Source organism: Pseudomonas sp. GW821-FHT02A11 (genome assembly GCF_059421985.1).
Genome location: NZ_JBWKWB010000038.1, coordinates 1 through 40,567 on the forward strand (window position 1 = coordinate 1; position 40,567 = coordinate 40,567).

Consider the following 40,567-nt stretch of genomic DNA (forward strand, 5'->3'; position numbering starts at 1 on the left):
TGGGAGCGAATTCATTCGCGAAAAATCGGACAGGCGATGCAGATGTGTCGGATGTGCCGGCCAATCGCGAATGAATTCGCTCCCACAGAGTGAACATGCGCCCGACTGAACAGACAAAAAAAGCCCGCCTGCCGATGACTCGGCAGGCGGGCTTTTCAGTGCGTTGAAACTCAGTTCAAACCGAGCTTGCCACGCATTTGCGACAGGTCTTCAGCCAACGTGTTGACCGGGCCGGTCAGGGCCTTGCGATCGTTTTCCTTCACTTTGTCGTAGGTTTCGAAACCGCCATCCTTGGTTTTGTACTTGGCCAGGATCTTGTCCACGGTCGCGAAGTTCTTGTCGACTTTCGCTACGAAGGCAGCGTCGGACTTCTGCAGTTGTGGCTTGAACAGGTCGACGATTTTCTTCGCGCCGTCTACGTTGCCCTGGAAGTCATACAGGTCGGTGTGGCTGTAACGGTCTTCTTCACCGGAGATCTTGGTGGCAGCGACTTCTTCGAGCAGCGCCGCAGCCCCGCCGACCACTTTCTCTGGCGGGAAGGTCAGGCCGGCAATGCGCGCTTGCAGGTCCTTGACGTCAGTTATCAGCTTGTCAGCCAGTGCTTCCTGACCCTTGGTGGTGTTTTTGGCGAACAGTGCGTGCTCCAGACGGTGGAAGCCGGTGAAGTCTTCAGCTTCTACGCCGTTCTCGTGGTCGTCTTCACGGGAGTCGATCGACTTGTCCAGGTCGTCGAACAGCTCGGCGATCGGCTCGATGGCCTCGTAGGCAATGCGAGTGGTCGGGTACAGTTTCTTGGCGGTCGCCAGATCGCCTTTCTTGATGGCGTCGGTGAACTTCTGGGTGTCAGCGGTCAGTTTGTCGACGTTTTCGGTGACGTAGATCTTGTAGTCGGAAACCGGTGTGACCAGATCCAGCGGTGCCGTTGCCGCGAACACGGACGGGGTCTGCAACAAGCCAAGGGTAACCAACAGCGCGAGAGGCGACTTTTTCATGGAGCTCTTCCTGTGAGGTAAGGGTTGTCAGGCAGTTTTTGTTTTTACAGCAGAAGCTGCGGCCAGCAGCGAGCGACCGATGTAATCGTTGTTGTCCTTGACGCCCGGCAGGGTGAAGAAATAACCCCCGCCGGTAGGCTTGAGGTATTCCTCCAGCGGCTCGCCGTTGAGGCGGGTCTGCACGGTGATGAAGCCTTTTTCCAGATCCTGCTGGTAGCAGATGAACAGCAGGCCCATGTCCAGCTGGCCGTTCTTCATCACGCCATTGGAATAGTTGAACGGTCGACGCAGGATCAGGTTTTTCTGCGAATCATGGGTGCGCGGGTTGGCCAGGCGGATGTGCGAATCGAGCTTGGTGACCTTGCCTTCCGGGTCCTTGGTGTAATCCGGGACGTCGGTTTCGGTCTTGCCATCCATCGGTGCGCCGGTGTTCTTGGTGCGACCGAAAATGCCTTCCTGCTCCTGCAGCGGAGTACGGTCCCAGCGCTCCACCAGGTTGCGAATGATGCGCACGGCCTGATAGCTGCCGTTGACGGCCCAGGCGGGCTCGTCGCCGTCTGGCTGCACCCAGACCACTTCATTCATGATCTTCTGATTGTTGGAATCCGGGTTGGCCGAGCCGTCGCGGAAGCCCAGGAAGTTGCGCGCGCTTTCAGGCTGCTGGCCCGGTTTGAGCGGAGCCTGGGCAGGCACGGTGCCTTCCTGTTTCCAGCGCACCAGCAACAGGTCCGGCAGGTTTTTCACGATGTCGCGCAGGGCGTGGATGTTGCTGTCCGGGGCGTTGGAGCAGAACTGAATGCTCAGGTCGCCATGGCAGCAGGCCGCTTCCAGCGCATCGTTGGGGAAGCCGACCATGCGCTGCAGGCGCTTGGGCTTGACGTGCTCCAGACCAAAGCGCTCGTCGAACAGCGAGTCGCCCACCGAAACGGTGATGGTCAGGTTGTCCGGGGTGACCACCGGACCGAGGATGCCGGAGTCCAGCGGCGGCAGTTTCGGATCGACCTGCGGCACTTCACCACCGGTCATCAGAAACGCGATGCGCTCGTTGAGCGTGCGGAACAGACGCTCCAGGTCCTCGCGGTCCTGGGCCAGCACATCGAAGGCCACCATCATGCCGGCGGCAGGGCGCGGGGTGACGATGCCGCTCTGGTGGGTGCCGTGGAACGCGTTGTGGTCTTGAGTCTTTTCGCTTTTCGGGGCTTCGGTCACTTGCGCAGGTGCGTTGGTCGCGGCAAGGGCATTGCCTGCGATGCTTGCACCGGCAATGGCGGCACCGGCCGCGCCGAGGCCCATCAGGACACGGCGGCGTTCAGCGGAAATCGGGGCGTTGGATGAATCAAAGTCTTTCATGTGAATGCTTTCTTCGCTCGGGTTTCGGGGCCGGGCGGGCGCAAGAGGGCACCCGCCAGGGCACGCTTACAGGCCGGTGAGGCCCAGGGCCGGATCGATTCCATCGAGTGCATCGGCCAGAGCCTTGGCCTTGTCTGCTATTTGTTTTCGTTGTTCGGTGCTGACCTGGTCATACGGCGTGTAGCCGCTGTCGGTCTTGAGCATCAGCAACTGGTCGTCCAGTGCGGTGCTGGCGTCGTCGATCTTCTTCAGGACTTCGCCCCAGTTTTTGGCCAGCAGCGGACGCAGCAGGTCGACGACCTTGCGCGTGCCTTCCAGATTGGCGGCGAACCCGGTGAGGTCCAGATGGCTGTAGCGCTCTTCTTCGCCGTTGCTGCGGATTTCCGCCAGGCTGCGCATGTTGCGCACCACCATATTGGCCAGTTGTTCCGGCGCGATGCTCTGGGCCAGCAGCTGGGTTTTCAGGGTCGCGATGTCGGCTTGCAGCTTTTGCGCGACTGGCGACAGGCCGTCCACGGACTTCTGCGAGAACAGGCCAAACTCGATGCGGTGGAAGCCGCTGAAGCCTGGGTCCTGCTCGCGTTTTTCGAAGTAGTCGGCGCGGGCGTTGATGGCGTTGTCCAGCTCCGCCAGACGCTGCGCGGCAGGGGCGATGCGCTGGTAGGCCGCGCGGGCCGGGGCGTAGGCCTTTTGCGCGGCAGCCAGGTCGCCGCTGTCGATGGCCTGTTGCAGGTCGGTCACCGCGCGGATCAGCGCGCTGCTCTGGGTGCTCAGGTAGACGCGGTACTCCGACAGCGGACCGATGAAGGCAACCATCGAAGGACGGGCCTTGGCCGCGGCTTCGGATTCCGCAGTCGGGGTTACGTGCAGCACGCCGCGCGGGTTGCTCAGCAGGCCGCATGTGATGGCGTAGTCGCCGGGTTGCAGGTTGGCGTTGATGATCTGGCTCAGGCCCGGAACGATGTTTTCCCGCTCCTCGACCACCAGCACGCCGTCGAGAATTTCCCATTCCACGGCACGCTCGGAGGCGTTGACGATGCGGAAGGCATTCTTGCCAGCAGGCACGGTGATTTCGTTCGGCTCGCAGTTCTTGGCGTGGATGGTAACCACCGTCTCGTTGCCGGTGTTGGCCACGCGTTTTTTCTGCGCGGCCTGGGAGGCGAAATAGAACATCGCGCCTGCGGCGATCATCAGCAGCACGGAGCCCGCAACAGCGAATTGCAGGGCGCGCTTAGGCTTGGCTTTCTGGGGAGGAAGGCCGGTCTGACTGGTCATGGTTGCCCTTATTTATTCGTAACTGAAGAAGTGTGGCCGTGTTCGTGGGCCGGGCGGGTGGGCAGACTCACCACCCGCGCTTGCGGCTTGAAGAACAGGAACAGCGCAAAGACCAGGTAGGCCAGGTACGCCACCAGCACGCTGACGCTCGGCGCATCCTGATAGCCGAACATGCCGGCCAGCACCGAACCGGTCGGGCCGTCCATCGGCAGGATGGCGCTGATGTCGAAGACCACGTCCTGGAAGTGGTTCCAGATACCGGCTTCATGCAACGAACGCACGGAGTTGGCGAGGATGCCCGCCGCCACGACCAGGATGAACAGGCCGGTGTAGCGGAAGAAACGGCTGAGGTTCAGGCGCAAGCTGCCTTTATAGATGGCCACGCCAATCGCCACCGCGATGATCAGTCCGAACAGCGCACCCAATGGGCCCGAGGCGCCCTCGCTCTGCTGGAACACGGCCAGCAGGAAGAACACGGTTTCCAGGCTCTCGCGAGCCACGGCGAAGAACACCATGGCGATCAGGGCGTAGGTCTGGTTTTTCGAGCCGGCAAGGGCGGCGTCCAGGGACTGATGCAGGTCATGCTTGACCGAGCGGGCGACCTTGCGCATCCACACGACCATGGAACTGAGGATCACCACGGCCACCAGGCCGACGACGCCTTCGAACAGTTCCTGTTGTTTCTGCGGGAATTCGGCGCTGACCATTTCCAGGCCACCACCGACGAACAGCGCCAGGGCAGCGGCCAGAAACACACCGATCCACACAGCGGGCATCCACTCGCCACGGCCGGTCTGTTTGAGGTAGCTGGCAATAATGCCTACGATAAGCGCGGCTTCAATCCCTTCGCGCAGCATGATCAAAAAAGGAACGAGCATTTATCACCGGTGTAAATCTGATAGTGTGTGCAGCGTGAACGCGTTGTAAAGCCATTCGCATTCAGCCAATGTGTAACATAATGATACTCATTATTGAATGAGCATACTTGTTTTTTTGCTTTTTTCAGGAGTTGTGCAGGTGTTCAGGTGGCGTTCAGCCAGTGCAACGCCGGACAGAAAAACGCGGTGGTTACAAATGGCTGCTTTATCGCAATCCTGTAGGAGACGTCGGAGGTTACGACGGCAGCGAGAGCGTCAGGTCTGGCAGTGATGTGTCGTTTGGCAGCCCGCTTCGCTGCCGTCGTAACCTCCGGCGTCTCCTACAGGGATCGTGGAGTCAATGAGCGCTTCATCACCTCCACAAACCGCTGCGCCGCCGGGCTCATCCCGAATCCCGCTCGGGTAATCAAGCCGATCTCCCGGTTCACCCCGGCATGCTCCACCCGCACCTGCGCCAGATCGCCACGGCCCTCGTCAGCTGATTCCGGCAGCAGCGTCATCCCCAGGCCTTGCCGCACCAACGCCATGACCGTGGACATGTAGTTCGCTTCCAGCCCCGGCGTCAGGGTCTGGCCTGCTTCGGCGAACAGTTGCTCCACCCGCTCGCGCACGCTGCTGTCTCGGCCCGTGAGGATGATCGGCTCGCCTGCGATGTCCGCCAGCACAATCGAATTCCGCTCCGCCAGCGGGTGGTCCAGGGGTACGAACAGACTCAGGCGATCGACCATCACCACCTCGAAATCCAGCCCGTGACTCATACGCGCCCGCACCCCCAGGCCAAAATCCACCTCGCCATCACGCACCAGGGCGTCGATGCGTTGCGCCACCACATCGCGCAGCCGCACTTCGACACCAGGGAACTGCTCACGAAACGTTTTCAGAATCGGCGGCAGCGCCCCGGCACACAGCGAGGGCAGGGCGGCGATGGTCACCACGCCTCGACGCAACGCCGCCAGGTCCCGCGAGCCGCTGACGATGTTGTCCAGGTCCAGCAGCAGTTTTTCCATCGGCCCGCGATTGTTCTGCCCGGCAGCGGTAAGGCTGACCTGACGTGGGCTGCGTTCCAGCAGGATCACGCCGAGCCATTGCTCCAATTGCTGGATCTGCACGGTCAGGGCCGAGGGGGAGAGATTCAGCTCGATGGCGGCCTTGGCGAAGCTGCCGCTGTTGGCCACGGCCAGAAAGGCGCGGATGTGCTGGATCGAGTTTTTCATTAAAGGTATCTCAGGGTGTTGATTCGTTTTTTTCGAATGTGATGCTGCGAACATTTCAATTTACAAAGCTTACCCCCGTTTCGATACTCGCTGAAAACAACAACAGCTCATTGCGCCGCGCGCCGGTCAGGAATGACAAGGATCAGCCCATGCTCCCCACCCTCGGTGTCATCACCATTCTCTGTTTGCTCGCCGCCGTCATGAGCAAGCGCCTCTCGCCTCTGGTTGCCCTGATCGCCTTGCCGATCATCGCCGCGCTCATCGGCGGTTTCGGTCTGCAGACCAGTGGCTTCATCATCACCGGTATCAAGAACGTCGCCCCCGTGGTCGGCATGTTCGTGTTCGCCATTCTGTTCTTCGGGGTGATGACCGATGCGGGGATGCTTGACCCGATCATCGACCGCATCCTGCGCACGGTGGGGACGCGTCCTACTCGAATCGTCGTTGGCACGGCGCTGCTGGCCTTGCTGGTGCACCTGGATGGCTCAGGCGCGGTGACTTTTCTGGTGACGATCCCGGCCATGCTCCCGCTTTACACGCGGTTGGGCATTGATCGTCGGATTCTGGCCTGCGTCGCGGCGATGGCGGCGGGGGTGAATTTTCTCCCATGGACCGGCCCGGTGCTGCGCTCATCCGCGGCGTTGCATGTGCCGGTTTCCGAGCTGTTCCAGCCGCTGATTCCGGTGCAGATCGTTGGCCTGGCTTTCGTCTTTATCAGCGCCTGGCTGCTGGGGCATCGCGAAGAGAAGCGCCTGGGTCTTGGTGCAGGCGCAACTGTGGATGTGGTGCCCGAGCGCGTCCTGACCGAGCAGGAAGAAGTGCTGCGCCGCCCGCGTCTGTTCTGGCTCAATCTGTTGCTGACCATCGTGGTCATGGCCGTGATGATCGCTGGTTGGGTCGATCCGGTGGTGATGTTCATGGTCGGCACCGTGCTGGCGCTGTGCATCAACTACCCCAACGTCGATGCGCAACGGGCGCGCATCGACGCCCACGCCAAGACCGCCCTGACCATGGCCAGCATTCTCCTCGCAGCGGGTGTGTTCACCGGCATCATGCAGGGCACCGGCATGCTCAAGGCCATGGCTGAGGTGGCGGTGGCGCAGATTCCGGCAGGCCACGGCAAGCTGATCCCGATGGTGGTGGGCTTCCTGTCGATGCCGCTGAGCCTGCTGTTCGACCCGGATTCCTTTTATTTCGGCGTGATGCCGGTGATCGCCGAAGTCGGCCGCGCCCTGGGCGTCGACCCGCTGCAAGTGGCCCAGGCCTCGCTGCTGGGCGTACACACCACTGGCTTCCCGGTCAGCCCGCTGACCCCCGCGACCTTCCTGTTGGTGGGCCTGTGCAAGGTCGAACTCGCCGACCATCAACGCTTCACCATCCCGTTTCTGTTTGCCGCATCGGTGCTGATGACCCTCACCGCACTGCTGCTGGGAGTGTTTTGAATGAAAACCCTACGTATTGGCTCCGGCGCCGGTTATTCGGGCGACCGCATCGAGCCTGCCGTGGAGCTCGCCGACCAGGGCGCGCTGGATTATCTGGTGTTCGAATGCCTGGCCGAACGCACCATCGCCCTGGCGCAACAGGCTCGACTGGCCCACCCCGACGCCGGTTACGACCCGTTGCTCAGCGAGCGCATGCGCCGCGTGCTGCCCTTCGTGTCCCGAGGGCGTGAGCCTGGGCAAAAACGCCTGCGGGTGATCAGCAACATGGGCGCGGCCAACCCGTTGTCTGCGGCGCGAGAAGTGCGGCTGATCGCGGCTGGACTGGGCCTGCATGGCCTGACTGTCGCGGCGGTGACCGGCGATGACGTGCTCGCGCAGTTGAGCCCGGATCAGGTGTTGGACAACGGCGCTACCGTCGGCGATCTGGGCGATCGGTTGATCTCCGCCAACGCGTATCTGGGGGTTGAAGGCATCGTCGAGGCCTTGCGCGCCGACGCCGATGTGATCATCACCGGGCGCGTGGCCGACCCGTCGCTGTTCCTCGCGCCGCAGCTGTTCGCGTTCGGCTGGGCGCAGGATGACTGGACAAAACTCGGTCGCGGCACCTTGATCGGCCACCTGCTCGAGTGCGCAGGGCAGATCACCGGCGGCTATTTTGCCGATCCCGGGGTCAAGGAAGTGCCGGATCTGGCACGCCTGGGTTTCCCGTTGGCAGAAGTCGATGCCGAGGGCCTGGCTGTGATCAGCAAAGTGGCAGGTTCCGGTGGCCGCATCGACACCGCGACCTGCACCGAGCAGATGATCTACGAAGTGCACGACCCCAGGGCCTACCTCACGCCCGATGTGACAGCGGACTTTTCCGAGGTGTCATTCAGCGTGGTCGCGCCCAATGAAGTGCGAGCGCAGGGCGCCGCAGGCCGTGCGCGGCCTGACGCGCTGAAAGTGTCGGTGGGGTATCTCGATGGCTGGATCGGCGAGGGTCAAATCTCCTACGGCGGCCCCGGCGCCCTGGCCCGCGCGCAGTTGGCGCGGGAGGTGGTGCTTGAGCGGTTGAAGATTACCGGCGTGGTGTTCGATGACATACGTGCGGAGTTGATCGGAGTCGATTCGTTGCACGGGTTCGAGCTGGGTTCACGGGCGTCGGGCGAGCCTTGGGAGGTGCGCCTGCGGGTCGCCGCCCGTTGCGCCGACAAGGCTGAAGCGGTGCGTGTCGGCAATGAAGTGGAAACGCTGTACACCAACGGCCCTTATGGCGGCGGCGGGGCGACCAAGGCGCTGCGGCAGGTGGTGGCGGTGGCGTCATTGCTGCTGCCCCGTGAAACGGTCACGCCCCGTGTTCATCTGGAGGATGCATCATGAGCGCGGTTAAATTGCGCGACCTGGCCCACTCGCGGACCGGGGACAAGGGCGATACGTCGAACATTTCGGTGATTGCCTTCAGGGCCGAGGATTATCCGCGGTTGGTTGAACAGCTGACGGTTGAGCGGGTGACGGCGCATTTTGCCGGGCTGCTGGATCCGAAGGCCGGGGCGGTGCGGCGGTATGAGTTGCCAAATGTGCAGGCGTTGAACTTTGTGCTTCCCGGCATCCTGAAAGGAGGCGTCACCCGGTCGCTCGCGCTGGATGCGCATGGCAAGGCATTAGGGGCGGCGTTGCTCGATATCGACGTTGAGCCATAACGATTTGGGTCAATGGGCGAAGTTCGCCCTCGGCGGGAATGAATTGTTTGTTTAGCTAACCCCCGCACGCATCGACTCAAGGGTCTTGACAATACAAAGGTCAGTTCCTTGACCATAAAGTGTTTTGCTCTTTTATCTATCGCAAAACAGTCTATGGCGTGAGTGGTAAAAAAGGACTGATTAATAAGGGGTTTTACTGGAAGCAGTCGCAGAAGGGGAAGGCGGCGCTGAGTCAATATAAATCGTGTGTATACTTCGAATGCGGCTATCGATGTACACAGCATTTTAAAATCGCATCAGTTGCACGTTTAGAGCGGTTTACGGCTTGAGTCGCCGCTCCCACACCCTCTTTTAATTGACTGACAAGAGGCTGAGTGGAAGTCGTCGGACCTATCAGGCTCCGTATGCGCTCTTACTCTGTGAAAAAGGAGTTTCCGTCATGCCACTTGATCCATCAGAAGGTTATCCCTACACCCCACCCACTCTCGCCATGGCAGCGGGCGATGAAAGGCGGCAGGCTTATCAGTTTGCAGTGGACGTCGACATCGCCATGCGCCAGCACTACGCGCAGAATCTGAAAAAGTTGTCAGTGACGCTATACCCACTCCTGTACGCGGAGGCGACATTCAGTGGAGGACGCTATACGTTTTGCGTTGATGAACACACCACCTATGTTCGCCAGGAAGTCAGCCCTGTTTATACAGTGCTCAAAGCCATCGCTCATATTCCATTGGGTATCTATTCTATTATTTTTCCTTACGCCGAACATTCGGCCAATGCGCAGTGGTATGTGCCCCTGACTGCGTTTAAACAAGCCGTGAACGATGTTTTGTTGCGCGTGCAGCTATTAGGTCTGTCCGATGAAACATTGGATTCCAGTACCCGAATTCTCCACGCTGCGCGGAACTTTATGCAGACGATCTTGAACAACGGAAAGTTTGAGATCAAAGAGTATGAAGCATTTTGCCACGCTATTGGTGACGACATATTGACCAACCAGACCGCCGCAGCCGTTGATCAGGTCAACGTTATGCGAGGCCATCTCGACGAATGGCGAAATCTTGTGGGGCAAGACCTCTGGGACAAAATGTACGTGGTCTTTCAATGCATATGGACCGTGTCGAAAGAGAGCGCCCATGAGCAGATCATCAAATCCATGATGAAGCCTGAGTTTCATGAAACGCATATTGTGGTGTCCGAGGTGGTTCCCACATTGGAGCAGGCTCGACTCCTGCTTGCCCGAATTCTGGCTGACCGCGTACTGGCCGCGGCCGTCTTCAACAAGGACGCCCGGCCTGAATTTGCGCAAAATATCTATTCACTCTCCACGGAGCGCGATCTGCTGGCCAAATCAATCGAGAGTGCTATCGGCTCCAAAGGTCCCTCGGCTTGTCCCATGGGACACGGCTAAGGAGCCGTCGCGACAGTTGTCTTTTGATGCCCCTCAGACACACTTCAGTGCAAAACGCTGAGCGCGCCAGACGAAAAAGAAGGGCGACACCCCCAAGGATGCCGCCCTTTCATTCAACTTAAGGCAATCACTTCTTGGCAGAGAGCAACGCCTCAAGTTTTTCCTGATCACGGGCGAACTGGCGAATACCTTCGGCCAGCTTCTCGGTAGCCATGGCATCTTCGTTGGACGCCCAGCGGAACTGGCTTTCGTTCAACGTCTGACGAGGCTCGCCGCCGTTGCCTGGCTTGAGCTTCTGCACCAGGGAACCGGTGTCTTCCGACAGCTTCTGCAGCAGGTCCGGGCTGATGGTCAGGCGATCACAGCCTGCCAGTTCTTCGATCTGGCTCAGGTTGCGGAAGCTTGCGCCCATCACCACGGTCTTGTAGTCATTGGCCTTGTAGTAGTTGTAGATGCGGGTCACCGATTTGACGCCCGGATCTTCCGCGCCCACGTAATCCTTGCCTTCGGCTTTCTTGTACCAGTCGTAGATACGGCCAACGAACGGGGAAATCAGGAACACACCCGCGTCGGCACACGCCTGGGCCTGGGCAAACGAGAACAGCAGGGTCAGGTTGCACTGAATGCCTTTCTTTTCCAACTGTTCGGCAGCCTTGATGCCTTCCCAGGTCGAGGCCAGCTTGATCAGAATGCGGTCACGACCGATGCCGAACTCTTCGTACAGGCCCACCAGACGCTCGGCCCGTGCGATGCATGCCTGGGTGTCAAAGGAAATGCGGGCGTCGACCTCGGTCGAAACGCGGCCGGGTACGACCTTGAGAATTTCGCGGCCAATGGCAACGGCGAAGCGGTCGCTGGCCAGATTGATGTCGCCATTGCTGCCACTGAAGGCTTCTTTCAGGCGCTCGGCGTTGCTGTCGTTGGAACCGGCTTTGAGCAAGAGAGAAGGGTTGGTGGTGGCATCAACCGGCTTGAGCTTTTCGATGGCAGCGAAATCGCCGGTATCAGCGACGACGGTGGTGATCTTTTTGAGTTGTTCCAGCTTGGAAGTCATGAGCGTGCTCTGTCCTGTGGGTTTGATGACATTACCCGAGCGCCGCCGGTCACTCAAGGGCGTAAACCGTATCGAACACGCCGATTTAGAGGCCTGCGTTTGCGCAAACAGCATGCCTCTGGTTCAGCTGCATGCCCGGGCAAGAGCCGAGTGTTCGGCGGGGTATCCGGGTACATGACGATCGGTCGCCGAAGGGGGCGGACATTCGATTCAGACTGCTTGGAGCCTTGTAGGCGAAGGTCGTTCCCTCCCGATCATCGATTGCGCCTTCATACACCCTAGCCAATGGATTACAGCTATGAGGCGAACCCACGCTATCAACTGAAACATTTGCGCGATACATTGGCTCCATCAACTGAAGCAATGGAACGCTTCAGCGATCAAGGACGATCAGCCATCGCCGCGCAGCGCTGCCGACAGGATGTCGGGATGGCCTTGAACTGAAAAACGACCCGCTTCGGCGGGTTTTTTTATGGCTGAACGCTCTCGCGCCAAGCTGGTAAACTACGCGCCCATTACGCCTGACCCGCCTGACCGCTCCCATGTTGCCAATGACCGCTACCCCGCCTTCCAGCCTGCCTGCCGCGCCTTCGCGTCGTTTTTCCGTTGCCCCGATGATGGACTGGACCGACCGTCACTGCCGGTTCTTCCTGCGCCTGCTGTCGAAAAATGCGCTGCTCTACACCGAAATGGTCACCACCGGCGCCTTGCTGCATGGCGACAGCGAGCGTTTTTTGCGTCACGACCCGAGTGAGCACCCGCTGGCGTTGCAACTGGGTGGCAGCAATCCGGCGGATCTGGCGGCCAGTGCGCGTCTGGCGCAGGCCGCGGGGTATGACGAGGTCAACCTCAACGTCGGCTGCCCGAGCGACCGGGTGCAGAACAACATGATCGGCGCGGTGTTGATGGGGCATCCGCAATTGGTCGCTGATTGCGTCAAGGCCATGCGTGACGCGGTGTCGATTCCGGTGACCGTCAAGCACCGCATCGGCATCAACGGCCGCGACAGCTATGAACAACTGTGCGAGTTCGTCGGCACCGTGCGCGACGCGGGCTGCACCAGCTTCACCGTTCATGCGCGCATCGCCATTCTCGAAGGGCTGTCGCCGAAGGAAAACCGCGACATCCCGCCGCTGCGCTATGAAGTCGCCGCGCAGTTGAAGCAGGATTTCCCGGACCTTGAGTTCATCCTCAACGGCGGCATCAAGACCCTGGAGCAATGCCAGGAACACCTGAACACCTTCGACGGCGTCATGCTCGGTCGCGAGGCCTATCACAACCCTTACCTGCTGGCCGAAGTCGATCGCGAGCTTTTTGGCGGCAGCGCGGCGCCGATCACCCGCGCCGAAGCGTTGGCGCAGATGCGGCCTTACATCGCAGCGCACCTGCGCGACGGCGGCTCCATGCATCACATCACCCGTCACATGCTGGGCCTGGGCACGGGCTTCCCCGGCGCGCGTAAATTCCGCCAGCTGCTGTCGGTGGACATTCACAAGACTGACGATCCGTTGGGCTTGCTGGACAAGGCGGGGGAGTTGTTGGAGGGGCGTTGAGTTCGTCAAGGCTGCCGCAAAGCCGATGCTGGAAGTCCGTCCAGTCCATCATCGGTCAGAGTCTTGACCGCGGTGCCTTCACCCGTTGGAGCGCGGCCGTTGCCGTGTGTGAAATACGCCCAAAATCTGCAGGCGATCACCACGCAACCGATATGGAATCAAATAGGACCAATCCGGCACCACCCACTCCCGCGTGCCGTTGACCCGCCCCTCGCGACCCATGGTCGGGAAGAGTGCGAGGTTATCCACGCTCGCGAAGACAGCATCGGAAAAGTCGTCAGCGGCCTCCGGATTCTCAAGGGCGATATAGCGGGCTTCGTCTTCCAGGTTTTTCAGGGCTTTATCCAGCCACTCAACCCGCATTCGCACTCCAGCGCCGTGCCCGCATTGCAGCCACTTGTTCATCCGTGGCGAACTTGCCCTCGTCGGCTTCTTTCACAGCCCATTCAATGTGTGAGGTGAGGGCTTTTTCGTGCTCGATGTAGTCGCGCAGGACATCCATAGCCAGATAGCTCGGACTTTGGCCATTGTTTTTGGCTAGCTCCACGAGGGAATCCGATAAGTCGTCAGGCAGGTTCAGCGATATTCCGGGCATGGACGCCTCCGTTTTCAAAACTGGACAGGCCGCATCTTACACCCACAAGGCGAGTGGCTAATCGACAGGTTGTCGCCAGGTATATCGTTGGGTCATCGGTGCTGACCTGACCCGGCGTGGTTTGCATCAGGCCTACGGATCCAGCCCCCGCAACACACGCCCCACCTTCGTCTGTATCTCATACGCCGGCGCTTCCACGGTGTTGAAATCCTGGGTATAGCGCTGGGCGAAGCCGTCGACGCCCCATTCCTGATATTGCTGCACGTGCTTGAGTTCGTGGGCCCAGAGCGCGACGTCGTTTTGCGCCGCTTCTTCGGTGCGAAAGACGATGATGTCGATGAGGGTGACGGCGCCGATGTCGGGGTTTTGCAGCATGGCGTTGGCGGCGCTGAGTTCGCCGTTGTCGCCGACCTTATACAGTGTCGCGTCGAGCACGCTGGGTGGGTACCAGCGCAGCAGCTTTTCACGAATGGCATCGGGGATCGGCTGGGTGAGGCCGCTCGCGGCTGCGGCGCGGGACTGGCTGAGCCACAGGGCGAGGGCCGGCCCGGCGATCTGGGTGACGTCGGTGGGCATGCCGCTGCCCAGCACCTGGCCGATGTCCGGCAGGCAGAAGCAGCCGCTGAGGCAGATGAGTTTTTCCCCGGTCGGGCAAGACACAGGGTCGGCAAGGGCACTCGCGCTGAGGCAGGTCAGGAGCAGGGCGAACAAGGGCGAGCGCATCGGGATTCCGCATAAGGGGCTTGGCGCCAGTTTAGCGGGTGATCGGTTTCTGTAGCAGCGCCAGCCAGTCGGGTATCACCTGCGCCCAGTCCGCGTACTCACATCCACCCACACCGCCAACACCAGAATGCTGCCCTTGACGATCATCTGCCAGTAGCTGTCGACATCGAGCATCGACATGCCGTTGTCCAGGCTGGTGATCACCAGCGCGCCGAGCAATGCGCCGTAGACCGTACCCGAGCCGCCGCGCATGGAGGTGCCGCCGATGAAGCAGGCGGCGATGGCGTCCAGTTCACCCATGTTCCCCGCCGAGGGCGAGCCTGCGGCCAGTCGCGCGGTGTTGACCAGCCCGGCGAGCGCGCACATTACGCCCATGATGCCGAAGATCCACAGTTTCACGGCCTGCACGTTGATGCCGGACAGGCGCGTGGCTTCCATGTTGCTGCCCACCGAATAGATGCGCCGGCCGAACACTGTCTGGCTGGTGATGTAGCTGAACACGCCGAGCAGCACCAACAGCAGCAGCACCGGCACCGGAATGCCGTCGTAGCTGTTGAGGGTGTAGACGAAACCGGCCAGCACCGCGCCGATTGCCACCACGCGCAAGGCATCACGCAGGAGCGAGTGAGCAGCCAGGCCGTGCAATGCGCGATTGCGACGCTGGCGCCAGGTAAGGAACAGCGTCAGGGCAAACAGCAGCACCCCCAGGACAACGCCCACCAACGGCGGCAGGTAACCCTGGCCGACATACACCAGTTGCGGCGACACCGGGGCGATGGTCGTGCCGCCGGTGATGCCCAGCAAAATCCCGCGAAACGCCAGCATGCCGCCCAAACCAACAATAAAGGAAGGGATGCGCAGGTAGGCCGTCATGCAGCCGTTGGCCAGGCCGATCGCCAGGCCACACAACGCCACGACCCCGAGGTTCAACACCAGTGGCACGTGATAGACCACGTCGAGAATCGCCGCCACCCCGCCGAGCAAACCCAGCAGCGACCCGACGGACAGGTCGATTTCGCCGCTGATGATCACCAGCACCATGCCGCAGGCCAGGATACCGGTGATGGACATCTGCCGCAGCAGGTTGGAGAGGTTGCGCGGGGTGAGAAAGCCGCCTTCGGTCTGCCAGCTGAAAAACAGCCAGATCACGGCGATGGCGATGACCAGCGCGAGCATTTTGTAGCGGGTGAACAATTGTTTGACCTGATTCATGTACGCGTTTCTCTCACAACACTGGGCTGATCGTTATCGTTATGGGTGCCCGCAGGGTGCAGGGCGGCGGCCAGTACCTGCTCCTGGGTCAGGCCTTGGTTGATGAAGTCGCCGCGCAGCTGGCCTTCGCCGATCACCAGCACGCGGTCCGATACGCCGAGCACTTCGGCCAGCTCCGAGGAGACCATGATGATCGACACGCCACTGGCGGCCAGCGCGCCCATCAGTTTGTAGATTTCGTATTTGGCACCGACATCGACGCCGCGAGTTGGCTCATCGAGGATCAACACCCGGGGTTGGGTCAGCAGCATCTTGGCCAGCACGGCCTTCTGTTGATTGCCGCCGGAGAGGCTGGTGATTGGTAGAAACGGGCTCGCGGTCTTGAGGTGCATACGCGAGATTTCCTTGTCGATGCTGCCCAGTTCCGCTTCGGCGTCGATGCGGGTCAGGTGCGAGAAACTGTCGAGCACCGCCAGGGTGATGTTCTGGCCGACGCCCAGATCGGGAATGATGCCTTGGCGTTTGCGGTCTTCGGGGACCATGCACAGTCCGGCGCGAATCGACTTGAGCGGCGTGCGCGTGTCGACGGGTTTGCCCTCCAGCCAGACCTCTGCTTCATAGCGGCCGGGGTAGGCGCCGAACAGCGCCGACACCAGTTCGGTACGACCGGCGCCGACAAGCCCGGCGATGCCGAGAATTTCCCCTCGCTTGAGGCTGAAGGAGATGTCGTCGACCCGCTTGCGTTTGGGGTTGTCGACGTCGTAGCAGGTGACGTGGCGCGCTTCGAAGATCACCTCGCCGATGTCGTGGGGTTCGGTGGGGTAGAGGTTGCTCATTTCGCGGCCGACCATCTGCGTGATGATCCTGGCGATGTCCATGTCGGCCATGGCTGTGGTCGCGATGTGTTTGCCGTCGCGAATTACCGAAATGGTGTCACAGACCGCCGCCACCTCATCGAGCTTGTGAGAGATATAGACGCAGGCCACGCCCTTGGCCTTGAGGCCGCGAATGATGTCCAGCAGCACCTCGATTTCCGAGCGGGTCAGGGCCGAGGACGGCTCGTCGAGGATCAGCAGGCGGGCTTTCTTGTTCAGCGCCTTGGCGATTTCCACCAGTTGCTGGTAACCGCCGCCGTATTGCGACACCGGCAGCGAGACGTTCATGTCCGGCACCTTGAGCTCGCGCATCAGGGCCTCGGCGCGGTGGATCATCGCCGGGTAGTTCATGCGCCCGCCGGGCAGGGTCAGCTCGTGGCCCATGAAGATGTTTTCCGCCACCGAGAGGTCGGGGACGAGGGTCAGCTCCTGGTGGATGATGACGATGCCCGCGGCTTCGGTTTCGCTGATCGATTGCGCCTTGAGCGGCTGGTCTTCCCAGAGGATTTCACCCTCCCAGGTGCCGTAGGGGTAGACCGCCGAGAGCACTTTCATCAGCGTCGATTTGCCTGCGCCGTTCTCGCCACACAGGCCGACGCATTCGCCGGGGCGCACCTTGATGTCGATGCCGTTCAGGGCTTTGACACCACCAAAGGTTTTGACGATGCCGTTCATTTGCAGCAGGTAGTCGGACATTGCGGGGTCTCACACAAAAGCCAAAGGCGGGTGCAACGTGGCCGGTTTGCGCAAAACCCTGTGGGGCCGAATTCATTCGGGAGACGTGGTAACAGGCGATACATCCATGCCGAATGTACCGGCCCATCCCGAATGAATTCGGTCCCACAGGTTTCGCTTCACGGCAGCCGATCGGGTCTGTTCAACGCGATCCGTTATTTCCCCGCAATCTGATCCTTGGTGTAGAACCCGTCCTTCTCCAACAGGTCGATGTTGTCCTTGGTCAACGGCGTTGGCGTCAGCAGGATGGTGTCGACCTTCTTGGTGCCGTTGTCGTATTGCGAGCTGAAGGCTGGTTTTTCGTTGCGCGCCAGTTGCACCGAGAGCTTGGCCGCCTCGGAGGCGATGAGTTTCAGCGGCTTGTAGACGGTCATGGTCTGAGTGCCATCGATCACGCGCTTGACCGCGGCAAGGTCGGCGTCTTGGCCCGAGATGGGCACTTTGCCGGCGAGTTTCTGTGCGGCCAGTGCCTGGATCGCACCACCGGCCGTGGCGTCGTTGGAGGCGACGATGCCGTCGATCTTGTTGCTGTTCTTGGTGAGGGCGTTTTCGACGATGCTCAGGGCTTCGGTCGGGTTCCATTCCTTGACCCATTGCTGGCCGACGATCTTGATGTCGCCCTTGTCGATGGCCGGTTGCAGCACCTTCATCTGACCTTCGCGCAGCACCTTGGCGTTGTTGTCGGTGGGCGCGCCGCCGAGCAGGAAATAGTTGCCCTTGGGTTGGGCCTTGAGCACGCCCGAGGCCTGCATTTCGCCGACCTTTTCGTTATCGAAGGAGATGTAGGCGTCGATGTCGGCGTTGAGGATCAGCCGGTCGTAGGACACCACCTTGATCCCGGCTTTCTTCGCTTCGGCGACCGCGTTGGTCAGCACGGTGGCGTTAAAGGGCACGATGACGATCACGTCGACGCCACGGGAAATCAGGTTTTCGATCTGGGAAATCTGCTTCTGCTCGTTGGCGTCCGCCGATTGCACGAAGACTTTGGCGTCCATTTTTTCTGCCGCCGCCACGAAGTAGTCGCGATCCCGGGACCAACGTTCAAGGCGCAGGTCGTCAATGGAGAAGCCGATTTTCGGGTGGGCCGAGTCGGCCATGACCGGGAGGCTGAGCAGGGCCAAAGCACTGGCGAGCAAGGTGCGTTTCAGGTTTTTCATTGTGGTGCGTCCTTTTATTTTTGTTTAGAGGCACTTCCTGAGCGTGGAGCGTGTCGCGGGTGAAACTGTAGATACTTCTCCCGCGACGTGGCGCAGAGAATTGTCGCGAGATTGTCACTGTCACGGTGATGGCTCCAAAACACATCCCAGTAGGAGCGCGCTTGCCCGCGACAGGGTAGGCACATTCAATATTTTCATTGCACGGGATTGTGTGATCGCGGGAAAGCGCGTTCCTACGAAGCGTTTATCGCGAATAAATAAACCGGTTCACAACCCCTTCGAGCATCTCCTGTCGGCCACTGACGGCCTGCGGATTGAAGTCGTTATCCAGCGCGTGCTGCGCAATGGATTCCAGGCTGAAATCTCCCGACAGCACAGCCCGACCGAACGGCTGTTCCCAGCCTGCATAGCGCTGGGTCTTGAACTGTTCGAGCACGTCGTTCTCCACCATCGCGGCGGCGCGCTCGAGCGCCAGGGCCAGAACGTCCATGGCCGCGACGTGGCCGTAGAACAGGTCGACTTCATCAAGGCTCTGGCGGCGTACCTTGGAATCGAAGTTGAATCCGCCATTCTGGAAGCCTCCGGCCTTGAGGATTTCATAAGTGGCCAGGGTCATTTCCTCGACGCTGTTGGGGAACTGGTCGGTGTCCCAGCCGTTCTGCGGATCGCCGCGGTTGGCGTCGATGCTGCCGAAGATGCCAAGGGACGCGGCGGTGGCGATCTCGTGATGAAAGCTGTGCCCGGCGAGGGTCGCGTGGTTGGCCTCGATGTTGACCTTGATCTCCTTCTCCAGGCCGTACTGGTGCAGAAAACCAAAGACCGTGGCGCTGTCGTAGTCGTATTGGTGCTTGGTCGGTTCCTGAGGTTTGGGCTCGATCAGCAGGTCACCCTTGAAGCCGATCTTGTGCTTGTGCTCGACCACCATGCGCATGAAGCGCCCCAGTTGCTCGCGCTCGCGTTTGAGGTCGGTGTTGAGCAGGGTCTCGTAGCCTTCACGGCCCCCCCACAGTACGTAGTTCGAGCCCTTGAGGCGCTGGGTGGCGTTCATTGCGTTGAACACCTGGGCGGCCGCGAAGGCGAACACTTCAGGGTCCGGGTTGCTCGCCGCGCCTGCGGCAAAGCGCGGGTTGCTGAAGCAGTTGGCGGTGCCCCACAGCAGCTGGATGCCGCTCTGTTGCTGGTGCCGTTCCAGCTCGTCGACCATCTGCGCGAAGTTGCGGGTGTATTCCTTCAGGCTCGCGCCCTCGGGGGCAACGTCGGTGTCATGGAAGCTGTAGTAGTCGATGCCCAGCTTGGAAAAGAACTCGAACGCCGCCTCTGCCTTCAAACGCGCCAGTTCCATGGCATCCCCCGGTTTGGCCCACGGGCGCTTGAAGGTGCCGACGCCAAACATGTCGGCCCCTGGCCAGACGAAAGTGTGCCAGTAGCAAGCGGCCATGCGCAGATGCTCGCGCATCGGCTTGCCGAGAATCAGCTTGTTGGCGTCGTAGTGGCGGAAGGCGAGGGGCGAATCGCTGTGGGGGCCTTCGTAGCGAATCGTGTCGATATCGGGGAAGCAGGGCATCGAAGTATTTCCTTATTGTTCTGGGCGTTGTCCCGATACTAGCAACGGCGTTGGGCCTGCCGATTACGAAAATCACCAACTCGGTGTTCGATTTTGAGTATTGAGATTCCCTGTTCGCAGGCCTAGTCTGTGCCGACCTGTTTCGCAGGCCTGGGGGAACAACAATGAAAACCGTCCCGCCCGTTCACCGAATTGCCCTGCTGTTCAACGGCGGCAAGATCTACGATCGCGGCATCATCACAGGCATCGGCAATTACCTGAGCAGCACGCGCGCGTCCTGGGATCTGTTCCTTGAGGAGGATTTTCTTTGCCGGCTCAAGGGCATCGAGCGCTGGCAGGGCGATGGGATCATTGCCGACTTCGACGACCCGCTGATTGGCGAGGCCCTGGCCGCGAGCAAGCTGCCGGTGGTGGCGGTGGGCGGCTCCTACGAAGACCCGGCGGCTTACCCGAAAAACATCCCCTACGTGGCCACCGATAATTTCGCCCTGATCAAGCTGGCCTACGAGCACCTGATCGAGGCCGGGCTGACCCGTTTTGCTTGCTTCAGCCTGCCCGAAGCCCAGAGCAATCGCTGGGCCCAGGAGCGGGAAAAAGCCTTTCGCCGCCTGCTGCAACGGGACGGCTTGCGCGGCGAGATCTATCGCGGTTTGAGCACCAGCGCGCCACTGTGGGACAGCGCTGTTGAGCAACAGATCGCCTGGCTGCGGAGCCTGCCCAAACCCATCGGCATTATTGCCGTCAGTGACGCCCGCGCCCGCCAGCTTTTGCAGGCCTGCTTGACGGCGGGCATCGCGGTGCCGGAGCAGGTGGCGCTGATCGGCATCGACAACGACCCGCTGACCCGCACCCTGACGCGGGTGCCGCTGAGTTCGGTGATTCAGGGCACGCAAAGCATGGGCCGCATGGCCGCGCACATGCTGCACCAGATGCTCCACGGCATGCCGTCCACCACCCATCAGATTCTCGTGCCGCCTGAGGCGATCAACGTGCAGGCGTCGAGTCTGCACCAGCCGCTGGGCAACCCTTACGTGATGCAGGCGCTGCATTTCATTCGCCAATACGCCTGCCAAGGCATCAAGACCGCGCAGGTGGCCGGTTACGTCGGCATTTCCCGGTCTTCACTGGAATCGCATTTCCGCAAGGAGCGCGGCCGCAGCGTGCACGACGAAATCCTCAATTTCAAACTGGCGGCTGCGGCGTCACGTCTGCAAAAGACGGACTCGGCCATTGCTGACATCGCACAGAACTGCGGCTTCAAATCCGCGCAATACCTGCACACCGTGTTTCGCCGCGAGTTCGGCTGCACCCCGCGTGAATATCAGCAAGGGGCGTCGGCTGCGGTTCATTGATTCTGGAGCGCCCGTATGAGGGCGCATCCGTTCATAACAACGACAAGATCACAGGAGTCATCGATGCATCCGATTCGTCTAGGGCTGGTGGGTTACGGCAAGATCGCGCAAGACCAGCATGTGCCGGCGATTCGCGCCAACTCGCAGTTCGAGCTGGTGGCCGTGGCCACGTTGGGGCAGCACTGTCCGGGTGTAGAGAATTTCAGCTCGCTGGCCGAGCTGTTGGACAAAGGTCCGCAGGTCGATGCCATTGCCTTCTGCACCCCACCGCAAGGGCGTTTCGCCCTGGTTGAAGAGGCGCTGAAGGCAGGCAAGCATGTGCTGGTTGAAAAGCCGCCATGCTCGACGCTAGGCCAGGCTTTTGCGTTGATCGAAGGCGTGCATGCCGCCGGTGTGACCGGGCTGTTCGCCTGGCACTCGCGGTTTGCGCCGGGAGTGGCCAATGCCAAGGCCTGGCTTGAGGGTAAGGCCTTGAAACAAGTGCGCGTCGAGTGGAAGGAGCAAGTGCGCAAGTGGCACCCCGGCCAGACCTGGATCTGGCAGGCGGGTGGGCTGGGGGTGTTCGATCCGGGCATCAACGCGCTGTCCATCGTCACCGAACTGCTGCCGGGTGCGCTGTTTGTCGAATCTGCGGCCCTCGACGTGCCGGGCAACTGCCAGTCGCCGATTGCTGCATCGCTGAACCTGCGCAACGCCGAGCAGGTCGAGGTGTTGGCCGAGTTCGATTTCGATCACAGTGTAAACGAGCTGTGGCGTATCGAGTTGCAGTGCGATGAAGGCGTGATGCGCCTGGATTGCGGCGGTGCGCAGGTGAGCCTTGATGGCGTGGCTCAGCAGACCTCCGAGGAGGGCGAGTACCCGGCGATGTACCGGCATTTTGCGCAGCTGATTGCCGAAGGGCGCAGTGATCTGGACCTGCAGCCGCTGCGCATTGTGGCGGACAGCTTCTTTGTCGGCAGCAAGGCGACGGTGGCGGAGTTTTATGAGTGATTAAACACCGGTCTGCTTCTGGCCGGAGCTGACTTGTGGGGCCTCTGTGGGAGCGAATTTATTCGCGAAGGGCAGGTGCAGTCGACACATCTCTATCGACTGCAACGACGTCTCGCGAATGAATTCGCTCCCACAGGGATCACTGCCCTGCGAGCGTTCCCATCCACTCAACACAAAACCATTCTTGTGCAGCAGCGTGCGGCTGGGGATCGAGTTGCGGTCGATGCCGCCCTGCAGGTTGTCCACTGCCCACCAATGAGAAACGGACAGCCGACGCGCTGGAGAAATGGGTTTCAGAGAGGCACGACGCTCGACAGGGCGATCGAGAAAGAAACAATCAGCATCAGCAAAATGGTCATGTTGACGGACATGGTTTCAACTCCTTGAAAAGAGGTCGCCATCATCCCTGTCCTCAGCGGCCAAATGAAGCGTGTAAGTTTTTATGTCGACTATCGATCATATTGATACATAACGAAATTTCGCAGTCGGCGGGGACGTCGTATCGACCGCAGGGCTCGGATCCCGTGGCCTCCGAAGCCGTTTCTCACGGCGTCCGACTTAAATTTCCCGCACCTGCCCACGTCATGTTTTACAACCGACATTGACTACGTGAGCCCTCCCATGTCTTTCCAGCCTGACCCGACGTCGTTGCCGCTGCCCTCCGGCAATTGCCTTGGCGCCGATGAAACCGACACCCGTTTGAGCCTGGTGCTGGAGGGGCAGCCGTTGATTCGGCTGCGTCTGGAGCGCGGTGCTGATCTGCGTCTGTCTTTGCACGAGGCTGGTCACCCGCCCGGTGGCAACGCGCTGTGGGCCGCCTGTTACTGGTTGTTTGCCCGGGACTCTGAATGTCAGCGCCTGATCTGGTCGCTGGAGCACACACCGGATCAGGTCCTGCGCAGTGGCTTGCTGCTGCCAGGGGCCATCGCCGGTCAATACATCTGTGAGCGCACGCTGTTCTGGCAACTGCCGCAACCCTGGCTGGGCGAGCCTTTCAGCGGCGTGTACCCGCAACAGATGGCGATCACCGATGGCAAGCGTCACCCCCTGCGCGCGCCCAAGCCGCGGGGCGAGGTGTACCGGCGCTTCGATGCGCGGCTCGGCGTCTGGGTGTCGTTGCGCACCGTGGAGATCGAAGGGGATGTCGAGCGCTTCAATCGCTGGCAGAACAACCTTCGTGTACTGGCGTTCTGGCAGGAAGGCGGCACCCTGCAGCAACACCGCGAGTACCTGAGCAAGCTGGAAGCCGACCCCCATACGCTGACCCTGATCGGCTGTTTCGACGATGAGCCGTTTGCCTATTTCGAAGCGTACTGGGCCAAGGAGGATCGCATCGCGCCGTTCTACGACGCCGGGGATTACGACCGCGGCATCCACATGCTGGTCGGCGAAGAGCACCACCGCGGCTCACACAAAGTGGCCAGCTGGCTGTCGGCGCTGGTGCATTACCTGTTTCTCGATGACCCGCGCACCCAGCGCGTGGTGGCCGAGCCCCGCGCCGATAACCAGCGCATGATCGGGCACATGCACAACCAGTGTTTCCACTGCGAGAAAGAGTTCGACTTCCCGCATAAACGCGCGGCGCTGATGATTCTGGGGCGTGAGCGTTTTTTTGATCGCTGCTCGTTGAAGTGAGTCTTCGTTGAGCCGACTGTCAGCCGAGGCCGCAGGCTCGCCCCGTTGTCGGGTGCGATGCCTGCCGGTTGCCGTGTGGGGCGGGGGGAACGGAGAGATCAGGCGGCGTTGTTCTGCTGGCCGGACACCTTGCGGCAATGCACCAGCGCGTCGCGAATCATGAAGTTGACCAGCGTCGGCGAGACGCCCAGTTCCTTGGCGATCTCTTTCTGCGGCACGCCGTGCAAACGGTACATCTCGAAGGCGTAGCGGGTGCGCGGCGGCAGTTCGGACAACGCGCTGGCAATGGATTCCAGCGTAGAAAAGTTGATGTGCGAGGCTTCCGGCGATGCGCCGTGGATGACCACGTTCAAGCCTTCCTCCTCCGGGCCCGAGTACTTGAGCTCAAGCGTCTGTTTGCGGTAGTGGTCGATGGCCAGGTTGCGCACGATCTGGAACAGGTAGCTGAGTTGCGCCTTGAACGAGGAGGTCATTTCAGGGGCCGATTGCAGTCGGAAGAATGCGTCTTGCACCACGTCTTCCGCCCGCGACCTGCATCCGGTTATGCGAGCGGCGATCTTTACCAGAATCTGACGATTGTCGATAAAGGCCTGCAGTAAGGGTGAACCGCGCCTGATAGGAGCTACTTGATCCGTCATGAAAATCACCTTGTCGCGAATGAGGTGGCAGGGCATGACCCCGGAGGGGCCTGTACACATCGTGCGACAAATTATGGTTAATGATAATGATTGTCAATTAAGAAATAAAATTGATGACCTTTGTTGGTGCTTCTCAATCGCTTCTGCGTCAATGTGGATCGTGCGCTGCGAAGGTTTCAGCGATGTGTCCGACTAATTATTCGTGAGGGTCATCCGTCCTTTTGATTGATCGGCCGGTATGAGTGCCGGTGTCGAGTCAGCATTCATCAGGAGGGCGGTATGGCGTATTCGAAGGGTGGGGCTGGCGTGACGGCCCATGACGGCCTGCGATTGTTCTGCCTGCCTTATTCAGGGGCCAGCGCAATGGTGTACAGCCGCTGGCGCCGCCGTCTGCCGTCCTGGTTGCAGGTGCGGCCCCTTGAACTGCCAGGCCGTGGCATGCGCATGGACGAGCCGCTGCAAAAGGACATCCGCCGCCTGGCCGAGCAGCTCGCTGACGAGATCAGCGCAGAGCTGCACAGTCCCTTTGCGCTCTTCGGCCACAGCCTGGGCGGTCTGCTGGCGTTTGAACTCATTCACGTGCTACGCGAGCGCGGCTTGCCCCGGCCGCTGGCGTTGTTCACGTCGGCGACGGCCGGGCCTTCGCGTCGGGATGTCAGCCCGTATGCCATCGAAAAAACCGACGAGGAGCTGATCCAGCGCCTGCGCGAACTCGGGGGCACCTCTGAGGAGGCCTTGGCCAATGCCGATCTGATGAACCTCATGCTGCCGATTCTGCGGGCCGATTTTCTGCTCTGCGGCAGCTTCGTCTATGGCGCTCGCGAACCTCTGGCCGTGCCGATCCACGTGTTCGGTGGCAAGCAGGATTCGGTGCGCGTCGATGAGCTGCTCGACTGGCAGGAAGAGTCGGGCACCGCGTTCTCCCTCGACATGTTCGAGGGCCACCACTTCTACCTCACCGACCAGGAGCCTGCGCTGTTGCGCTGCCTGTGTCGGTACGCCGACGAGCACCTGTCTCGCTGGCGCAGCCGCGTCGCGCAGCCGGTCGCTTACGCCGCCAACTGACGCCTCGCGCGTTCAGCCCATTGCACTTTCCACTTTTTGCCAGCCGATTCCACTCAGGACTTTCATGATGGACGCGTTCGAACTCCCCACGACTTTGGCCCACGCGCTGCAACAGCGAGCGGCTACGACCCCTGACCGGCTGGCGTTGCGGTTTCTCGCCGAGGAGAAGGCGCAGGGCGCTGTGCTCGGCTATCGCGACCTGGACCTGCGGGCCCGGACCATCGCCGCTGCGCTGCAGGCCAATGCACAGGTGGGCGATCGCGCCGTGCTGCTGTTTCCCAGCGGACCGGATTACGTCGCGGCGTTCTTCGGTTGCCTGTACGCCGGGGTCATCGCGGTGCCGGCTTATCCGCCGGAGTCGGCGCGCCGTCATCATCAGGAACGCCTGATCTCGATCATCGCCGATGCCGAGCCGCGTCTGCTGCTGACCAGTTCGCCCCTGCGCGAGCCGTTGCTGCAGATGGACGAATTGTCTGCCGCCAACGCGCCCATGCTGCTGTGCGTCGATGACCTTGACCCGGAGTTGGCCGAAAACTGGCAGCCGCCTGATCTGCAGGCCGATGACATCGCCTTCCTGCAATACACCTCCGGCTCCACGGCGCTGCCCAAGGGCGTGCAGGTCAGCCACGGCAATCTGGTCGCCAACGAACAGCTGATCCGTCGTGGCTTCGGCATTGATCTGAACCCGGACGACGTGATCGTCAGCTGGTTGCCGCTGTACCACGACATGGGCCTGATCGGTGGCCTGTTGCAGCCGATCTTCAGCGGCGTGCCGTGCGTGCTGATGTCGCCGGCGTACTTCCTGACCCGGCCGATCCGTTGGCTGGAAGCGATCAGCGAATACGGCGGCACCATCAGCGGCGGCCCGGATTTCGCCTATCGCCTGTGCACCGAGCGGGTCAGCGAAGCGGCGCTGGTGCGGCTGGACCTGAGCGGCTGGCGCGTGGCCTATTCGGGCTCGGAGCCGATTCGCCTCGACACCCTGCAGCAATTCGCCGACAAGTTTGCTGCGTGTGGTTTCAGCGACCGCAGCTATTTCGCCTCTTACGGCCTTGCCGAAGCGACGCTGTTCGTTGCCGGTGGCCAGCGCGGGCAAGGCATTCCGGCGTTGCAGGTGAATGATCAGGCGTTGATGCAAAACCGCGCAGAACCCGGCAGTGGCAGCGCAATCATGAGCTGCGGTACCGATCAGTCAGGCCACGCCGTGCGTATCGTCGAGCCCACGCAATTGAACGTCCTGGGCGACAACCAGGTGGGTGAAGTCTGGGCCGCCGGGCCGAGCATCGCCCACGGTTACTGGCGCAACCCCGAGGCGTCGGCCAAGACCTTTGTCGAGCAGGACGGCCAGACCTGGCTGCGCACCGGCGACCTGGGCTTTCTGCGCGACGGCCAGCTGTACATCACCGGGCGCCTCAAGGACATGCTCATCGTGCGTGGCCACAACCTCTATCCGCAGGACATCGAGCAGACCATCGAGCGAGAGGTCGACGTGGTGCGCAAGGGGCGCGTCGCGGTGTTTGCCGTCAATCACAACGGCGAGGAGGGCATCGGTATCGCGGCGGAAATCGGCCGCAGCGTGCAGAAAATCCTGCCCGCCGACGCGCTGATCAAGACCTTGCGGCAGGTCGTCGCCGAAGCCTGCCAGCAGGCGCCGAGCGTGGTGGCGTTGCTCAACCCCGGCGCGCTGCCGAAGACCTCCAGCGGCAAGCTGCAACGCTCGGCCTGCCGCGCGCGACTGCTCGACGGCACGCTGGACAGCTACGCGCAATTTCCGCTGGCGGCGTCTCTCGTCAGCAATGCTGTTGAAGCGCCTGCCAGCGACCTGCAAACCCGGATCGGCCAGATCTGGGCCGAACACCTGAACTGCGAACAAGTGGCGGGCGACGACCATTTCTTCCTGCTGGGCGGCAACTCGATTCTGGCGACTCAGGTCGTCGCGCGCCTGCGTGAAGTGCTGGGCATCGAGCTGAACCTGCGTTTGCTGTTCGAGGCGCCAACCCTGGCGGCCTTTGCCGGGCAGGTCGCCCAGCAACAGGCCAGTGGCGCCAACCAGGACGCCATTGCACGTCTGCCGCGCAATCAGGCGCTGGCGCAATCCCTGGCGCAGAACCGCCTGTGGTTCCTCTGGCAACTGGAGCCCGACAGCGGCGCCTACAACATTCCCGGCGCCTTGCGTTTGCGCGGTGAGCTGGACGAGCGCGCCCTGCGCAACAGCTTCGCGCAGTTGATCGAGCGCCACGAATCCCTGCGCACCCGCTTCGATGAGCGTGACGGTCAGGCCGTTCAGTTGATCGACGCCGAGCCGGGGTTTTCCCTGAGCGTCGTCGATCTCAGCGATTTGCCCGACAACCGCCTGCGCGCCGAGCAGCTGCGCGAAGACGATGCCCGCGCGCCGTTCGATCTGCGCAAGGGGCCGCTGTGGCGGGTGACCCTGGTGCGCCTCGACGAGCAGGAGCACATTCTGCTGGTGACGATGCACCACATCATTGCTGACGGTTGGTCGCTGAACATTCTGATCGACGAGTTCTCGCGCCTGTACGCGGCGGCCTGCCACGGACGAAGCGCAGGGCTTGCGCCGATTGCGCTGCACTACGCCGACTACGGCCAATGGCAGCGCGACTGGCTGGCGGGCGGCGAGTCGGCGCGGCAACTGGCGTGGTGGAAGGAACAACTGGGCGATGAAGCACCCACCCTGACACTTGCCACCGATCACCCGCGCTCGGCGCAAAAGCAGCACAGCGCGTCGCGTCTGACCCTCAAACTGGATGCTGCCCTGAGCGAGGCCGTGCGCCAGACCGCCCAGGCCCATCAGGCGACGCCGTTCATGCTCTTGCTGTCGGCGTTGCAGAGCCTGTTGCATCGCTACACCGGGCAGACCGACATCCGCATCGGCGTGCCGGGTGCCAACCGTCCGCGCCTGGAAACCCAGGGCCTGATCGGCTTCTTCATCAACACGCTGGTGCTGCGCGCTGAGCTGGATGCACGCCTGCCATTCGCCGATTTGCTGGCGCGTACCCGCCAGGCGACGCTGGGGGCGCAGGCTCATCAGGACCTGCCGTTCGAGCAATTGCTGGAGGCTTATCCGCAAGCCCGCGAGCAGGGCCTGTTTCAGGTCATGTTCAACCATCAGCAGCGCGACCTCAGCGCCCTGCGTCGCTTGCCGGGCCTGCTCGCCGACGAGCTGCCCTGGCACAGCCGCGAGGCCAAGTTCGACCTGCAACTGCACAGCGAAGAGGACTCGAAAGGCCGCCTGAGCCTGTCCTTCGACTACGCCGACGAGCTGTTCGACGCGGCGACCATCGCGCGGTTCGCCGAGCATTTTGTCAGCCTGCTGCGTCAGGTCAGCGAAGACGCCGGGCGTGCGCTGGGTGATCTGCAACTGCTCAGCGATGAAGAGCGCGTGCAGCAACACACCTGGGGCGCGGCGCCATGCAAGCCTGCGGCGCAATGGCTGCCTGAGCTGCTCAATCAACAGGCCCAGCAGACCCCGGAGCGTATTGCTCTGCGTTGGGACGGTGGCGAGCTTGATTACGCCGGTCTGCACACCCAGGCCAACCGTCTGGCGCACTACCTGCGCGACAAGGGCGTTGGCCCGGACGTGCGTGTGGCGATTGCCGCCGAGCGTTCGCCGCAGCTGTTGATCGGCCTGCTGGCGATCATCAAGGCCGGTGGCGCCTACGTGCCGCTGGACCCGGAGTACCCGGCCGAGCGCCTGGCCTACATGCTGGCCGACAGCGGCGTGGAACTGCTGCTGACCCAGAGCCACTTGCTCGACCGTTTGCCGGGCGCCGCTGGCGTCTGCGCCATCGCCATGGACCTGCTCAAGCTCGACACCTGGCCCAGCCACGCGCCGAGCCTTCATTTGCACGGCGATAGCCTGGCGTACGTGATCTACACCTCGGGCTCCACCGGCCAGCCGAAGGGCGTTGGCAACACCCACGCTGCGCTCGCCGAGCGTCTGCAATGGATGCAGGCCACCTACCAGCTCGACGACAGCGACGTGCTGATGCAGAAGGCGCCGATCAGCTTCGACGTGTCGGTGTGGGAGTGCTTCTGGCCGCTGATCACTGGCTGCTCGCTGGTGCTGGCCGGTCCAGGCGAACACCGCGATCCGCAACGCATCGCGCAACTGATCCAGCAATTTGGCGTGACCACGCTGCACTTCGTGCCGCCGCTGCTGCAACTGTTCATCAATGAGCCTGAGACTCGTGCCTGCACCAGCCTGCGCCGCTTGTATTCCGGGGGTGAGGCATTGCCCGCCGAGCTGCGCAATCGCGTGCTGGCGCAACTGCCGGGGGTGCAGCTGCATAACCGCTATGGCCCGACCGAAACCGCGATCAACGTCACGCATTGGCCGTGCAGCGTCAATGACGGCGAGCGCTCGCCGATTGGCCGCCCGCTGGGCAACGTCATCTGCCGCGTGCTGGATGCCGAACTGAACCCGGTGCCGCAAGGCGTGCCGGGGGAGCTGTGCATCGGTGGCATTGGCCTGGCCCGTGGCTATCTGGGACGTGCCGGGCTGACCGCCGAACGCTTCGTCGCCGATCCGTTGAGCGAACAGGGCGCGCGCCTCTACCGCACCGGCGACCGCGCGCGCTGGAGCGCAGACGGCGTGCTGGAATACCTCGGCCGTCTCGATCAGCAGGTCAAGTTGCGCGGCTTCCGCGTTGAGCCGGAAGAAATCGAAGCGCGCCTGCTGGCCCAGACCGGGGTCGATCAGGCCGTGGTGCTGGTGCGGGAAACCGCTGCCGGTGCGCAACTGATCGGCTACTTCACCGCCACGGATTCCAGTGTCGACGCGCATCAGCAGATCGATCAGCTGAAGGCCGCGCTGGCGGCCGAACTGCCGGACTATATGGTCCCGGCGCAGCTGATGTGTCTGGCGCAAATGCCGCTGAGCCCCAGCGGCAAGCTCGACCGCAAGGCCCTGCCGGAGCCGGTGTGGCAGGTGCGCGAGCACGTTGAGCCACAGAGTGCGCTGGAGCAGCAGATCGCCGCCATCTGGCGTGAAGTGCTGGGCGTGCCGAAGATCGGCCTGCGTGACGATTTCTTCGCCCTGGGTGGGCATTCGCTGTTGGCGACGCAGATCATTTCCCGCACTCGCCAGACGTGTGATGTCGAGTTGCCGTTGCGGGTGCTGTTTGAAGCCAGCGAGCTGGGCGCCTTTGCCGAGCGTATCGCCCAGCTCAAGGACAGCGGCCAGACCAACCAGCAATCGGCGATCGCCAGGATCGACCGCAGCCAGCCGGTGCCGCTGTCGTACTCGCAGAAGCGCATGTGGTTCCTCTGGCAGATGGAGCCGGACAGCCCGGCCTACAACGTCGGTGGCATGGCACGCTTTAGCGGCGTACTCGACGTCAGTCGGTTCGAGGCCGCGTTGCAGGCGTTGATCCTGCGTCACGAAACCCTGCGCACCACCTTCCCGAGCGTGGCGGGCGTGCCCCGTCAGCAGGTCTCGGAGCAAACCGGTGTGGTGCTGCACTGGCAAGACGTCTCGTGGCTTGCCCCTGAGGTTCAGCAGCAGCGTTTGCAGCAACTGGCCGCTGAAGAAGCACACACACCGTTCAACCTGGAAACCGGGCCTCTGCTGCGCGCGTTTCTGGTCAAGGCTGGCGAGCGCGAGCATTACTTCGTGCTGACCCTGCACCACATCGTCACCGAAGGCTGGGCGATGGACATTTTTGCCCGCGAACTCAGCGCGTTGTACGAAGCCTTCATCGACGACCGCGAATCGCCACTGGCGCCTCTGCCAGTGCAGTACCTGGATTACAGCGTCTGGCAGCGTCAGTGGCTGGAGGCCGGCGAGCGTCAGCGCCAGCTGGACTACTGGACCGCGCAACTGGGCGATGAACACCCGCTGCTGGAACTGCCCAGCGACCGACCGCGTCCGCCGGTGCAAAGCCATCGTGGCGAGCTGTACCGCTTTGACCTGAGCGACGAGCTGGCCAACCGCGTGCGCGCCTTCAATGCGCAACAGGGCCTGACGCTGTTCATGACCATGACCGCAACCCTCGCCGTGCTGCTGTATCGCTACAGTGGCCAGACCGACCTGCGCATCGGTGCACCGGTGGCCAACCGTATCCGCCCGGAGAGCGAAGGGCTGATCGGCGCCTTCCTCAACACCCAAGTGCTGCGCTGCCAGCTCGATGGGCAGATGCGCGTGGGCGAACTGTTCGAGCAGGTGCGCCACACCGTCATCGAGGGCCAGTCTCATCAGGATTTGCCGTTCGATCATCTGGTCGAGGCCCTGCAACCGACCCGCAGCGCCGCCTACAACCCGCTGTTCCAGGTGATGTGCAACGTGCAGCGCTGGGAGTTCCAGCAAAGCCGCACCCTTGGCGGGATGAAGGTCGAGTACCTGGTCAACGATGCCCGCGCGACCAAGTTCGACCTCAATCTAGAAGTCACCGATCTGGACCATCGTCTGGGTTGCTGCCTGACCTACAGCACCGACCTGTTCGACGAGCCGCGCATCGCGCGCATGGCCGAGCACTGGCAGAACCTGCTGCGGGCGCTGATCGCCGATCCGCAGCAGCGCCTGAGCGAATTGCCGCTGTTGCAGGCCGCCGAGCAACAGGCCCTTTGCGAAAGTCTCGGAGTCGAGGCGGGGGAGCAGCGTCTGGATCAGAACATTCACGGGTTGTTCGCCGAGCAGGTGGCCGCGCGCCCGGATGCGCCCGCGCTGACCTTTGCCGGTGAAACCCTGAGCTACCGCGAGCTGGACCAGCGCGCCAACCGCCTGGCCTGGCGTCTGCGCGAGCAGGGCGTCGCACCGCACATCAGGGTGGGTCTCGCGCTCGAGCGTTCGCTGGACATGGTGGTCGGCCTGCTGGCGATTCTCAAAGCCGGGGGCGCCTACGTGCCGCTGGACCCGGAGTACCCTCTCGACCGCCTGCATTACATGATCGAAGACAGCGGAATTGGCCTGCTGTTGAGCCATTCAAGCCTGCTGCACGCGCTGGGCGATCTGCCCGGCGGCGTGGCCCGTTGGTGTCTGGAAGACGACGGCCCGGCGCTGGCGGCGTACCCGACCGAGGCACCCGAGGTCGACACCCTGCCGCAGCATCAGGCGTACCTGATCTACACCTCGGGCTCCACTGGCAAGCCGAAAGGCGTGGTGGTGTCCCACGGCGAAATCGCCATGCACTGCCAGGCGGTGATTCGTCGTTTCGACATGCGCCCCGATGATTGCGAGCTGCATTTCTATTCGATCAACTTCGACGCCGCCACCGAGCGGCTACTGGTGCCCTTGCTCAGCGGCGCACGGGTGGTACTGCGCGCACAAGGGCAGTGGGACGCGCGGGAAATCTGCGAGCTGATTCGCGAGCAGGGCGTCAACATTCTAGGCTTCACGCCCAGCTACGGCAGCCAGTTGGCGCAATGGCTGGCGACCCAGCAGCAGACCCTGCCGGTGCGCATGTGCATCACCGGCGGCGAGGCGCTGACCGGCGAGCACCTGCAACGCATCCGTGCGGCCTTCGCGCCGGAACTGTTCTTCAATGCTTATGGCCCGACCGAAACCGTGGTCATGCCGCTGGCGTGCCTGGCGCCGCATGTGCTGGAGCAGGGCCAGGCCAGCGTGCCGATTGGCAGTGTGGTCGGTGCCCGCGTGGCCTACATCCTCGATGCCGATCTGGCGCTGGTGCCGCAAGGCGCGACGGGCGAGCTGTACGTCGGCGGGGCAGGGCTGGCCCAGGGGTATCACCAGCGTCCGGGCCTGAGCGCCGAGCGCTTTGTCGCTGACCCATTCGCCACCGATGGCGGTCGCCTGTACCGCACTGGCGACCTGGTGCGCCAGCGCGCCGACGGGTTGGTCGAGTACCTGGGGCGTATCGACCATCAGGTGAAGATTCGCGGTTTCCGCATCGAGCTGGGCGAAATCGAGAACCGCCTGCTGGAGCACGACACCGTTCGCGAAGCTGTGGTGCTGGCACTGGACATGCCGGGCGGCACACAACTGGCGGCTTACCTGGTCAGCGACGTGGCCGGGCAGGGTGACCAAGCCCAGGCGCAACTGCGTGAATCGCTGAAAACCCACCTGCGCAGCCAACTGCCCGACTACATGGTGCCCACCCACCTGATCTTGCTGGCGAGCATGCCGCTGACCGCCAACGGCAAGCTCGACCGCCGCGCTTTGCCAGCACCGGATCCTGAGCTCAACCGCCAGCGCTACGTGGCACCGAGCAGCGAGCTTGAGCAGCATCTGGTGAACATCTGGTGCGACGTGCTCAACGTCAGTCAGGTGGGCTTGAACGACAACTTCTTCGAACTGGGCGGTGATTCAATCCTGTCGATTCAGGTGGTCAGCCGCGCCCGTCAGTTGGGTATCCATTTCACCCCGCGTGACCTGTTCCAGCATCAGACCGTGCAGAGTCTTGCGCTTGTCGCCAGCCTGACCGAACAGGTGGCGGCGGAGCAGGGCCTGTTGACTGGCGAATCGGCACTCACGCCGATCCAGCACTGGTTCTTCGACAGCGACATCCCCCAGCGTCAGCACTGGAACCAGGCGCTGGTCCTGCAACCGACCGGCCGCCTGGACCCGCGCGCGCTGGATCACGCCTTGCTCGCCGTGCTGGAACAGCACGATGCCCTGCGCCTGAGCTTCACCCGGATCAACGGCCAGTGGCGCGCCGAACACCGTGGCCTGCCGGAGGGCGGTGTATTGCGCCAGGCGACGGTCAGCGACATGGCCGACGCCACCGCGCTGTTCGACCAGACCCAACGCAGCTTCGACCTGCAGCACGGGCCTTTGCTCGGCGCCTTGCTGGTGGACGGGCCGAACGGCGAACAGCGACTGTTGCTGGCGATCCATCACCTGGTGGTGGATGGCGTGTCGTGGCGCATTCTGCTGGACGACCTGCAAGTGGCTTATCGGCAGATTCTCAGCGGTAACGCCGCGCAGCTGCCGGCGAAGACCAGCGCCCTGCGTGACTGGGCGGCGCGCTTGCAGGCCTATGCCGGCAGCGAGTCGCTGCGTGAAGAACTGCAGCTGTGGCAGCAACAGCTGGCCGGCCCTGCCAATGAGTTGCCGGGTCAGCGCGATGAAGGCAGCCAGCAGAATCAGCATGGGCAAACCGTCAGCGTGCGTCTGGATGCCGCCACCACCAAACAACTGCTGCAACAGGCACCGGCGGCCTATCGCACTCAGGTCAACGACTTGCTGCTGACCGCGCTGGCGCGGGTGGTGGGGCGCTGGACCGGGCAGCCGTCGACATTGGTTCAACTGGAAGGCCATGGTCGCGAAACGCTGTTCGATGAAATCGACCTGACCCGCACCGTCGGCTGGTTCACCAGTGCGTACCCGGTGCGCCTGAACCCGCTGGAGGCAGGGCCGGGCGAAGCGATCAAGGCGATCAAAGAGCATCTGCGCTGCGTGCCGCACAAAGGCCTGGGCTATGGCGTGCTGCGATATCTGGCCGATGCCGCCAGCCGTGAGGCCATGGCGGCGTTGCCGGACGCGCCGATCACCTTCAACTACCTCGGCCAGTTCGACCAGAGCTTTGCCGACGACGCGCTGTTCCGGCCGCTGGAAACCTCGGCAGGCCAGGCCCACGGGCCGGAGGCGCCACTGCCCAACGAGTTGAGCATCGACAGTCAGGTGTACGGCGGCGAGTTGGTGCTGCGCTGGACCTTCAGCGGCGAGCGGCATGAGCGCAGCGTCATCGAGGCGCTGGCCAATGCCTACGTCGATGAGCTGGCGGCGCTGGTCAGCCATTGCCTGGGCGAGGATGCCGGGGGGCTGACGCCGTCGGACTTCCCGCTGGCGCACCTGACCCAGCCTCAACTGGACAGCCTGCCGGTGGCCTGGTCGCAGATCGAAGACGTCTACCCGCTGACGCCAATGCAGGAAGGCATGTTGCTGCACACCCTGCTGGAGCCGGGGACCGGCCTGTACTACATGCAGGACCGCTACCGCATCAACAGCGAGCTGGACCCCGTGCGCTTCGTCGATGCGTGGCAGGCGGTGATCGCCCGTCACGAAGCCCTGCGCGCGTCGTTCTGCTGGAACATTGGCGAAGACATGCTGCAGGTCATTCACAAGCCCGGCAGCACACCGATCCAATACCTGGACTGGAGCGTCGAGCCTGAAGACAGCCACGAACCGCGCCTGCAAGCGCTGCTCAAGGGTGAACGCGAGGCCGGTTTCGATCTGCTGCATCAGGCGCCGTTCCACCTGCGCCTGATCAAGGTCGGCGCGGCGCGCTACTGGTTCATGATGAGCAACCACCACATCCTCATCGACGCCTGGTGCCGTTCGCTGTTGATGAACGATTTCTTCGAGATCTACAGCGCGTTGGGTGAAGGCCGCGAGGCGCAACTGAGCCTGCCGCCGCGCTATCGCGACTACATCGGCTGGTTGCAGAAGCAAAGCCTGAACGAAGCGCGGCAGTGGTGGAAAAACAACCTCAAGGGTTTCGAGCGCACCACGCCGATTCCAAGCGACCGGCCGTTCCTGCGCGAGCACGCCGGTGACAGCGGCGGCATGGTGGTGGGCGACTGCTACACCCGTCTGGACGTGGCCGACGGCGCACGCCTGCGGGAGCTTGCGCAGCAGCATCAGTTGACCGTCAACACCTTCGCCCAGGCGGCGTGGGCCCTGGTGCTGCGCCGTTTCAGTGGCGATCGCGACGTGCTGTTCGGCGTCACGGTAGCGGGGCGGCCGGTGGAGCTGCCGCAGATGCAACGCACGGTCGGCCTGTTCATCAACAGCGTGGCGCTGCGGGTCAAACTGCCGGAGGACGGCGAGCGCTGCAGCGTGCGGACATGGCTCAGCGGCCTGCTGGAACGCAACATGGAGCTGCGCGAGTACGAATACCTGCCGCTGGTGGCGATCCAGGAAAACAGCGAACTGCCCAAGGGCCAGCCGCTGTTCGACAGCCTGTTCGTGTTCGAGAACGCGCCGGTGGAAGTGGCGGTGCTGGACCACGCCCAGACCCTCAACGCCACCTCGGATTCGGGCCGCACCCACACCAACTTCCCGCTGACGGCGGTGTGCTATCCGGGCGATGACCTGGGGCTGCACCTGTCGTACGACCAGCGCTATTTCGAGCAGAGCAGCGTCGAGCGCATGCTGGGCGAGTTCAAGCGCCTGCTGTTGGCGCTGGTGGAAGGCTTTCATGGCGACATGGCCGAGCTGCCGCTGATCGGCACGCAGGAGCGCGAGTTCCTGCTGCACGGCTGCAACCAGAGCGAGCACGCCTACCCGCTGGAGCAGAGCTACGTGTCGCTGTTCGAGGCGCAGGTGGCCGCGCATCCGAAACGCATCGTTGCGACCTGCCTCGGTCATCAGGACACCTACGAAAGCCTCAACCAGCGCGCCAATCGTCTCGGTCATGCGCTGGTCGCTGCCGGCGTACAGGTCGATCAGCCGGTGGCGCTGCTGGCTGAACGCGGCCTGGACCTGCTGGGCATGATCATCGGCAGCTTCAAGGCCGGCGCCGGTTACCTGCCGCTTGACCCGGGCCTGCCGGGGCAGCGTCTGGGGCGCATCATCGAGTTGAGCCGCACGCCGCTGCTGGTCTGCACCCAGGCCTGCCGCGAACAGGCGCAAGCGTTGCTGCAAGAATATGCCTGCGCCGCTCGACCGAAGCTGTTGGTCTGGGAAGAGGTGCAGCACGGCGGCGGGTCACTGGACAATCCGGGCATTCACAGCGGCCCGGACAACCTCGCCTACGTGATCTACACCTCGGGCTCCACCGGCTTGCCGAAAGGCGTGATGGTCGAACAGCGCGGCATGCTCAACAACCAGCTGAGCAAGGTCCCCTACCTGCAACTGAGCGAGCGTGATGTGATCGCCCAGACGGCGTCGCAGAGCTTCGATATTTCGGTCTGGCAGTTCCTCGCCGCGCCGTTGTTCGGTGCGCGGGTGGACATCGTGCCGAACGCCATCGCCCATGACCCGCACGGTTTGCTGACCCATGTGCAGGCGCAGGGCATTACCGTGCTGGAAAGCGTGCCTTCGCTGATTCAGGGCATGCTGGCCCAGGAAAGCATTGCGCTGGAGGGCCTGCGCTGGATGCTGCCGACCGGTGAGGCGATGCCGCCGGAACTGGCGCACCAATGGCTGCTGCGCTATCCGCAGATCGGGCTGGTCAACGCCTATGGCCCGGCCGAATGCTCGGACGACGTGGCGTTCTACCGCGTCGATCTGGCTGCAACCCGTGGCACCTATCTGCCGATCGGCACGCCGACCGACAACAACCACCTGTACCTGCTCGACGGCGCGCAGCATCTGGTGCCGCTGGGGGCGGTTGGCGAACTGTGCGTGGCTGGCACAGGCGTGGGTCGGGGTTATGTCAGTGATCCCGTGCGCACCGCGCTGGCCTTTGTACCCAGTGAGTTCGGCGCGCCGGGCGAGCGTCTGTACCGCACCGGCGACCTGGCGCGGCAACGGGCGGACGGCGTGCTGGAGTATGTCGGGCGGATCGATCATCAGGTGAAGATTCGTGGCTACCGCATCGAACTGGGCGAGATCGAAGCGCGTCTGCACGAACAGCCGCAAGTGCGTGACGCCGCCGTCAGCGTGCAGGAGAGCGCCAACGGCAAGCATCTGGTGGGCTATCTGGTGGCGGCTGAGGGTGCCTTGAATCCGAGCGAGCGGCTGGAACGCATCAAGCAGCGGCTGCGCGCCGAACTGCCGGAATACATGGTGCCGCTGCACTGGCTGTGGCTGGAGCGCCTGCCGCTCAACGCCAATGGCAAGCTGGACCGCAAGGCCCTGCCGGACCTGGATATCGGCCAGATGCACGGCGCCGATTACTTGGCGCCGCGCAGCGAGCTGGAGCAGACCCTGGCCGACATCTGGGCCGAGGTGCTCAAGGTTGAACAGGTCGGCGTGCGCGACAACTTCTTCGAGCTGGGCGGGCATTCGCTGTTGGCGACACAGATCGCCTCACGGGTGCAAAAAGCCCTGCAACGGGACGTGCCGCTGCGGGCGATGTTCGAGTGCAGCACGGTCGAGGAACTGGCCACGTACATCGACGGGCTGGAGGCCAGTGAGATCAGCGACGACACGTTCGACCGGCTGGGAGATCTGATGGCGGAGCTGGAGGACCTCTAGACACTGTGATCCCCCCTGTAGCAGTCCGGCTTGCCGGCGGCAGCGATTTGAACGACGCCACCGCCGGCAAGCCGGACTGCTACGCAAGGATCGACGCCGTACCTGTAGGGCCGCGGCGTTCTCGGAAAATTCCCCGCAATCTCCCCTAAATCCTCCCCCACCCAAAGCGTTTTCAAAGACAGGAAATCCGCACGCGTCAACCGCTGGCGGATCGAGGTTTTTGCTCACTATCGCCCGCGTATTGAGGGATCGAGTCATGTCAGTCGCACCCCGCCTTAACCCAGAGCAACCGGCTCGGGTCACACCGACCGTGGTCGAGACGCTTTACCAGTTCAACGAATCGCCGCTGCTGGCGCGTCAGGCGCTGCAGGAATCCAACGCCCGCAGCTACCCACGGCGCATTCCCCTGGCCCTCAAACGCGCCAAGGGCATTCATGTCGAAGACATCGAAGGCCGGCGCTTCATCGATTGCCTGGCGGGCGCGGGCACCCTGGCGCTGGGGCACAACCACCCGGTGATCGTCGAGGCGATCCAGCAGGTACTGGCCGATGAACTGCCGCTGCACACCCTGGACCTGACCACGCCGGTCAAGGACCAGTTCGTTCAGGACCTGTTCGGCTTGCTGCCGCACGCCCTGGCCGTCGAGGCGAAGATCCAGTTCTGCGGCCCGACCGGCACCGACGCCGTTGAAGCGGCACTCAAGCTGGTGCGCACCGCCACCGGCCGCAGCACCGTGCTGTCGTTCCAGGGCGCCTACCACGGCATGAGCCAGGGCGCGTTGAGCCTGATGGGCAGCCTGGGGCCGAAAAAGCCGCTGGGCGCGTTGCTCGGCAATGGCGTGCAGTTCTTGCCGTATCCCTACGACTACCGTTGCCCGTTCGGTCTGGGTGGCGAGCAGGGCGTGAAGGTCAACCTGCATTACCTGGAAAACCTGCTCAACGACCCGGAAGGCGGCGTGCCGTTGCCCGCCGCTGTCATCGTTGAGGCGGTGCAGGGCGAGGGCGGCATGATTCCGGCGGACGTCGAGTGGCTGCGCGGCCTTCGCCGCATCACCGAAAAAGCCGGCGTGGCGCTGATCGTCGACGAGATCCAGAGCGGTTTCGCCCGCACCGGCAAGATGTTCGCCTTCGAGCACGCCGACATCATTCCCGACGTGGTGGTGCTGTCCAAGGCCATCGGCGGCAGCCTGCCGCTGGCGGTGATGGTCTATCGCGACTGGCTGGATACCTGGGCGCCGGGGGCTCACGCAGGCACGTTCCGCGGCAATCAGATGGCCATGGCCACCGGTTCGGCCGTGATGCGCTACCTCAAGGAGCACAACGTCGCCGAGCACGCCACGGCCATGGGCGAGCGCCTGTGCGAGCAGTTGCGCGAGCTGCAAAAACACTTCCCGCAGATGGGCGACATTCGCGGGCGCGGGCTGATGCTCGGGGTCGAGATCGTCGACCCGAGTGGCGAGCCGGATTCGCTGGGCCATCCACCGGCGTTCGGCAAACTGGCCTCGCTGATCCAGCGCGAATGCCTCAAGCGCGGCCTGATCATCGAGCTGGGCGGTCGCCACGGTTGCGTGGTGCGCTTCCTGCCGCCGCTGGTGATCACCGCCGCGCAGATCGACGAAGTCGCGCACATCTTCGCCCAGGCCGTGCCAGCGGCTGTCGCCGCCCTCTAATTTTTTCCCGCTGCCGCCCGTTCTTTCCTTAAGAGAACGGCGCTGCCGGCCCCAACAACGGAGAACCGCAATGACTTCAGTATTCGACCGCGACGACATCCTGTTCCAAGTAGTGGTCAACCACGAAGAGCAATACTCGATCTGGCCCGACTACAAGGCCGTGCCGCAAGGCTGGCGCACCGTGGGCAAGAGCGGCTTCAAGAAGGAATGCCTGGCTTACATCGAAGAGACCTGGACCGACATGCGCCCATTGAGCCTGCGCCAGAAGATGGATGCCGCCGTGGCCGGTTGAGGTGGCTTGCTGGCAATGAAAAAGGGCATCGAGAGATGCCCTTTTTTTGTGCTTTGAAATAGTTGGCGATGGGGTGGAATGCTATCCCCAGTGGGAGCCGGCTTGCTGGCGAATGCGGTGTGTCAGCCACATCAGAACTGACTGACACACCGCATTC

27 protein-coding genes are annotated in these 40,567 nt (G+C 62.6%); 12 read left to right on the forward strand and 15 right to left on the reverse strand.

The window, feature by feature from the left end; all coding sequences use genetic code 11:
- Window positions 1–170 precede the first annotated feature (170 nt).
- From efeO (AC07V9_RS28200) to AC07V9_RS28220, 5 genes are all read right to left on the reverse strand, one after another.
- Window positions 171–992 (reverse strand): iron uptake system protein EfeO, encoded by an 822-nt coding sequence (efeO, locus tag AC07V9_RS28200; RefSeq protein ID WP_495018899.1) that lies wholly within the window; start codon window positions 990–992, stop codon window positions 171–173.
- 27 nt (window positions 993–1,019) lie between these two features.
- Window positions 1,020–2,342, reverse strand: coding sequence for an iron uptake transporter deferrochelatase/peroxidase subunit (gene efeB, locus AC07V9_RS28205; protein WP_495018900.1), 1,323 nt, complete (start codon window positions 2,340–2,342; stop codon window positions 1,020–1,022).
- A 66-nt stretch (window positions 2,343–2,408) separates the two neighbouring features.
- Window positions 2,409–3,617 (reverse strand): iron uptake system protein EfeO, encoded by a 1,209-nt coding sequence (gene efeO, locus AC07V9_RS28210; RefSeq protein WP_495018901.1) that lies wholly within the window; start codon window positions 3,615–3,617, stop codon window positions 2,409–2,411.
- 8 nt (window positions 3,618–3,625) lie between these two features.
- Complete coding sequence (gene efeU, locus AC07V9_RS28215) at window positions 3,626–4,495, reverse strand: iron uptake transporter permease EfeU (RefSeq protein ID WP_495018902.1); 870 nt, start codon at window positions 4,493–4,495, stop codon at window positions 3,626–3,628.
- 320 nt (window positions 4,496–4,815) lie between these two features.
- Window positions 4,816–5,709: a LysR family transcriptional regulator gene (locus tag AC07V9_RS28220; protein ID WP_495018903.1), complete on the reverse strand. Its 894-nt coding sequence runs from the start codon at window positions 5,707–5,709 to the stop codon at window positions 4,816–4,818.
- A 149-nt stretch (window positions 5,710–5,858) separates the two neighbouring features.
- Between AC07V9_RS28220 and AC07V9_RS28225 the strand changes: the two genes are divergently transcribed.
- The 4 genes from AC07V9_RS28225 (at window position 5,859) to AC07V9_RS28240 (ending at window position 10,241) form a co-directional block, all read left to right on the forward strand.
- Window positions 5,859–7,151, forward strand: coding sequence for a CitMHS family transporter (locus AC07V9_RS28225; protein ID WP_495018904.1), 1,293 nt, complete (start codon window positions 5,859–5,861; stop codon window positions 7,149–7,151).
- A complete protein-coding gene (locus tag AC07V9_RS28230) occupies window positions 7,152–8,510 on the forward strand; it encodes an acyclic terpene utilization AtuA family protein (RefSeq protein ID WP_495018905.1) in 1,359 nt (452 codons plus the stop codon).
- Complete coding sequence (locus AC07V9_RS28235; protein ID WP_495018906.1) at window positions 8,507–8,830, forward strand: AtuA-related protein; 324 nt, start codon at window positions 8,507–8,509, stop codon at window positions 8,828–8,830. Before AC07V9_RS28230 ends, AC07V9_RS28235 begins: the two co-directional genes overlap by 4 nt.
- 439 nt (window positions 8,831–9,269) lie before the next feature.
- Entirely contained in the window at window positions 9,270–10,241 is a 972-nt protein-coding gene (locus AC07V9_RS28240; protein WP_495018907.1) for a hypothetical protein, read from the forward strand.
- A gap of 127 nt (window positions 10,242–10,368) precedes the next feature.
- On the opposite strand, the gene tal is transcribed toward AC07V9_RS28240, so the two are convergent.
- Window positions 10,369–11,295: a transaldolase gene (gene tal, locus AC07V9_RS28245; protein ID WP_495018908.1), complete on the reverse strand. Its 927-nt coding sequence runs from the start codon at window positions 11,293–11,295 to the stop codon at window positions 10,369–10,371.
- A gap of 542 nt (window positions 11,296–11,837) precedes the next feature.
- Between tal and dusA the strand changes: the two genes are divergently transcribed.
- A complete protein-coding gene (gene dusA, locus AC07V9_RS28250) occupies window positions 11,838–12,848 on the forward strand; it encodes a tRNA dihydrouridine(20/20a) synthase DusA (RefSeq protein WP_495018909.1) in 1,011 nt (336 codons plus the stop codon).
- Window positions 12,849–12,926: 78 nt separating this feature from the next.
- Here dusA and AC07V9_RS28255 read toward each other — a convergent pair whose 3' ends face one another.
- The 7 genes from AC07V9_RS28255 to xylA all read right to left on the reverse strand — a co-directional run bounded on the left by AC07V9_RS28255 (window position 12,927) and on the right by xylA (window position 19,709).
- Window positions 12,927–13,211 (reverse strand): type II toxin-antitoxin system RelE/ParE family toxin, encoded by a 285-nt coding sequence (locus AC07V9_RS28255; RefSeq protein WP_495018910.1) that lies wholly within the window; start codon window positions 13,209–13,211, stop codon window positions 12,927–12,929.
- Entirely contained in the window at window positions 13,201–13,443 is a 243-nt protein-coding gene (locus tag AC07V9_RS28260) for a CopG family ribbon-helix-helix protein (protein ID WP_495018911.1), read from the reverse strand. Before AC07V9_RS28260 ends, AC07V9_RS28255 begins: the two co-directional genes overlap by 11 nt.
- Window positions 13,444–13,575: 132 nt before the next feature.
- Entirely contained in the window at window positions 13,576–14,166 is a 591-nt protein-coding gene (locus AC07V9_RS28265; RefSeq protein ID WP_495018912.1) for an eCIS core domain-containing protein, read from the reverse strand.
- Between the two features lie 75 nt (window positions 14,167–14,241).
- Window positions 14,242–15,378 carry a sugar ABC transporter permease gene (locus AC07V9_RS28270; RefSeq protein ID WP_495018913.1) on the reverse strand — a complete coding sequence of 379 codons (1,137 nt, stop codon included), beginning with the start codon at window positions 15,376–15,378 and terminating at the stop codon, window positions 14,242–14,244.
- Window positions 15,375–16,949, reverse strand: coding sequence for a D-xylose ABC transporter ATP-binding protein (gene xylG, locus AC07V9_RS28275; protein ID WP_495018914.1), 1,575 nt, complete (start codon window positions 16,947–16,949; stop codon window positions 15,375–15,377). Before xylG ends, AC07V9_RS28270 begins: the two co-directional genes overlap by 4 nt.
- Window positions 16,950–17,143: 194 nt before the next feature.
- Window positions 17,144–18,145, reverse strand: coding sequence for a D-xylose ABC transporter substrate-binding protein (gene xylF, locus AC07V9_RS28280; RefSeq protein WP_081569488.1), 1,002 nt, complete (start codon window positions 18,143–18,145; stop codon window positions 17,144–17,146).
- Window positions 18,146–18,389: 244 nt separating this feature from the next.
- Window positions 18,390–19,709, reverse strand: a complete 1,320-nt coding sequence (xylA, locus tag AC07V9_RS28285; protein WP_495018915.1) for a xylose isomerase — start codon at window positions 19,707–19,709, stop codon at window positions 18,390–18,392.
- Between the two features lie 164 nt (window positions 19,710–19,873).
- On the opposite strand from xylA, the gene AC07V9_RS28290 reads away from it, so the two are divergent.
- Both AC07V9_RS28290 and AC07V9_RS28295 read left to right on the forward strand, forming a co-directional pair.
- Complete coding sequence (locus tag AC07V9_RS28290; RefSeq protein WP_495018916.1) at window positions 19,874–21,061, forward strand: XylR family transcriptional regulator; 1,188 nt, start codon at window positions 19,874–19,876, stop codon at window positions 21,059–21,061.
- Window positions 21,062–21,124: 63 nt separating this feature from the next.
- A complete protein-coding gene (locus AC07V9_RS28295) occupies window positions 21,125–22,051 on the forward strand; it encodes a Gfo/Idh/MocA family protein (RefSeq protein WP_495018917.1) in 927 nt (308 codons plus the stop codon).
- On the opposite strand, the gene AC07V9_RS28300 is transcribed toward AC07V9_RS28295, so the two are convergent.
- Window positions 22,052–22,297, reverse strand: a complete 246-nt coding sequence (locus AC07V9_RS28300; protein WP_495018918.1) for a hypothetical protein — start codon at window positions 22,295–22,297, stop codon at window positions 22,052–22,054.
- Window positions 22,298–22,672: 375 nt separating this feature from the next.
- Here AC07V9_RS28300 and AC07V9_RS28305 point away from each other — a divergent pair, with 375 nt between their 5' ends.
- Window positions 22,673–23,686 carry a GNAT family N-acetyltransferase gene (locus AC07V9_RS28305; RefSeq protein WP_495018919.1) on the forward strand — a complete coding sequence of 338 codons (1,014 nt, stop codon included), beginning with the start codon at window positions 22,673–22,675 and terminating at the stop codon, window positions 23,684–23,686.
- Window positions 23,687–23,784: 98 nt separating this feature from the next.
- On the opposite strand, the gene AC07V9_RS28310 is transcribed toward AC07V9_RS28305, so the two are convergent.
- Complete coding sequence (locus AC07V9_RS28310; RefSeq protein ID WP_495018920.1) at window positions 23,785–24,324, reverse strand: RNA polymerase factor sigma-70; 540 nt, start codon at window positions 24,322–24,324, stop codon at window positions 23,785–23,787.
- 279 nt (window positions 24,325–24,603) lie between these two features.
- Here AC07V9_RS28310 and AC07V9_RS28315 point away from each other — a divergent pair, with 279 nt between their 5' ends.
- The 4 genes from AC07V9_RS28315 to AC07V9_RS28330 all read left to right on the forward strand — a co-directional run bounded on the left by AC07V9_RS28315 (window position 24,604) and on the right by AC07V9_RS28330 (window position 40,410).
- Window positions 24,604–25,389 (forward strand): thioesterase II family protein, encoded by a 786-nt coding sequence (locus AC07V9_RS28315; RefSeq protein WP_495018921.1) that lies wholly within the window; start codon window positions 24,604–24,606, stop codon window positions 25,387–25,389.
- 64 nt (window positions 25,390–25,453) lie between these two features.
- A complete protein-coding gene (locus tag AC07V9_RS28320; protein WP_495018922.1) occupies window positions 25,454–38,449 on the forward strand; it encodes a non-ribosomal peptide synthetase in 12,996 nt (4,331 codons plus the stop codon).
- Between the two features lie 256 nt (window positions 38,450–38,705).
- Window positions 38,706–40,118 carry an aspartate aminotransferase family protein gene (locus AC07V9_RS28325; protein WP_495018923.1) on the forward strand — a complete coding sequence of 471 codons (1,413 nt, stop codon included), beginning with the start codon at window positions 38,706–38,708 and terminating at the stop codon, window positions 40,116–40,118.
- A gap of 70 nt (window positions 40,119–40,188) precedes the next feature.
- Complete coding sequence (locus AC07V9_RS28330) at window positions 40,189–40,410, forward strand: MbtH family protein (protein ID WP_400597000.1); 222 nt, start codon at window positions 40,189–40,191, stop codon at window positions 40,408–40,410.
- The last annotated feature ends 157 nt before the right edge of the window (window positions 40,411–40,567 follow it).

What these genes read in the sequence shown, in the direction of transcription:
- dusA (WP_495018909.1), top strand. Translation starts at nt 11,838, where the DNA reads ATGTTGCCAATGACCGCTACCCCGCCTTCCAGCCTGCCTGCCGCGCCT.
- AC07V9_RS28325 (WP_495018923.1), top strand. Translation starts at nt 38,706, where the DNA reads ATGTCAGTCGCACCCCGCCTTAACCCAGAGCAACCGGCTCGGGTCACA.
- AC07V9_RS28295 (WP_495018917.1), top strand. Translation starts at nt 21,125, where the DNA reads ATGCATCCGATTCGTCTAGGGCTGGTGGGTTACGGCAAGATCGCGCAA.
- AC07V9_RS28330 (WP_400597000.1), top strand. Translation starts at nt 40,189, where the DNA reads ATGACTTCAGTATTCGACCGCGACGACATCCTGTTCCAAGTAGTGGTC.
- AC07V9_RS28260 (WP_495018911.1), bottom strand. Translation starts at nt 13,443, where the DNA reads ATGCCCGGAATATCGCTGAACCTGCCTGACGACTTATCGGATTCCCTC.
- xylG (WP_495018914.1), bottom strand. Translation starts at nt 16,949, where the DNA reads ATGTCCGACTACCTGCTGCAAATGAACGGCATCGTCAAAACCTTTGGT.
- xylF (WP_081569488.1), bottom strand. Translation starts at nt 18,145, where the DNA reads ATGAAAAACCTGAAACGCACCTTGCTCGCCAGTGCTTTGGCCCTGCTC.
- AC07V9_RS28220 (WP_495018903.1), bottom strand. Translation starts at nt 5,709, where the DNA reads ATGAAAAACTCGATCCAGCACATCCGCGCCTTTCTGGCCGTGGCCAAC.
- xylA (WP_495018915.1), bottom strand. Translation starts at nt 19,709, where the DNA reads ATGCCCTGCTTCCCCGATATCGACACGATTCGCTACGAAGGCCCCCAC.
- efeO (WP_495018899.1), bottom strand. Translation starts at nt 992, where the DNA reads ATGAAAAAGTCGCCTCTCGCGCTGTTGGTTACCCTTGGCTTGTTGCAG.
- AC07V9_RS28290 (WP_495018916.1), top strand. Translation starts at nt 19,874, where the DNA reads ATGAAAACCGTCCCGCCCGTTCACCGAATTGCCCTGCTGTTCAACGGC.
- AC07V9_RS28240 (WP_495018907.1), top strand. Translation starts at nt 9,270, where the DNA reads ATGCCACTTGATCCATCAGAAGGTTATCCCTACACCCCACCCACTCTC.
- AC07V9_RS28315 (WP_495018921.1), top strand. Translation starts at nt 24,604, where the DNA reads ATGGCGTATTCGAAGGGTGGGGCTGGCGTGACGGCCCATGACGGCCTG.
- AC07V9_RS28225 (WP_495018904.1), top strand. Translation starts at nt 5,859, where the DNA reads ATGCTCCCCACCCTCGGTGTCATCACCATTCTCTGTTTGCTCGCCGCC.
- efeO (WP_495018901.1), bottom strand. Translation starts at nt 3,617, where the DNA reads ATGACCAGTCAGACCGGCCTTCCTCCCCAGAAAGCCAAGCCTAAGCGC.
- AC07V9_RS28255 (WP_495018910.1), bottom strand. Translation starts at nt 13,211, where the DNA reads ATGCGGGTTGAGTGGCTGGATAAAGCCCTGAAAAACCTGGAAGACGAA.
- efeB (WP_495018900.1), bottom strand. Translation starts at nt 2,342, where the DNA reads ATGAAAGACTTTGATTCATCCAACGCCCCGATTTCCGCTGAACGCCGC.
- AC07V9_RS28270 (WP_495018913.1), bottom strand. Translation starts at nt 15,378, where the DNA reads ATGAATCAGGTCAAACAATTGTTCACCCGCTACAAAATGCTCGCGCTG.
- AC07V9_RS28235 (WP_495018906.1), top strand. Translation starts at nt 8,507, where the DNA reads ATGAGCGCGGTTAAATTGCGCGACCTGGCCCACTCGCGGACCGGGGAC.
- AC07V9_RS28265 (WP_495018912.1), bottom strand. Translation starts at nt 14,166, where the DNA reads ATGCGCTCGCCCTTGTTCGCCCTGCTCCTGACCTGCCTCAGCGCGAGT.
- AC07V9_RS28230 (WP_495018905.1), top strand. Translation starts at nt 7,152, where the DNA reads ATGAAAACCCTACGTATTGGCTCCGGCGCCGGTTATTCGGGCGACCGC.
- efeU (WP_495018902.1), bottom strand. Translation starts at nt 4,495, where the DNA reads ATGCTCGTTCCTTTTTTGATCATGCTGCGCGAAGGGATTGAAGCCGCG.
- AC07V9_RS28310 (WP_495018920.1), bottom strand. Translation starts at nt 24,324, where the DNA reads ATGACGGATCAAGTAGCTCCTATCAGGCGCGGTTCACCCTTACTGCAG.
- tal (WP_495018908.1), bottom strand. Translation starts at nt 11,295, where the DNA reads ATGACTTCCAAGCTGGAACAACTCAAAAAGATCACCACCGTCGTCGCT.
- AC07V9_RS28320 (WP_495018922.1), top strand. Translation starts at nt 25,454, where the DNA reads ATGATGGACGCGTTCGAACTCCCCACGACTTTGGCCCACGCGCTGCAA.
- AC07V9_RS28305 (WP_495018919.1), top strand. Translation starts at nt 22,673, where the DNA reads ATGTCTTTCCAGCCTGACCCGACGTCGTTGCCGCTGCCCTCCGGCAAT.